At 40.4% G+C, this 57671-nt stretch carries 46 protein-coding genes and 2 pseudogenes (1 of these 48 running past the window's edge); 29 read left to right on the forward strand and 19 right to left on the reverse strand.

Annotation, left to right across the window (positions count from 1 at the left end; all coding sequences use genetic code 11):
* Together C1A47_RS13575 and C1A47_RS13580 are read right to left on the reverse strand one after the other, a co-directional pair.
* Window positions 1-510 (reverse strand): OprD family outer membrane porin (locus C1A47_RS13575; RefSeq protein ID WP_162625952.1); only part of this gene is annotated, 510 nt, incomplete at its 3' end.
* A gap of 45 nt (window positions 511-555) precedes the next feature.
* On the reverse strand, window positions 556-1914 hold the full coding sequence (locus tag C1A47_RS13580; RefSeq protein ID WP_111895564.1) for an aromatic acid/H+ symport family MFS transporter: 1359 nt from the start codon (window positions 1912-1914) through the stop codon (window positions 556-558).
* Between the two features lie 580 nt (window positions 1915-2494).
* Between C1A47_RS13580 and C1A47_RS13585 the strand changes: the two genes are divergently transcribed.
* The 8 genes from C1A47_RS13585 (at window position 2495) to C1A47_RS13620 (ending at window position 15032) form a co-directional block, all read left to right on the forward strand.
* Window positions 2495-3418, forward strand: a complete 924-nt coding sequence (locus tag C1A47_RS13585; protein WP_111895565.1) for a LysR family transcriptional regulator — start codon at window positions 2495-2497, stop codon at window positions 3416-3418.
* Window positions 3419-3676: 258 nt separating this feature from the next.
* Window positions 3677-4402 carry a transporter substrate-binding domain-containing protein gene (locus tag C1A47_RS13590; protein WP_111895566.1) on the forward strand — a complete coding sequence of 242 codons (726 nt, stop codon included), beginning with the start codon at window positions 3677-3679 and terminating at the stop codon, window positions 4400-4402.
* 55 nt (window positions 4403-4457) lie between these two features.
* The gene (acnA, locus tag C1A47_RS13595; RefSeq protein WP_111895567.1) at window positions 4458-7133 is read left to right on the forward strand and encodes an aconitate hydratase AcnA; all 2676 of its coding nucleotides are present in this window, start codon (window positions 4458-4460) and stop codon (window positions 7131-7133) included.
* Between the two features lie 115 nt (window positions 7134-7248).
* Complete coding sequence (locus tag C1A47_RS13600; protein ID WP_111895568.1) at window positions 7249-8304, forward strand: lactonase family protein; 1056 nt, start codon at window positions 7249-7251, stop codon at window positions 8302-8304.
* A gap of 49 nt (window positions 8305-8353) precedes the next feature.
* The gene (locus tag C1A47_RS13605) at window positions 8354-9697 is read left to right on the forward strand and encodes an MFS transporter (protein ID WP_171294392.1); all 1344 of its coding nucleotides are present in this window, start codon (window positions 8354-8356) and stop codon (window positions 9695-9697) included.
* Between the two features lie 174 nt (window positions 9698-9871).
* Window positions 9872-11185, forward strand: a complete 1314-nt coding sequence (locus C1A47_RS13610) for a DcaP family trimeric outer membrane transporter (protein WP_111895569.1) — start codon at window positions 9872-9874, stop codon at window positions 11183-11185.
* Window positions 11186-11530: 345 nt separating this feature from the next.
* Complete coding sequence (locus C1A47_RS13615; RefSeq protein ID WP_111895570.1) at window positions 11531-12895, forward strand: amidohydrolase family protein; 1365 nt, start codon at window positions 11531-11533, stop codon at window positions 12893-12895.
* 847 nt (window positions 12896-13742) lie between these two features.
* Window positions 13743-15032: a serine hydrolase domain-containing protein gene (locus C1A47_RS13620; protein WP_111895571.1), complete on the forward strand. Its 1290-nt coding sequence runs from the start codon at window positions 13743-13745 to the stop codon at window positions 15030-15032.
* 307 nt (window positions 15033-15339) lie between these two features.
* On the opposite strand, the gene C1A47_RS13625 is transcribed toward C1A47_RS13620, so the two are convergent.
* The 3 genes from C1A47_RS13625 to C1A47_RS13635 all read right to left on the reverse strand — a co-directional run bounded on the left by C1A47_RS13625 (window position 15340) and on the right by C1A47_RS13635 (window position 19052).
* Window positions 15340-16224 (reverse strand): LysR substrate-binding domain-containing protein, encoded by an 885-nt coding sequence (locus C1A47_RS13625; protein ID WP_111895572.1) that lies wholly within the window; start codon window positions 16222-16224, stop codon window positions 15340-15342.
* A 215-nt stretch (window positions 16225-16439) separates the two neighbouring features.
* Window positions 16440-17402, reverse strand: coding sequence for a 3-carboxyethylcatechol 2,3-dioxygenase (locus C1A47_RS13630; RefSeq protein WP_111895573.1), 963 nt, complete (start codon window positions 17400-17402; stop codon window positions 16440-16442).
* Window positions 17403-17432: 30 nt separating this feature from the next.
* Window positions 17433-19052: a bifunctional 3-(3-hydroxy-phenyl)propionate/3-hydroxycinnamic acid hydroxylase gene (locus tag C1A47_RS13635; RefSeq protein WP_111895574.1), complete on the reverse strand. Its 1620-nt coding sequence runs from the start codon at window positions 19050-19052 to the stop codon at window positions 17433-17435.
* Between the two features lie 681 nt (window positions 19053-19733).
* Between C1A47_RS13635 and mhpT the strand changes: the two genes are divergently transcribed.
* The 6 genes from mhpT to C1A47_RS13665 all read left to right on the forward strand — a co-directional run bounded on the left by mhpT (window position 19734) and on the right by C1A47_RS13665 (window position 27072).
* Window positions 19734-20957 carry a 3-(3-hydroxy-phenyl)propionate transporter MhpT gene (gene mhpT, locus C1A47_RS13640; protein WP_111895575.1) on the forward strand — a complete coding sequence of 408 codons (1224 nt, stop codon included), beginning with the start codon at window positions 19734-19736 and terminating at the stop codon, window positions 20955-20957.
* 591 nt (window positions 20958-21548) lie between these two features.
* On the forward strand, window positions 21549-22343 hold the full coding sequence (locus C1A47_RS13645; protein WP_111895576.1) for a 2-keto-4-pentenoate hydratase: 795 nt from the start codon (window positions 21549-21551) through the stop codon (window positions 22341-22343).
* Window positions 22344-22355: 12 nt separating this feature from the next.
* On the forward strand, window positions 22356-23252 hold the full coding sequence (locus C1A47_RS13650) for an acetaldehyde dehydrogenase (acetylating) (RefSeq protein WP_111895577.1): 897 nt from the start codon (window positions 22356-22358) through the stop codon (window positions 23250-23252).
* A gap of 12 nt (window positions 23253-23264) precedes the next feature.
* The gene (gene dmpG, locus C1A47_RS13655) at window positions 23265-24296 is read left to right on the forward strand and encodes a 4-hydroxy-2-oxovalerate aldolase (protein WP_111895578.1); all 1032 of its coding nucleotides are present in this window, start codon (window positions 23265-23267) and stop codon (window positions 24294-24296) included.
* Window positions 24297-24708: 412 nt separating this feature from the next.
* Entirely contained in the window at window positions 24709-26019 is a 1311-nt protein-coding gene (locus C1A47_RS13660; RefSeq protein WP_111895579.1) for an OprD family outer membrane porin, read from the forward strand.
* Window positions 26020-26214: 195 nt separating this feature from the next.
* Window positions 26215-27072 (forward strand): alpha/beta fold hydrolase, encoded by an 858-nt coding sequence (locus C1A47_RS13665; protein ID WP_111895580.1) that lies wholly within the window; start codon window positions 26215-26217, stop codon window positions 27070-27072.
* 95 nt (window positions 27073-27167) lie between these two features.
* Here the strand turns inward: C1A47_RS13665 and hcaR are convergent, their stop codons facing one another.
* Window positions 27168-28067 (reverse strand): DNA-binding transcriptional regulator HcaR, encoded by a 900-nt coding sequence (hcaR, locus tag C1A47_RS13670; protein ID WP_111895581.1) that lies wholly within the window; start codon window positions 28065-28067, stop codon window positions 27168-27170.
* A gap of 268 nt (window positions 28068-28335) precedes the next feature.
* Between hcaR and hcaE the strand changes: the two genes are divergently transcribed.
* The 7 genes from hcaE (at window position 28336) to C1A47_RS13705 (ending at window position 34684) form a co-directional block, all read left to right on the forward strand.
* Complete coding sequence (gene hcaE / locus C1A47_RS13675) at window positions 28336-29748, forward strand: 3-phenylpropionate/cinnamic acid dioxygenase subunit alpha (protein WP_111895582.1); 1413 nt, start codon at window positions 28336-28338, stop codon at window positions 29746-29748.
* Window positions 29745-30305 carry a 3-phenylpropionate/cinnamic acid dioxygenase subunit beta gene (gene hcaF, locus C1A47_RS13680; protein WP_111895583.1) on the forward strand — a complete coding sequence of 187 codons (561 nt, stop codon included), beginning with the start codon at window positions 29745-29747 and terminating at the stop codon, window positions 30303-30305. The genes hcaE and hcaF overlap by 4 nt, the downstream gene beginning before the upstream one ends.
* Window positions 30305-30634 carry a 3-phenylpropionate/cinnamic acid dioxygenase ferredoxin subunit gene (gene hcaC / locus C1A47_RS13685; RefSeq protein ID WP_111895584.1) on the forward strand — a complete coding sequence of 110 codons (330 nt, stop codon included), beginning with the start codon at window positions 30305-30307 and terminating at the stop codon, window positions 30632-30634. The genes hcaF and hcaC overlap by 1 nt, the downstream gene beginning before the upstream one ends.
* Window positions 30634-31455 (forward strand): 3-phenylpropionate-dihydrodiol/cinnamic acid-dihydrodiol dehydrogenase, encoded by an 822-nt coding sequence (gene hcaB, locus C1A47_RS13690; RefSeq protein WP_111895585.1) that lies wholly within the window; start codon window positions 30634-30636, stop codon window positions 31453-31455. The genes hcaC and hcaB overlap by 1 nt, the downstream gene beginning before the upstream one ends.
* 59 nt (window positions 31456-31514) lie before the next feature.
* Window positions 31515-32471: a 3-carboxyethylcatechol 2,3-dioxygenase gene (locus C1A47_RS13695; RefSeq protein WP_111895586.1), complete on the forward strand. Its 957-nt coding sequence runs from the start codon at window positions 31515-31517 to the stop codon at window positions 32469-32471.
* A gap of 12 nt (window positions 32472-32483) precedes the next feature.
* The gene (gene hcaD, locus C1A47_RS13700; protein ID WP_111895587.1) at window positions 32484-33707 is read left to right on the forward strand and encodes a 3-phenylpropionate/cinnamic acid dioxygenase ferredoxin--NAD(+) reductase subunit; all 1224 of its coding nucleotides are present in this window, start codon (window positions 32484-32486) and stop codon (window positions 33705-33707) included.
* Between the two features lie 77 nt (window positions 33708-33784).
* Complete coding sequence (locus C1A47_RS13705) at window positions 33785-34684, forward strand: DMT family transporter (protein ID WP_111895588.1); 900 nt, start codon at window positions 33785-33787, stop codon at window positions 34682-34684.
* Window positions 34685-35042: 358 nt separating this feature from the next.
* Here C1A47_RS13705 and C1A47_RS13710 read toward each other — a convergent pair whose 3' ends face one another.
* Entirely contained in the window at window positions 35043-36518 is a 1476-nt protein-coding gene (locus C1A47_RS13710; RefSeq protein WP_111895589.1) for a PLP-dependent aminotransferase family protein, read from the reverse strand.
* 117 nt (window positions 36519-36635) lie between these two features.
* On the opposite strand from C1A47_RS13710, the gene C1A47_RS13715 reads away from it, so the two are divergent.
* Window positions 36636-37286 carry an FMN-binding negative transcriptional regulator gene (locus C1A47_RS13715; protein WP_111895590.1) on the forward strand — a complete coding sequence of 217 codons (651 nt, stop codon included), beginning with the start codon at window positions 36636-36638 and terminating at the stop codon, window positions 37284-37286.
* Window positions 37287-37308: 22 nt separating this feature from the next.
* The gene (locus C1A47_RS13720; protein WP_111895591.1) at window positions 37309-37923 is read left to right on the forward strand and encodes a GNAT family N-acetyltransferase; all 615 of its coding nucleotides are present in this window, start codon (window positions 37309-37311) and stop codon (window positions 37921-37923) included.
* Window positions 37924-38100: 177 nt separating this feature from the next.
* Here the strand turns inward: C1A47_RS13720 and C1A47_RS13725 are convergent, their stop codons facing one another.
* From C1A47_RS13725 to C1A47_RS13745, 5 genes are all read right to left on the reverse strand, one after another.
* On the reverse strand, window positions 38101-39435 hold the full coding sequence (locus C1A47_RS13725) for a DUF3100 domain-containing protein (RefSeq protein ID WP_111895592.1): 1335 nt from the start codon (window positions 39433-39435) through the stop codon (window positions 38101-38103).
* Between the two features lie 128 nt (window positions 39436-39563).
* Entirely contained in the window at window positions 39564-40943 is a 1380-nt protein-coding gene (locus C1A47_RS13730) for an L-serine ammonia-lyase (protein WP_111895593.1), read from the reverse strand.
* A gap of 17 nt (window positions 40944-40960) precedes the next feature.
* On the reverse strand, window positions 40961-42115 hold the full coding sequence (locus C1A47_RS13735) for a M20 aminoacylase family protein (RefSeq protein WP_111895594.1): 1155 nt from the start codon (window positions 42113-42115) through the stop codon (window positions 40961-40963).
* 2 nt (window positions 42116-42117) lie between these two features.
* A complete protein-coding gene (locus C1A47_RS13740) occupies window positions 42118-43632 on the reverse strand; it encodes an aldehyde dehydrogenase family protein (RefSeq protein WP_111895595.1) in 1515 nt (504 codons plus the stop codon).
* Window positions 43622-44521, reverse strand: coding sequence for an NAD(P)-dependent oxidoreductase (locus C1A47_RS13745; protein WP_111895596.1), 900 nt, complete (start codon window positions 44519-44521; stop codon window positions 43622-43624). Before C1A47_RS13745 ends, C1A47_RS13740 begins: the two co-directional genes overlap by 11 nt.
* Before the next feature lie 179 nt (window positions 44522-44700).
* Between C1A47_RS13745 and C1A47_RS13750 the strand changes: the two genes are divergently transcribed.
* Window positions 44701-45603 (forward strand): LysR family transcriptional regulator, encoded by a 903-nt coding sequence (locus tag C1A47_RS13750; RefSeq protein ID WP_111895597.1) that lies wholly within the window; start codon window positions 44701-44703, stop codon window positions 45601-45603.
* Between the two features lie 100 nt (window positions 45604-45703).
* Here the strand turns inward: C1A47_RS13750 and C1A47_RS13755 are convergent, their stop codons facing one another.
* The 3 genes from C1A47_RS13755 to C1A47_RS13770 all read right to left on the reverse strand — a co-directional run bounded on the left by C1A47_RS13755 (window position 45704) and on the right by C1A47_RS13770 (window position 48120).
* Window positions 45704-46324, reverse strand: coding sequence for an alpha-ketoglutarate-dependent dioxygenase AlkB family protein (locus tag C1A47_RS13755; protein WP_111895622.1), 621 nt, complete (start codon window positions 46322-46324; stop codon window positions 45704-45706).
* A 232-nt stretch (window positions 46325-46556) separates the two neighbouring features.
* A complete protein-coding gene (locus C1A47_RS13765) occupies window positions 46557-47288 on the reverse strand; it encodes a 2OG-Fe(II) oxygenase (RefSeq protein WP_111895598.1) in 732 nt (243 codons plus the stop codon).
* Window positions 47275-48120, reverse strand: coding sequence for a methylated-DNA--[protein]-cysteine S-methyltransferase (locus C1A47_RS13770; RefSeq protein ID WP_111895599.1), 846 nt, complete (start codon window positions 48118-48120; stop codon window positions 47275-47277). The genes C1A47_RS13765 and C1A47_RS13770 overlap by 14 nt, the downstream gene beginning before the upstream one ends.
* 323 nt (window positions 48121-48443) lie before the next feature.
* Between C1A47_RS13770 and C1A47_RS17880 the strand changes: the two are divergent.
* The 4 genes and pseudogenes from C1A47_RS17880 to C1A47_RS13795 all read left to right on the forward strand — a co-directional run.
* Window positions 48444-48963 (forward strand): annotated as a pseudogene (locus tag C1A47_RS17880) (IS5 family transposase); the annotation flags it as partial.
* 376 nt (window positions 48964-49339) lie between these two features.
* A complete protein-coding gene (locus C1A47_RS13785) occupies window positions 49340-50566 on the forward strand; it encodes a tyrosine-type recombinase/integrase (RefSeq protein ID WP_111895602.1) in 1227 nt (408 codons plus the stop codon).
* A 572-nt stretch (window positions 50567-51138) separates the two neighbouring features.
* Window positions 51139-52236 carry an alanine racemase gene (gene alr, locus C1A47_RS13790; RefSeq protein WP_111895603.1) on the forward strand — a complete coding sequence of 366 codons (1098 nt, stop codon included), beginning with the start codon at window positions 51139-51141 and terminating at the stop codon, window positions 52234-52236.
* Window positions 52237-52247: 11 nt separating this feature from the next.
* Window positions 52248-52607 carry a RidA family protein gene (locus tag C1A47_RS13795; protein ID WP_004904874.1) on the forward strand — a complete coding sequence of 120 codons (360 nt, stop codon included), beginning with the start codon at window positions 52248-52250 and terminating at the stop codon, window positions 52605-52607.
* A gap of 190 nt (window positions 52608-52797) precedes the next feature.
* Here the strand turns inward: C1A47_RS13795 and C1A47_RS13800 are convergent, their stop codons facing one another.
* Together C1A47_RS13800 and C1A47_RS13805 are read right to left on the reverse strand one after the other, a co-directional pair.
* On the reverse strand, window positions 52798-54123 hold the full coding sequence (locus C1A47_RS13800) for an ISNCY family transposase (protein WP_111895604.1): 1326 nt from the start codon (window positions 54121-54123) through the stop codon (window positions 52798-52800).
* A 185-nt stretch (window positions 54124-54308) separates the two neighbouring features.
* Entirely contained in the window at window positions 54309-55055 is a 747-nt protein-coding gene (locus C1A47_RS13805; RefSeq protein ID WP_111895605.1) for a hypothetical protein, read from the reverse strand.
* A gap of 143 nt (window positions 55056-55198) precedes the next feature.
* Between C1A47_RS13805 and C1A47_RS17885 the strand changes: the two are divergent.
* Window positions 55199-55412 (forward strand): annotated as a pseudogene (locus C1A47_RS17885) (hypothetical protein); the annotation flags it as partial.
* Here C1A47_RS17885 and C1A47_RS13815 read toward each other — a convergent pair.
* Both C1A47_RS13815 and C1A47_RS13820 read right to left on the reverse strand, forming a co-directional pair.
* Window positions 55412-56326 carry a LysR substrate-binding domain-containing protein gene (locus tag C1A47_RS13815; protein WP_111895606.1) on the reverse strand — a complete coding sequence of 305 codons (915 nt, stop codon included), beginning with the start codon at window positions 56324-56326 and terminating at the stop codon, window positions 55412-55414. The pseudogene C1A47_RS17885 and the gene C1A47_RS13815 overlap by 1 nt on opposite strands.
* A gap of 103 nt (window positions 56327-56429) precedes the next feature.
* Window positions 56430-57671, reverse strand: the 3' portion of a protein-coding gene (locus C1A47_RS13820) for an OprD family outer membrane porin (RefSeq protein ID WP_111895607.1). It continues 39 nt past the right edge of the window; 1242 of the gene's 1281 nt are visible here — the last part of the coding sequence; its start codon lies off the right edge, out of view — the gene reads right to left on this strand; it ends in the stop codon at window positions 56430-56432.

Consider the following 57671-nt stretch of genomic DNA (forward strand, 5'->3'; position numbering starts at 1 on the left):
CCCCCAGTAGGATGCCAACAACTGACGACTGGCATCAACTGCGGTAACGGGTAAATCCAGCCAAAGCTCACCCACTTTCACGAGAGTTTTGTCATAGCCCAGTTTTAAAGTAACTCCGTGCTTTAAAAAGTCAGCTGCCTGAGACTGGGTTTGCTGGTTAAAGGGCAACACGGTATCGGCAACATGTTTGTCATTACTTAAGCGCACGGCATATTGCACTGAAGCATCCACACCAATAGTAATTGGCTTGTCTGCAATCTGTAGTGGGGTATCCCGCATTTTAGATTTATAGAACAACGATTCAGCCTGCGACCAGCTGCCTGCATCCTTGAGCGCAGGGTTTTCATAGTCCCGATTGATGTAGGCATTTTTCATGGTAAACGTCCATTCATCCTCTGAGGGTTGCATGGTTGTATCCGCAGCAAAAAGTACAGGGCTGGCAGTACTGCCAATCAATAATAAAATTGAAACTGTAAGAGATTGAAATTTAAAACTGTTGAACAATTGCATAATCCATTTCCGATAGGGGTGCACCAGTCCTCGGTGCACCGATTTTTACTGTTGAGTAAAAGAAGATTGAGTTGAGAAGGTTGAAGTCGCTTGAGCTGAGACAGAGGCTTTTAAGTTGACTAAAAAGATTGCAAGTGCTGCGATGACGCCTGGCACAGCGATCACCAGAAAATTCATTTGGTGAGACAATTCAAAGCTCAATAATGCTCCTGTCAAAACTGGCCCAATGATTGCTCCAATACGTCCAATTCCCGATGCCCAACCCATGCCTGTTGAGCGCACAGCAGTCGGATAAAATTGTGCAACAAAGGTATATAGCAAGATCTGAGAACCAATGGTTGCAGCCCCCGCAATGGCAATCAGGCTATATAAGATAAATTGTGGACTATTAAAGCCAAGCAAAACGAGTGCTGAAGCCCCGATCACAAACATCGTGCTAATAACTGGTTTTAAATGAAATTTATCGGCAAGTGCACCGCCACCGATAGCACCCACCATGCCTCCAATATTGAGTGCGAACAGAAAGAGCATGCTTGCACCGAGTGAATAGCCCGCCTTGATCATCAATTTAGGCAACCAGCTACCCAGTGCGTAAACCATCAACAAACACATGAAAAAGGCGATCCAAAACATAAACGTACTAAATGCACGACCTTCCTGAAAAAGTGCACGAACAGGTGCTTCAGTCGTTGTCGTTTCATTGAGAACAAGTTGAGTATTGGCAGTGAGTTCAGCATCTGGTGCAAGTTGAGTGACAATACTTCGGGCATGATCATGCTGATCTGATTTCACTAAAAAGGCTAAAGATTCAGGTAAAAACTTCCAGATCAACGGGAGCAATAGCAGTGGAATACCCGCAATCAAGAACATGATTTGCCAGCCCATATCTTTCACAAGCCATGTTCCGAGCAATGCAGAGGTCATGCCGCCAATGGCATAGCCACTAAACATGATGGCAACTAGCGTGCTGCGAATTTTCTTAGGTGCATATTCAGTCATTAATGCCACAACGTTTGGCATGACACCGCCAATTCCAAGTCCTGCAATAAAACGAAGTAATGCAAACTCGGTTGGGTTTGTCGCAAATGAGCCGATAAATGTAAATCCGCTAAATAAAGACACACAAATTAAAATGGTTTTTTTGCGCCCTAATTTGTCTGAAATTGTGCCGAAAATCATGGCACCAAACATCATGCCAAATAACGCGGCACTGGCTAGCAGACCTGCCTGAACTGCAGTTAATGACCATTGTTGCATTAATAATGGGAGGGCAACCCCATAAATCACCAGATCATATCCATCAAAGATAATAATTAATAAACACCACAATAAAACTTTCCAATGAAAAGCAGTAAAGCTCGCCTTGTCGACAATGTCATGAATATTGACCTTGTACTGATTCATTCTTCACCTCCAATTTGTGAAGCATCCTATTATTTTGTTATTAAAATATTTTGTTAGATCATAGAAATCAAAAACTTAATTGGTATATTCTTATGTGTTTTAAGTATGTTACAAATACCGTTTTTATAGATTTAAACCATTTAGAAAGATTATTTTTGTTTGATGAAAATCAGGTAAATTTTAAAACGGGAAAATAACGGGCTGATGATAGGATTCCAAGGCTGATTTCGATTTGAATTTTTAAATAATTAAATCGAATAAAAAACAATAATATTCACATAAAATACTAAGCCCTAATCGAAACGAATTTATAAAACTTGAATTCTAAAAATTAAAACTATATGTTTTGCTGCTTCGATGATTTGAATTATTTTTAAAATTTGCTTCATTCGTGCTTTATTAAGATATGAATAAAAATAATTGGCAGTTTGCTATTGGCTGAGTAAGGCTCAGTTTTAAATGGAAGTTTGGAATATTGTCAGTTTATAGAATGGATCTGATGAACTTGGAAAATAGACAATAAACTGCTTAAAATTCCATATTCAATTATGATGCTCACATTTAAAGAGTAGGCTTATTTATGCAGATTGAGAATATTGTACGGAAGCTTGATTTTATTACCCTACTGATTTTTAACACGATTTGTGAAGAGGGTTCATTAAGCCGAGCCGCAGAGAAAAATATGATTGCATTATCAGCAGCAAGTAAACGTCTGACTGATTTGGAACATGCCATTGGTTCTAAGCTATTTATTCGTGATTCTCAAGGCATGAAAATTACCCCTGCGGGAGAAAGTCTACACTATCATAGTCGAATGATTATTGAGTCTATTTATAAAGCATCTATTGAGCTAGATGAATATAAAGCAGGACTAAAAGGCTTTGTGCGGCTTCAAGCCAATTTGGCTGCGATTATTCAGTTTTTACCAGAAGAATTGAATGCATTTATTGAAGAAAATCCACAAATTAAATTGGAACTTGAACAGCATACCAGTGTTGATGTGATTAAAAATATTCAGAACCGTACTGCGGATTTAGGGATTTGTGTAGATGATTTTCATCAGCCAGATTTGGTTTATCATCTCTATCGTACCGATGAACTGGTTATGGTCGTTCAGAGTCAGAATTATCTAGATACTCATAATATTCAAACACTTGAGGATGCATTGCAGTATGATTTGATTGGTCTTCAAGCTCAAAGTTCGATTAATCAGAAACTCAAACAGAAAGCTGAAAGTATCGGTCAAACCTTAAAATTAAGGATGCTTGTTGCCAGTTTTGATGCCTTGTGTCGTATGGTGCAGGCGGGTATGGGCATTGGTATTATTCCTAAAAAAGTCTATGAAATCATTGGGCAGCCTTTGGGCCTCATTAGTCTATCCATTCATGAACCGTGGGCATTAAGACATTTATATTTGGTGTCTAAACCTGATGAATTTTTAAATCCTGTGAGCTTGGTTTTAAAACAGCATTTGCTGACCTGTGCAGCTCAACATCATCCGTAATTTTTTGATTTCGCAAAACGCGAAGGATTGTTATCCGATTAAGATTTGTTTGTGGTGAAAAATAACGATAAATTGCGGAAATAAGGGATGAATTGACGCAAGAATGACAACTAGACGGCTATAAATAAGTTTATCTCGATCAAATGAGTTTCTCTTTTTGGAAACAAATACGTTGATCGAAGTCATGCTAATTTTGGTCATGGTTTGATATTGCGCAAATCAGTGTATTAAAAGCTCCGCAACACAGGTTTATGCACCATGGACATCATCACCAGAGAGGACGTTCTTCAGGAAATCGCGCCTCATGGCACACTTAATTTTGCGATCAATTTTGGAAATCCAATTCTCGCTCAAAATGACAATGGAACACCTGCGGGCGTATCCGTTGCTTTAGCTAAAGCCTTGGCGACTGAACTGGATGTACCTTTTCAACTCAATACATTTGATGCTGCAGGAAAAGTGTTTGCTTCATTGCCAGAAGGACGCTGGGAAATTGCTTTTCTTGCGATCGAACCTGTTCGTGCAGATCAACTGCTGTTTACATCACCTTATGTTCATCTTGATGGAACATACCTTGTTCATCAGTCCTCAACCGCACAAAACGTGCAGGATTTAGATCAAGCAGGCACCTTAATTGCCGTGGGCAAAGGTGCAGCGTATGACCTGTTTCTTAGCCGTACCTTGCAGCAGGCAACATTGTTACGCAGTGAAACTTCAGCGTCAGCAGTCACTGATTTTATGACACTGAAACTGGATGCTGCTGCGGGAATTCGCTCTTATTTACATGACGTTGCTGTCAAGAATCCTGAATTTCGAGTAATTGACGATGCATTTACTCAAATTCGACAGGCAATTGCCACACCGAAAAAAAATGTCAAAACTGCCGCTTATCTAGAAAAATTTCTAGCCCAGAAAAAGTCTGAAGGTTTTATTCACAAGGCATTAATGGAATCTCAGCAAAGCCCGATTCTCGCTGCTCCTTAAAGCAGTAACCTCGCAAATTTCATTGGTTCGATTGCCAGAAATGGTGTAAGTGTATATGAACAGTATCCCAAATTCTTATTTAAGCCACCTGACCGTTAATTCAACAGCGTATGCATATGTTGATTTACATAAAGTTGTTAATGATGGTCAACAGCTTGCCAAAATTCCATATTCTCTCAGAATTCTTTTGGAAAATGTGGCACGTTGCTCTCCTGAAAAACTTCCTCATATTTTAGACAACCTGTTGAATCCAGCCGCAACAGCTTGCGAAGTACCTTACTACCCAAACCGTATTATGTTCCATGATACGACGTGTTTACCTGCACTTGCCGATTTTGCTGGGATGCGTAATGTGGTTGATGAACTCAAGGGTGATGCAACCTTGATTAACCCGATGATTCCAGCAGTTTTAACCATTGATCACTCTGTGATTGTGGAACACTTTGCAGAAAAAGATGCGGTACAGAAAAATCTGGATATTGATTTTCGTCGTAACCATGAACGTTATGAGTTTATTAAGTGGGCGCAAAAAAGCCTTGATAACTTTAGCGTGATTCCACCTGGAACAGGCATTATCCATCAAATGAACATGGAAGCCGTTGCTCAGGTGGTTTGGGAAACCCCTTTAGATGATCAGACCACATTACTGCATGGTGACTGTATGGTGGCAACCGACAGCCATACCCCAATGATCAATGCCATTGGTGTGTTGGGTTGGGGTGTCGGTGGTTTGGAAGGGCAAGCCACACTGGTAGGTGAACCCGTTACATTAACACTGCCTAAAACCGTCGGCATTTATGTTGAAAATGCATTGAATGAAGGTGTCACGGCAACAGATATAACGCTGTATGTTGCTGAAATTCTTCGTAAGAAAGAAATGGTAGGGAAATTTGTTGAATTTACAGGACCAGGGCTTGAGCATGTAAGTATTGCGGCGCGTGGGACGATTGCCAACATGGCACCTGAATATGGTGCAACCGTGGTATTTTTCCCATTTGATGTGAAGACACAAGCTTATTTAGAGTTGACTGGGCGTGATTCCAGTTTGATTGAAAAAGCAGTTCAGTATATGCAGGCGCAATCCTTGTTCCGCACAGCTGATGCTGCTGAGCCGCAATTTGATGAGCTTATTCACCTTGATTTAGCCAGTATAAAACCAAGTTTGGCAGGCCCATCATTGCCGCATCAGCGACAGGATTTGGCCAATATTGCACAATCTTTTCGTGACAGTAACACGCACAGAAAAGCTATTCACTTACTCGATACGACAGACAGCAACGCCGCCATTGAACATGGCCTAGTCCTGATGTCAGCAATCACCAGTTGTACCAATACTGCCAATGCAACACAAATGATTCAGGCAGGTTTATTGGCTCGAAATGCCCGAAAATTGGGATTAAATCGAAAACCTTGGGTCAAAACCTCACTCTCACCAGGTTCACGAGTGGTTGCCAATTATCTTGAAAAAGCAGCTTTACTGGATGATTTTGCAAGCCTTGGTTTTGAGCTGGCAGGCTTTGGCTGTATGACTTGTATTGGTAACTCTGGCAGCTTGGAACAACATGCGGATCAATGGGTTGAACAAGGATTGGAAGGGGTTGTGGTGCTTTCAGGCAACCGTAACTTCCCAGGACGGGTCAATCCAAAATTACCAGCAGGTTATCTGGCATCTCCAGCATTGTGTGTGGCCTATGCACTTGCAGGGACGATTATGCTGAATCTTGAACATGATCCAGTCACCCACGATGCTTCGGGACAAGCAGTATATTTAAAAGATCTGATGCCAAGTGATGAAGAAGTGGCAGCGATCGAAAAGCAAGTTGTCAGTTCAGATTTTTTTGTGCAGCGTAAAGCCCAACTTTGGGAAGGCACGTCTCACTGGAAAATGCTGAGCAGCGAACACAGTGTTTTATTTCCGTGGAAGCCAACATCTACGTATTTGCGCCGACCAAAATATCTGGAAGACATTCCATTACAACCGAAACAAACGCTTGCTTTTCAGGATGCTAAAGCCCTGTTTGTACTGGGGGATAATGTTACGACAGATCATATTTCACCTGCCTTTAGTATTCCTGCAAACAGTCTGGCAGGGCAGTGGTTGCTTGAACGCGGAGAAAGCCCTGAAGACTTAAACCAGTATTCAACTCGTCGCAGTAACCATGAGGTCATGCTTCGCGGTGCTTTTACTAACCCCGCGATTGGAAACCAGTTGGTACAGCAAGAACCTAATGTACCAAAGGGTCAAGGAGTTTGGACATGGGATGCCGAGCATCAGCAAGTTCAGCCGCTCTATCTTGCAGCGCAAAGTTATCTTGCACGTGATATTCCAACCATTGTCTTTGCGGGTATTAACTATGGCGCTGGCTCTAGTCGTGACTGGGCAGCAAAAGCACAAGCGTTATTGGGTGTAAAAGCGGTAGTTGCTCGCAGTATTGAACGTATTCACCGTAGCAACCTGATTGGTATGGGTATTTTACCTTTACTGTTCCAAGCAGGGCAAAGCGTTGAAGATCTGGAGCTATCAGGTCAGGAATCTTTTGATTTTTCAGGTTTTGATGACTTACAGGTCGGAAATAATGCCATCACCATGCACATTAAATTACCTCAGCAGCCTGATAAGAAAGTCATGCTGGATTTACGTATCGATTCATTGCAAGAACTGAGATATCTGATTAATGGCGGTATTTTGCCTTTTGTTATTCGTAAGACGATACAAAAGACGAGCAGTTAATTCACTGATTTTTTTAAAATCGTATGTAGGTCAACACAGAACATAGACAAGGGAAAATACGCACTTATTTTCCCTCAGGAGCAGTCTGTCTTCATTTTTCAGTAGGGATATCAATATGTTTGTTTATATTGGATCGAGAACAACACGAGAGCGTAATGCACGTGGCGAGGGCATCAGCATTTGCCACTTCAATGAAGCCACAGGGCAATTGAAGCTGATTAATACAGTCAAGGACTTAGTCAATCCTTCATATCTCGCGATTAGTCACAACAAACAGTATTTGTATGTGGTTCATGGTGACATGTGCAATGTGAGTGCCTTTAAAATTAATCCCGTGACGGGTGACCTCCAATGGTTAGATACCTTGCATTGTGGCGGTAAAAACCCTGTACATCTGGCTTTAGATCCAACAGATCGTTACCTGATTATCTCCAATCATTTAACTGGCAATATCGTTTCGATTCGCTTAACTGAAGACGGAAAATTTGAGCGTATTCAATTCAATATCAACTTGCCAGGAAAGTCAGGTCCACATCGTACTGAACAACCTTTTTCCAAACCACATTACAACGCATTCGACTTATCTCGCCGCTTTGTGATTGTGCCAGATAAAGGCTTAGACAAGATTTTCTGTTTTCATTATGACAATGGCAAGCTGATTCCAAGCAAATATCCTTCTGTGGAAACCCGTGAAGGCGCTGGGCCTCGGCACTATGTGCAGCATCCGAACCAGAAATATATCTATGTCATTAATGAACTCGATTCGAGTATTGCGACTTATACATTTGATCAACTCGATGGGAAATTAACGGCAATTCAAAATATTTCAACTTTATCAAATGATTATGTTGGAAATAGTCGTGCAGCATCTATTCTTCTCAATCAAACTGGCGAGTTTTTGTATGCATCAAACCGAGGAGAGAATTCAATTGCGCTATTTCAGGTTAATGCCAGTACTGGAAAATTAAAATTTGTTGAGACCTTTGCTGTCGGTGGAAAAACACCACGCTGTATTGCGTTATCGCCAAATGGGAAATTTATTTTCTCTCTAAATGAAGATAGCCATAATATTTCTATATTTCATGTTGATTGTGAAAACGGAACACTACGACCAACACATATAGATAACTATTTTGGCAGCCCTGTAAACATGGAGTTCTTGGATATTTAAACCGACATAAATTCAATGTCTTGGTCTTGAGGTGATTATGGATAATCAAATGATTACACATGTGGACGAGCAGCGCTTAATGAAAAAAGTGACGCTGCGAATTATTCCTTTCTTATTTCTTTTGTACATTATTTCGTATCTGGATCGTGCCAATATTGGCTATGCAGCACTGGAAATGAATAAAGAGCTTGCCATTGGCAGTGAAGCATTTGGCTTTATCTCAGGTATTTTCTTTATCGGCTATTTCCTGTTTGAAGTGCCTAGCAATATGATGCTGAAAAAGTATGGCTCACGGATCTGGATTGCCCGTATTTTAATTTCATGGGGCATTATTGCCACACTGACGGCATTTGCACAAAATTCAACACAACTGTATGCACTCCGTTTTTTATTGGGTGTGGCCGAAGCGGGTTTTTTCCCGGGTATTGTGATTTATCTAACACTTTGGTTCCGTTCTAAAGAACTTGCAACCACTTTTGCCTTATTCACATCGGCAATTCCTGTAAGTTACATTATTGGTGCACCGCTGAGCACGTGGATTATGGACAATGTTCACTGGCTTAACTGGAGTGGCTGGCGCTGGATGCTGTTTTTAGAAGGGATTCCAGCGGTTATTTTTGGGATTGTTTGCCTGTTTTATCTGACAGAATCGCCTGAAAAAGCCAAATGGCTCAACCCACAAGAAAAAGCATGGCTCATCAATGAGTTGAAGAATGATGCGACCAAGAAAAAGAACGTTCAGCAGCTTTCAACCTTGCAAGCAATGGTTAATCCTAAGGTCTTGTATTTGGCACTCATCTACTTTGTTTACCAGTGCGGTAGTTTGGGAATTGGCTACTGGTTACCTCAGATTATTAAGAGTTTTTCGAGTTCACTCACACATACCCAAATTGGTTTAATTGCAATGTTGCCTTATATCGTGGCGACAACGGTCATGATTATTTGGTCACGACGCTCTGATAAAAAAGGCGAGCGAAAGTTCCATACGTTCCTACCGCTTTTCTGGTCAAGTCTGGCATTGTTCTCTCTTTATGTCGTTCACAACAATGTTATTTCTCTAATCGTGATTTGTATTGCTTTGGCGGGTTTATATGCCTTCAAATCCCCATTCTGGGCAGTCCCAACGCTATTTTTAACACCAGCTTCTGCGGCAATTTCTATTGCAGTTATTAACTCCATTGGCAACTTGGGTGGCTTTGTTGGCCCATCTTTACTCGGTATTATCAATGCGAAAACCCACAATCCTGCGGGAAGTCTGGTTGTTCTCGCCTTTGTGTTATTGGTTGGCAGTCTGATGGTGCTCTGTATTCGCCTGAATAACAAAGCAAAAACGGAAGATGCTACAGAGCAACCTGTAGATCCCAGGCAAATAAAATCCAGACAGCCTAACTAAGCGTTCGCCCTTTCAGTTTTTAAATTCTTTCTAACCACTTTCCCTCTCTTACCACCTTGGGGCGGTAAGAGTGTGGAGACTTTATTTCAAATTTAGCCATCTCATAGAAAGGCAAACCTATTTTAAGACAAGCAATCAATCAGGATGATTCGATTTATCATGGAGAAAATTCGTATGTTTCAGTATTTCCAGTCTTTAAAACCTGTTCAATTGACCATGCTCAGCTTAATGACCGCATGTCCAACTCTTCTATATGCTGAAAGTCCAAACAGCAATGAACAGCAACTTCATCTAGAAATTCAGGACTTACGTTCACGCTTGGAAAAGCTTCAAGCACAAGTAGATGCTTCAGCTGTGTCATCATCTTCAATGACGGTGCAGCCATCAGGCACCGCAAAAGGCACAGAACCAAAACAAGCATCAGAAAAGTTGGTTGGCAGTAATGTCAGTGTTGGATCTGCGATCAGTGATACCCAGCTTCATCTATACGGATTTGTACGTGCTGATGCATCCTACCAGTTCAAAGGTGGAAATGGGATTTTTAACCATATCAACAAAGCAGATTTGCAAGGAACAACTACCCATCAAGATCAATTTTATACAACTGTCACCACTAGTCGTATCGGTTTAGATCTGAAAACAAAAATTGCGGATCAAGAAGTTGGTGGAAAACTAGAGTTCGATTTTCGTGGTGGTACAGATGCCAGTGCTGCGCGTGTACGACATGCTTATATTACCTATCAAAACTGGCTTATCGGACAAACGACATCGAATTTCCTCGCCAATGAGTTTATTCCTGAAATCGTAGATTTTGGTTCACCCGTTGGCGTTGGCACGATTCGTACTCCGATGTTGCGTTATAGCAATCGGTTTAGCCCAGCAACACAATATTCTGTTGCTTTAGAACAAGGACGTAGTGACAACAGATTCCCGACTTTAACAGGTAAGCTCCAATATAAATTTCCAAAAAATAAAGGTTCTATCGCACTTCGAGGACTGACTCAGGAAGTTCGTGCCAATACGACTGATCCCAAAACGGCCTTAAGTTGGGGTGTTGCTTTAGGGGCGGGTTATCATGTAACCAACCGTTTAACGCTTAAAGGGGACTATAGTCATATCAAAGGGGATGATCGCTTTATGCTGTATAGCAATACCGCATTTGATACGACAACAACATCTCATCTGAATCTGAATGAATTTGACACACTTTCTTTAGGGCTGACTTATCAATTTATGCCAACACTACGGGGTACGTTTGGCTATGGCGCGATACTTGCCAATACAAACAATGCATATGCACAAAAGGCTCGTTCAAGTCATGACACTACGCAAAACAAGCAACTACAACAAGGATGGATTAATTTAATGTATTCACCTGTAGCACCTTTAACTTTTGGTATCGAATACATTTACGGAGAACGTCAAACATTTGATGGTGTCGTTGGTAAAGATAGTCGTATCGAAACCATGGTTCGCTATAACTTTTAAGAATTGAAATAAAGGGTCTATGTACCAATAGCTTGTTACATAGACCTTGTTTGAATGCCGATGTACATTGCTAGATTCATCAAATTTAAATTAGATTTATCTTGATTTATAAAACAAAAGATCATGGCGAAACCTCTGGATTGATTGCAAATGAGAAGCGTGAAAGCAATGTATCCTTGGATTTTATGCCTTGGCTTACCATTCATCCATTTTAATAATAAAAGCAAGATCCTAATAAAGAAGAATGATGGATTTGATTGGCGCGATTTTTGCTCAAGACATCTCGGATCACTAAAGACATTTTGTCAAAAGATCAAATAAAGAATGAACATGAGAAATTCGAGAATGAAAATTATAAGCGCAGACTATGTCCTCACCATGGACGCTCAATTGACCTGTATTAAAAATGGCGCTGTGCTTGTAGATGGTGACAAGATTAAAGCAATTGGGCAGGTGAATGATCTTTGCCAAAAATGGCCCGAGGCAACCCATCAGAACTATGCGCATACGATCTTGATGCCTGGATTAGTGAATACCCATTGTCACTCTGGTTTACTAAGAGGAACAGCCGAAGGGTTAGCTGTTTGGGATTGGCTGCAACAGTTTATCGACCCAATGCATAGAGTGCTGACAGCAACAGATGCTCAGGCAGCTTCTTATTTATGTTATGCAGAAGCTTTATTGTCTGGTACTACGACCATTGTTGATATGTGGCGTTTTATGGATGGCAGTGCAGAAGCCGCAGCACAATTAGGGATTCGTGCGATTTTGGTTCCGTATGTTGCAGAACACCCAGATCACAATTATTTTGAAACGCTAAAAACCAATGAAGCCTTGATTCAAAAATGGCACCAGCAGGCACAGGGTCGGATCGATGTCTGGGTTGGACTTGAGCATTTATTTTATGCTGAACCAAAAGCTTTAACCCAGATTCGGGCGTTATGCAAAGACTACCAGACAGGTTTTCATACACATAGCAACGAGAGCCAGTTTGATGTTAAAGAAAATTTAAAACGCTATGGCATGCGTCCTATTCAGACTTTAGAAAAGCAAGGCTTGCTGGATGTTCCTCATTCCTTACTGGCGCATTGTGTCTGGTTAGATGATCAAGAAATCAAGATATTACAAGAACATGCCGTTGGTGTTGCACATAACCCAATTTCGAATATGAAATTAGCTTCTGGTGCAGCTCCGATCACTAAACTTCTGGAGCAGGGTATAGCTGTGGGATTGGGAACAGATGGGGAAAAGGAAAACAATAATCTCGATTTATTTGAGGAAATGAAAACCGCATCACTCTTGGCTAAGTTTAGCAATTTAGATGCTTCTGCATTGGATGCGTCTACAATTTGCCAAATGGCTACCATAAAAGGAGCGACAGCACTCGGAATGCAAGACAAAATTGGTTCTTTAGAAGTCGGGAAAGCCGCAGATATGATCGCGGTCAATATTGCGACACCACGAATGACACCACTTATTGATGAAGGAAGATTATTCAATTTATACGCAAACTTGGTGCATGCAGTACAAGGTTCAGATGTCATAATGACCATGGTGGCAGGACAAATTGTGGTAGATCAAGGAAAACTCGTGAATGCCGATCTTAAGCAACTCATTGATGCTGTGAATGTATCTGCACCATTATTATTTCAAAGAAGAGATGAGTGGATGCAGTTCCATGGAACAAGCATGAATGAACTCCAACGATAAAAGACTTCTTTCATAATTACCTACGTCCTCTTTATTTTTCTCCCTGAGCAAAATTGAATTATATTTCAATGCAGTGCAAGTGAAATAAAAAGGACTTATGAAATAAGTCTAATTTTAAGCGTATTAATATAAGATGAATTTTACAAATCATTCATAATCAATATAAATTTTAAAATGACAAATCATCGTTCTTGCATAAGTGCGATGATCGCTCTGAACTGCCGATTGTATTTTTAGAAAAAGAATACCTTACAGGATAGGTTAGTCCAGCTCAGATGAGAATTTTGCATGACGTATGATGTTATTGATGAGTATAGTGGATTTAAATCATCTGAATCTGACAAATAATTCATATAAATACAGATGTAAATTGTTTTTAAAATTCAAATTAAATGCTTATTTAAACAAAGTATTTTTAAATAATATATGTGAAAATCATCCTTTTGGATGATTTTTTATCATCCGCTAGAGATTATTTTTTACTCATCATCTCTAATAATTCTTTTCGTGAATCTTTGCTTTTGAGTCTAAGGTAAGGGCTTAATGTTAGTCATTCTCTGATTACATGGATAGATAATCATCATTTTAGAAAAGAATTGACGGAGATGGATTGAGAACAATGTCGTGAGTACAAATCATACTTCTAGGGAAAGATGCTAATGCTGCTGATCAAGCCAACATTTATCTCACTTGATACCGCCTTCAAATATAAAAGAGTCACGCTTAGCCCATTTGTCCAATATATCTGGAATCCGGATAACTTTTACCGATCAAATCAAGGGGGATTTGATCATAACGTCATTGTGGGATTGTTAACTCAAGTGAATTTATATTAAGGAGTTTAACCATGAAATTATCAAAAATCGCATTATGTTCAGGAGCACTGATAATGAGTAGTCTTAGTTTTGCACAATACACATGTAAACAACTTGAAATCGTAGATTGTCCAAATCAGGTCGATCAAAAATTACCTGATCCGCATGACATGTTAACGTGGAATCAGCAACAGCGTTTAATTGGCTTCCGTAATACCTATAAAAGTTATGATGGCAGTGTATTTTATGCCAATAAAAACAATGTTCTAGAATTACATAAATATAAAAAGACCATTAATAATCATAATATTAGTTTTAGCTTGGATAATAAAACCTATCATCTTAATGACTATTTACAAAGTCAGGATGTCGCAGGGCTGATTATTTTGAAAAATGGTCAGATTGCTTATGAATATTATAAAGATGACAATGATGCTACGACTTTGTGGACATCTAGATCCGTTGCAAAATCTATTGTTGCGACCTTGATTGGGGTTGCCGTTAAACAGGGTAAAATCACCTCATTAGATGATCCGATTATTAAATATTTGCCAGATCTGAAAGGTACTGCATGGGATCAGGTCAGCTTAAGACAATTAATGCAACATACCTCTGGGGTAGATTGGAGCGAAGACTATACAGATCCTCAATCCGATTTTTCTAAAATGACGTATTGTGAAGTCAAGGCAGATCCTGATGCTTGTGTTTATGAGCTGGTTAAAAACCTCAAAGCCAAATATAAACCAGGCACAGTCTGGTCTTACTCGACTGGTGGTGCATATTTGGTGGGTAAAGTCCTTGAGGCTGCCACGCATGAGAATATTGCCAGTTATTTAGAAAAGAATGTTTGGCAAAAAGCAGGCATGGAAAAAAATGGCATCTGGCAATCTTATAAACGTGGCGTAACAGACATGGGCGGGCATGGATTTAACGCCACGCTACGTGATTATGCACGTTTGGGTCTATTTATTTTAAATGAAGGAAAGCTGGCTAATGGGCAAAAGTTATTGCCAAATGGATGGACTGAAGAAGCAACCGACTGGAACAAAGCTGAGCGTTCGGTCTCAGAAGCCTATCCACAAGGAACTTATGGTTTTCAGTGGTGGAATTCGCATGCTAAACATGGTTCTCCGATAACCACCAAAAATGCGCAGTATACTTACTGGGGCCTTGGTATTTATGGACAAATTATGGCAATCAATCCGAAAGATAATATTGTGATGATCCAGTGGAGTACTTGGCCAACTGCAATGCCTTCTGAAAAACTCATGGATGAAAAAAGCTTATTCTTAAATGCAGTGACAAATTATCTGGAGAAATAAATGTCACCTGCTTAAAATTTCACTGACCTGAGTTTGATGGTTCATTGAAATGTTAAAAGAGCTCATTTTTACTAAAATGAGCTCTTTTTGATTGAGTTGAAAAGATTACGCAACGATTTTTAAAATAAAAATATCAGTCGTTTAGTTTTTAATGTGTTGTTAATGAAGTAGTTTTTATAAAAATAGATTTCTCAGCAATGATCTGTTAAATATAATAAAAATCGATTATATCATTATCCTACATCACTTCAGATGCTGGCGGCTTCAGGTTCATTTTATACAAAAGAAATAGCAACAAACTCTTATCTTAGTTAGAGACATATTTGTTCACTAACCGAATTAACTCATCTTGCAGTCTTGACGTATTTGTTTTAGAAAAAGTCATATATAAACCAATCTTGGGCAATGGTTTATCAGTTTGCTTTAAGACGACTTGTTTGGGAATAATCGATTTTACATACGCAGGAACGAATGAATAGCCAAGCCCCATCGCAATTGAGTTGATGTTAAATAAAATATTTTTGGAATAATAAAAATTTTTAATTTCAATTTTTTGTTTGAATAGAAACTCGCGAATAATTCGGTTTAATTCAAATGAAAAATTTGAATCGCTGATCACAAAATCACAGTCATTCAATTGCTTAATCGGAACAATATCATATTTTGCTAAAGGAGAATCTGTATGCATTGCCAAGTAAAGCTGTTCAGAAAATAAAAAGTGAGACTCAAAATTTTCCTCATTAATACAATGTCTTGTAAAGGCAATATCTAATTCACCGCTACGCAGTCGATCTAATTGTTCCCGACAAGTTAAGCTCATAAATTGGATATTTAAATTTGGAAATTTCTGTTTCAACTCGGGAATAATTTGCGGGAAGATTTTCATTTCTGCAACAGGCAGGAATCCGATATTGAGTCGTTCTTCTCTAGAATTTGCGACTTGTCGGGCAGTATTAATCGCAATTTTGACCTGATTTAAAACCTTTTCCGCTTCGGCAAGAAATGCCACGCCTTCAGGTGTAAGACGGATGCTTTTTGAACTACGATCTAATAATGAAACACCAACTTCCTCTTCTAACTGCTTAATTTGCATGCTAAGGGAGGGTTGTGCTGTAAATAATCGCTGCGCTGCTTTGGTAAAACTTAATTCCTCAGCAACAGCAATAAAATATCTTAAATGACGTAATTCCATATCTGTTTAACATCCGTATCACACACGATGGCTATGTTGCCTTAACACTTATAAAGCTGGCAATGTATTTGCACTCCATCATTTCAAATTTAAAACTAAAGTCTTGAGTCTCATCTATGGACTCATATCAGTGTTCAGTTTCGATCTTGCAAATTAAAACAATGGAGTGAAAATTGCATTTTCAAGCACTGGTCATTTGGGTTGCATAAAATAGATTATGCATCATTGGTCACAGGTGCGTGACTTGCTGTTAAAGCACCAAACCCTGCAATCCATTCTTGAATGGGTTCATAGTAACGAATTTCTGCCTGATAAGGCTGAATTTCATTCATTGCGGCACAGGCTGCAACCCAACAACGAATTTCATGTCCACCTTTTCCACCTAAACGACAAATTTCTTCATCAGTCATATGTTCAAAACGTTCAAAGTCACCTTGAACAAAGCTTTGTAATAAACCTTGATCCCAATCCGCATTTAAAGGTAGTGCATGACCTTCTCCAATTGACATCTTTACACCGACGGCTTTCACTTTTTCCTGACGAATAGCTCTCGATTCAGGTGTCGGGTTACGCCCTGCGATTAAAAACTCTTCCATTTCTGGAGATACACTTCCCATTTGAGGTGTTGGTGGATCATGAGATAACCCACCAGAGCCTAAAATCAGAACTTTTTTATGGGTCACTAATGTTTTTAAATATTTGCCGACGGCTCGTCCCAGTTTTACTGCATAAGACATCGGCATTAAGGGCATAGCCGCCCCATTTATGAAAATGGGGATCACGGGATAAGTCGTGAGGGAACCCGTTAAAAATAGTAGGGGCTGAGTGATGCCATGATCGGCTGTCATTCGGTAAGAATAAGCCGTTCCCACGCCCTCAGATAAAACTGTTTTGATGAGGCAAAGTGCTTCTCGCTCTGGAACCGAGATTGCACCCGGTCCCATATCCCAATCTCCTGCGGCCGTTGCATGTATACCAATACAAGCAGGGGGCATAAGATCATAGAAAAAACCATTAAAATGATCTGGCCCGAACAAAATGATTAAGTCTGGAGAATAGGCACTGACTTCATCAGCAAGTTCAGAAAGTACTTGTCTGGCACGTTGTTCAACTTCAATCGGCGGAGAGCTGAAATCCATTAGTGGTGTATGAGAAACACAGATTAATTTAGCGCTCATTGATTTTCCTTTTGCTGTCTTTAAGACGCTTTAACCTTTGTAAAACAGTTTGCTAAAGACAGCTTTAGACGTTTGATCAACGTGTTGTGCAACAGAAGTTGCCATAACAAAACGGTCTGGTCTTAAGAAAACAGCGGCAGAATCAGTGGTTTGACCTAGCCAGCCACGCATAAGAAACTCATTGTCAGCGACAATTTCATAGTTTTCATCATCGGGTTGTGGTAATACATCCAGACGTCCTTTGGGTACAACCTGAATAAATTTGACCCCAAATTTTTTCCATTGAGCAATGGTTTGTGGCGACATTTTGCTACGAGGATCAATTTCCCAGCTCAGAACTGCAAAATTATTTCCAATAACATCATCTAAAAGACGAACTTGGCCATCGCGTTTATTTTGAACTTTTGGCTGAATGAACATCTTACCAGCGGTTGATTTTTTAACAGATTTTTGATGTAAAACCACGCCATCTTCATAAACAGGCATTGGTTTAAACCGCATTTCTAGAAAATATCGCTTAGCCGCAGGGATGTAATTCATCAAATAAGCTAAAGAATCGCGAACCGTACCTTGCCATTTTTTCGGTGGTGCCAATACATGCCCCGCAGTGACCGAAAGGTCAATCATGGCTTTGGCATGTTTCTTACGTTCAATTTCATAGGTGTCGAGCAAATTGTCGTGACTTAAACCTTGAATGACCAAAGATAATTTCCATGCCAAGTTATATGCATCGCGGATACCACTGTTGTAACCTTGGCCTTGCCAGACAGGCATAATATGTGCGGCATCACCTGCCAGTAAAATTCTTCCCTGACGAAATTGTCCTGCTAATCGCGCATTATGTGTATAGACACGATGGCGTATAAGTTCAATATTTTGTGGATTTGGTAAAACTTTGGCTAAAAGTTTTTGCAGATTTTCTGGTTGGGATAACTCTTCTTCAGTTTCTCCTGGCATCACCATAAATTCAAAACGACGAATACCGTGTGGTAAAGCGGCTGAAACATAAGGGCGTACAGGATCGCAGCATAAATAGACGTTTGGTGTCGCTAAGGGATCATTTGCTATATCAATCACGATCCATTTATTTGGAGCAGTTTTTCCTTCAAAGCTAATATTCAACGTTCGACGGACTAAACTATTCCCACCATCGCATGCAACTAAGTATTTGGCATGAATTTGATGTGCAGGTTTGCCTTTGGTTTGAATATCTAAAATGACTTGATCGGCATCTTGTTTAAAGCTGAGGAGTTCTGTTGAGAACAAGATATCAACATTTTGAAAACGACCGAGACTGTCACATAACACACGGTCAACTTGTGGCTGATTAAAAGCATTGCGTCGCGACCAACCAAATTCATAAGTTTTAGGTTGCATATCCGCAAAAATTACCCCTTTAGGGGTTAGGAATCGCATACTATGTTCAGGAGTGATATGCGGCAAAATATTTTTAATCACACCTAAGGATTGCATTGCCCTCAGCGATTCGTCATCAATCCCAATTGCACGTGGAAAATTAATGAGCGTATCCAGTTGTTCAATAACAATGGTTTTAATTCCTTTTAAGCCCAAATAATTTGCAATGGCCAAACCCACTGGGCCTGCACCTAAAATAGCAACGTCATAATCCAATCCAGATTTAACCGCCATAAGTATTTCCCTAGACTTATTGAAAACTCAAGAAGTGGCTAATTTAGTTGAAGCTGGAATGCTTGGGTATAGAGCTAAAATCTCATGTTGCAAAAATTTGAAAAAAAATTTTAATTAATGTGATGTAAGATTTTGATTTTATTTAAATAAAATTATTATTTCATTTAATTTTTGTTCTAAAATCCTATCGTATTATATATATAAACTATAGGGTGGAACCGAAACTGCAATTAATTATATTTTATATGTATCACATTTATAGGAAATTTAGATTACTTCTATTTTTTTATAGATATGAGGCTACTTTTATAATGGATAAGATGGTCTTAATTTTTCTCCTTCACCATTCTTTAAAATATTTAAGTCCTGCCCAATAAAAATAGAGGGATTTATGCGACCAGCCTAAATGATCATTAAAAAATATAAAACGATATATAAAAAATATAATGATTTTAATTACCTATTAAAAATTAATTTAATCGCTAGTATTGGTGAAAATCAATATTAATTTAATGGTTTTGGAGTAGAGGAAATGATGGCTCAATATAAAGACCATCTTATTTAAGACACTACTCAAGCAATGGATTGCTTTTCTGTCCCTGATATCAAAAACAGATTTAAACAGTTTTAGCGGCTGTGTAATCCATTGCATTCACATGGAATGTTATTTAAGGATGCATTATGCAAGACGCGATTTATATTCAGCAGAATAAGAGAAAAGCCATTCTCACCTTACTTTTGTGCTTTATGGTGGCTTTGCTGGAGGGATTTGATATCCAGTCTATGGGGGTTGCTGCTCCGTTTATTAAAGCAGAATTTGGATTAATAACCAGTCAGCTTGCTTGGGTTTTTAGTGCAGCAACTTTAGGCATGTTTCCAGGTGCACTGATTGGAGGTCGCTTGGCGGATCGATACGGTCGGAAGCGAATTTTGATGATCAGTGTTGCAATCTTTGGAATCATGTCATTAACAACCGCATTTTGTATAAATTTTAGCAGTTTTGTTATCGTTCGTTTTTTAACAGGAATTGGCATGGGAGCTGCTCTACCCATGATGATTGCAATTGCTTCAGAATGTGTTGCCCCTCGTTATATCGGGACAGCGGTTAGTATTATGTATACAGGAGTTCCTGCTGGGGCGGCAGTGACTGCACTCATGGCACGCTATTTTTCTGATGCATCGCAATGGACACATATATTTTATCTGGGTGGATGGGTACCATTACTGATTTTGCCTCTCTTATTTTTCTTTCTTGCCGAAACGATTAAGAAGCCTGCGGAAAGTAAACAGCAAGGTATTTCATTTAGCACGGTTTTATTTGCAGATAATCGGCTTGGTGCAACGCTACAAATCTGGATTAGCTTTTTCTGCACATTAATCGTTTTGTACTTTATTCTTAACTGGCTACCGATTTTGATGAGAATTAATGGGCTAGATAATCAGAAAGTAAACATGATCCAATTGGTTTATCAGCTTGGGGCGGCTGTTGGAACACTGGTAATTGGACAATTGTTAGATCGGATTCAGATTAAATGGGTCGTGATTGCAATCTACACTGGGGTTCTAACTAGTCTAATCTGTCTGGCTTTCTCTAATGATTATTATTTTCTCACTGGCGCTGCTGCACTTTGTGGCTTTTTCCTCACGGGCGGTCAATCTGCACTTTATGCCTTGGCAGCACTTATTTATCCTGCCGAGATGCGAGGTACTGGAGTAGGTGTTGCTGTTGCCGTTGGGCGAATCGGGTCATTTGTCGGGCCGTTATTTGCAGGTCTTATTCTCTCCTTAAGTTCTAGCTCATCAACAGTTATTGGTGCAAGTATTCCTGTGATTGGGATTGCAACATTTGCTGCCTTATTATTGGTTTTTAGCCTGAATCGTAATAAAAACCGCCTCCTTGCTTAATTCAACCGAATTGGTATAGATGTGAGTGGCAGTCATCATCTATACCAATGTCATGTTGTTTCCATATTTTTCGATATCTACCTGAGTCAAAATAGGGTGATTGAATCCAGCGGGTTTTGTTAAATTGATGCTATTGCCCATCAGCATCATGCAAGTACCGACTTTAGCCCTAAAGTTAAGACGGTTTCAGGATGGGAGACCATCTGATTAAAGAGTGGCTGAATTAAACGTACAGATTTTGACATGCAAAGATTTTAAGTAAGTAACTAAATTGAATAAAGTTATTTCTATTTTTGGATTTATTTTTTAATTTTAGTCAAACTGGTCAACCATAGATTAAATTAGATTTTAGGCTCAGAAAATTCACATTTTTCCTACTTTAGACATAGAACCTATAGTACTAAATAAAATAAGTATTGGTATTCTAAGCCCATTTTTCTCATGCTTAAGCTGTTTTAGAAATACGTTTTAGGATGGAACATATTTCGCCTTTTAGCGCGTCATAACCTTTATTGGATAGCTTTATTAATCAATTGGTTATGTTTTACCTGAAATGTATTACGTTCAATTTTGCAGTTTAAGGAAAGATTGATGCCAAATTCTGTAGTTGAGTCAGTTGCCTTAGCATTAAGACAAGCTGAATTATCACAGACTGCGATAGCGCCTATTCGTCCCGAGCTTGGGGAACAGGCAGATGTGGATGTCGCATATGCAGTGCAGGAAATAAATACTCAACGAGTGTTATTGGAAGGACACCGCTTAGTCGGTCGGAAAATTGGGCTAACTTCAAAAGTCGTACAGAAGCAACTCGGTGTAGATCAGCCTGATTTTGGCATGCTATTCGCCGATATGGCCTATGGTGATGGGGAAATCATTCCGTTTCAAGGGAAACTGATCCAACCCAAAGTTGAAGCCGAAATTGCTTTGGTTCTCAAGCAGGATCTCAAACAAAGTAAGCATACATTTGCGGACATTATTGGGGCTACAGACTACGCGCTGGCTGCAATTGAAATTGTTGATAGCCGTATTGAAAACTGGAAAATCACTCTGATTGATACGGTTGCAGATAATGCATCTTCTGCTGCGTTTGTCTTGGGCTCACGTCCAGTCAAGCTGGATCAGCTGGATTTAGTAAATTGCAAAATGACAATGACTCGTGCGGATGAAGTGGTTTCCCAAGGCGTTGGCAAAGCCTGTCTGGGGAATCCCCTCAATGCGGCCGTGTGGTTGGCTGACGAAATGGTGCGTCGTGGGCGACCTTTACTGGCAGGTGACATTGTGCTGACTGGTGCGCTTGGGCCAATGGTTATTGTGAATGCTGGCGATGAGTTCAAGGTTGAGATTGAAGGCTTTGACCCTGTGACTGCCTGTTTTGCGGCTGAATGAGAGATGAGTAAAATGAAAAAGATTAAATGTGCACTGATTGGCCCAGGAAATATTGGGACAGATTTACTCTATAAATTACAACGTAGTAACTTTTTAGAACCTGTCTGGATGGTGGGAATTGACCCGACTTCTGAAGGATTGGCGCGTGCAGCAAAAATGGGATTAAAAACCACGGCTGAAGGTGTAGATGGCTTATTACCCCACGTGATCGCCGATGACATCAAGATCGCATTTGATGCGACTTCTGCTTATGTGCATGCTGAAAATAGCCGCAAGCTAAATGAACTAGGTGTACAAATGATCGACTTGACGCCTGCAGCGATTGGCCCTTTTTGTGTACCGCCCGTGAACTTGGAAGCATTACTTGAAGCAGGTGAGTTGCCAAACGTCAACATGGTGACCTGTGGTGGTCAAGCGACGATTCCTATGGTGGCGGCGATTTCACGAGTACAAACCGTAAATTATGGTGAAATCATTGCCACTGTATCGACCAAGTCAGTTGGTCCAGGTACGCGTAAAAATATAGACGAATTTACCCGTACTACAGCAGGTGCAATTGAAAAAGTGGGGGGCGCAAAACAAGGCAAAGCGATCATCATCATTAACCCTGCCGAGCCACCACTGATCATGCGTGACACCGTGCACTGTTTAGTTGAAGGCGAACCAGATCAGGCAGCGATTACCAAATCTGTGCATGCCATGATCAAAGAAGTTCAGAAATATGTTCCAGGCTATAAACTGGTCAATGGCCCAGTCTTTGATGGCAATCGTGTATCGATGTTCCTTGAAGTTGAGGGACTAGGTGACTTCCTACCAAAATATGCGGGCAACCTTGACATTATGACGGCTGCTGCTGCCCGTACCGCAGAAATGTTTGCAGAACGTTTATTAGAAACCGCTGAAGCTTAAAAGGATGACCACATGTCTAAGATTATTATTAATGATATGACTTTACGTGATGGTATGCATCCAATGCGCCATCAAACTACACCTGAACAAATGGTGAAAATTGCAACTGCACTGGATGATGCGGGTGTGCCATTAATTGAAGTGACACATGGTGACGGTTTAGGCGGTAACTCTGTGAATTATGGATTTGCAGCAGCGACCGATGAAGAATATCTAAAAGCAGTGATTCCAAACCTGAAAAAAGCCAAAGTGTCTGCACTTTTACTGCCAGGTATTGGAACCGTTGATCATCTGAAAATGGCGCATGATGTGGGTGTTGCAACCATTCGTGTTGCAACGCATTCAACGGAAGCCGATGTATCTGAACAGCATATTACGGCAGCGCGTAAACTGGGTATGGATACCGTAGGCTTCTTGATGATGGCGCACATGGCAACTCCAGAGAAATTGCTCGAGGAAGCACAGAAAATGGTGTCTTATGGCGCTAACTGTATTTATGTCACTGACTCCGCAGGGTATCTGTTGCCGCAAGATGTAACAGATCGGGTAGGAATCTTACGTGCCAATCTGCCAGCAGATGTGGAAATTGGTTTTCATGGACACCATAACTTGGGAATGGGTGTCGCGAACTCAATTACTGCCATAAATGCAGGCGCAGTCCGTGTGGACTTGGCATCGGCAGGTTTAGGCGCAGGAGCAGGCAATACTCCGCTTGAACTATTTGTTGCTGTCGCCAATCGTATGGGACTGGAAACAGGTGTAGATTTGTTTAAGGTTCAAGACATTGCTGAAGACATTATCATTCCAATGATGACACATCCGATTCGTGCAGACCGCGATGCAGCGACTTTAGGTTATGCTGGTGTTTATTCTTCGTTCTTGTTATTTGCTAAACGCGCAGAAGCCAAATATGGCGTTTCTGCACGCGAAATCCTGCTTGAATTAGGACGTCGAGGCACTGTGGGTGGTCAGGAAGATATGATTGAGGACTTGGCATTAACCATGTCTAAATCAGTTGCCTTGAGTGAAGCAAAAGTTAGCTAAACGAATTGGAATTTATTAAAAAAGCATCCTGATCAGGATGCTTTTTTATTTTTTGACCGATGAAAATGTGAGTTAAAAATAGTTATTAACAATTAACTTAAAGTTTTTAGCTATTATTTAAAACGATAGATTGAACAGGGCTATTTTCTTTTCAAATAAAAAAGCAATTAAATAAAAATACAGATTTAAGATAAATGAATATTTTATATAAAAAACAATAAATTATATTAATCTTCATGATGGGTGGTTGGAGGATTTGGTTTTGTTCATACTTTTAAAATATAAAAAAATAAGTTAACAAATTGACGAAGATAAATTGGGGCAAAAGTTTACTACTGTTGTCTGATATTCGTTCGGCAATCTGTTCTACATCATAGCGCGCTCATTACATTGTTCAATTAGGATTTAAACAATGCATCGTTATGCTTTATGGATGGCTTTAGTGGGGACAGGTCTTGGAATGACCAGCCCACTGACTTACGCAGATTTCTTTGAAGACAGTCAAACACAAATCAAATTGAAAAATTTCTATCTGGATCGGCAATACGATACAGCATCGAGTAAAAACTGGGGTAGCTGGTCGCAAGGCATGACGCTCGATAGCAAGTCAGGCTATGTGGATTTAGAGGGTGTTCAGGTGGGGGCTGACCTGCTGGCACAATACGCAGTGCGTCTGGATGGGCGTGACCGTAATCCAGACTGGGTATTGCCTTATGAAGGAAAAGCGGGAACAGGACATCAGGCAAGTGAATTTGGACATGTTGGCGTGACATTAAAAGCTAAAATCGCACAAACAGAACTGCGTGTGGGTGAGTTGCTTCCTGTCACGCCTGTGTTGGTTTACGACCCTTCTCGACAGCTTTTGACAACCTATAATGGTGTTTGGCTCGAATCTAAAGACATTAAAAACACAAAAATTACTTTAGGTTATATCAATAGTATCAATGCTCGCTATGAAAACCAGACAATGGATTTAGGTCTATGGCCGAAAAATCTGACTGAGGATAGCAAAGTCAAGGGAATGTATATTGCGGGCGTTGATCATCAGTTTAATAAAAATTGGTTTGGTTCTTATTTTTATGCCGATGTCGACAATATCTATCAACAAAACTATCTGGGTTTAAGCTTTAAAGAAGCGCTGAACAAGGATGCCAAATTCGATAGCCATATTCGCATATTCGATAATCGCCAGTCGGGGGATGCATTATATGGCAAAATTGATAATCAGGCTTTATCTTTAGGAACCACGTTTAGCTATAAAAATCAGACGATTGGTCTAGGGTATCAGCAAATGTTTGGAAATCAGGGATCGAATCCAAGTGCTGCAACTGGCGAGCCTTATTTTCCAACTTTGGCAGGTTGGGTGCCACAACCGTATTTAGATAACTGGGGTGTTGCCAGCTTTATTCGTAAAGACGAACAATCGTTAGGCATGACCTATAGTTATAATTTTGCAGGTTGGGGAATAAATGGCTTAAAAGCGACGGCCAAATATTTTAGCGGCTGGAATATCGATACACACTATGAAAGTAATGGTACGAAATCGGGTCGGGGTACAGAAAATGAATTTAACTTCATTCTCAATTATGTCGTTCCTGAAGGGAAATTCAAAGGTCTTGGTTTTGAATGGATGTATATTGATGTGAACTGGCATAATGTACAAGGTCAAATCAGTAATATAAAAGAAAACCGAATCGCAACTACCTATACCTATAAGTTTTAATCTTTAAGGTAACTGTAATTTATTCTTATAGTTACCTTATATTTTTCCTGAATTATATTTAATAGCTTTTGTATCATCTTTATTAACTCTAAATGAGCCTTTAAGAACATTATAGAATCTAGATCTCATATTAATTTTGATGAAAAAAATTGGTTTATTTAAAACCAATGAATACCTTACAGATAGGGAGACTTTATGAGTTCTGTACAGATTCCAAGTTACCAAACGGATGCTTTTTTTGGGCTGGAAGATAAATGGATTGCGACAGCGGCTGGTGAATTAACACATTATCATGAAGTCGGAGAAGGAACACCGATTCTATTTTTACATGGTTCGGGTACAGGTGTGTCGGCAGCAGCCAACTGGTGGTTGAATTTACCAGAGATTGCAGAACAAGGTCGCTGTATTGCGATAGATTCGATTGGTTATGGTCAGACGATCGTAGCAGAAGGTACGGCATATGGTATTCGTGCTTGGGTTGATCATGCCATTCGTGTGCTGGATGCTTTGAACATTGAAAAGACATGGTTAGTGGGCAATTCTTTAGGCGGCTGGTTAGCCTTCCAATTGGCTCTGGATTATCCTGAACGTGTACTGGGTATTGTTTCCATGGGGACGGGTGGAGCAAAACAGACTGCAGCACTAAAAGCACATTCAAACCCGACATTGACTGAGGAAGGCATTAAAAAGACCTTGTCGATGTTTGTGGTCAACAAAGATTTGATTACCGATGAGCTGGTTAAAGTACGTTATGAAGCGGCCAAAAATGACTATGCTTCTGATCGTTTAATGGATGTGGTGGGTGCACGTGACCGTGATCGTTTTGAATTCCCACTCGATTTTGAAAAAATGAAAGGCATCACCGTTCCTGTGTTGCTGATTCATGGTGTGCAGGATGTGGTGATTCCAGTTTCTCGCTCTTGGGATATTCTGAATACAGTCCCACATGCCGATGCGCATATTTTTAGTCAGTGTGGACATTGGTCGCAAGTGGAAAAGGCAGAAGAGTTTAATCTTGTGTTGAAGCAATATCTAAAACTACATGCAAAATAATTTAAAAAAGAAAAAAGGATGAGATTCATCCTTTTTTTTATACTACTTAGGTCTATAAATCAGATAACAATATCTGTGTTTTATAAATATAAACTTTAGTCATGGTTAATATTTAAGTAAAAAACCGTATTGAGTAACTCGATTAGCTTCTGAATACCTAAAGATTTTGAATTTTTTCGATAGCTAACAAATAAATCAAGATAAGGTAATTCAACTTCTAAAGGACGAATCACCGTATTATTGGCGATCAGCGGTTCAACATAAGCAGGCAAAATCGCGCAGCCGAGACCCATCCCGATAGAATTAATATTAAACAGAATATTATCTGCTTGTTGCACAATATTAAATTTAATGTGATGCCTTTGTGCAAAATCTAAAATGGCATGATGAAGTACCGAAGACTGTTCCATTGCTGGAATAATAAAATCAATTCCGTTAAGCGCTTTAACTGGAATACGGTCATACTTGGTCAGAGGATGATCACGGTGGAGCAGGAAAATCATTGGCTCACGCAGTACAAACTGGCTCTGGATTTCTTCGTTATTTAAATTATCCCGTATAAAGGCAACGTCGAGTTCTCCTTTTTTGAGTGCATCTATCTGGTTGGTATTATTCATACTCAGCAACTCAATTTTTAAATCTGGATTTTTGACTCTAAGATTCGGTAAAACATAAGGAAATACTTTCATCTCGGCAACAGGAACAAAGCCGATCGTGAGTAAATGCTTTTTGGATTTGGCGACCTGACGTGCCATCGTGACTGCTTTATCTGCTTCAGCAAGCGTAATCTTTGCCCGCTCTAAAAAGACTTTCCCTTCTTCTGTAAGTTCGACTTTACGCTTGGTTCTATGCAGTAGCTTAACGCCGACATATTCTTCCAGATCCTTAATTTGCTGACTCAACGACGGCTGTGCAGTATAGAGTTTGAGGGCTGCTCGACTAAAGTTAAGTTCTTCTGCAACCATAATAAAATAGCGAAGATGACGTAATTCCATGATGACAACAATCCTAAAAATGCTTGCTTATTCCACTGGGCAATTGCCATAAGGAATAGATCAAACAGCAAGTATTAAATCCATTTAAGCAAAACAAAGTATATTTAAAAGCTCGACTATAATTTAGTATAAAAAACCTGATCGAATAATTCATAAAATATCTAATTTGAAACTTATAAAATATTTCACTTATATCTGCTAAAAAATCATTATGCCTCCAACAGATTCCTCCATCTTTTTGATTGATGGTGGCAGCAGGAGAGCGATCATGAGTGAAAAAATTGATGTGCGTGAAATCGATGCTTTAGTCGATGCACAAAATGGACGTATTTCGCCATCTATTTATACTGACCCTAAATTATATGAACTTGAACTTGAGCGTGTTTTTGGACGCTGCTGGTTATTTCTTTGCCATGAAAGCCAGATTCCTAAATCAGGCGATTTCTTTAATACTTATATGGGTGAAGACCCAATTATTGTTACCCGTCAAAAAGATGGATCAATCAAAGCATTATTGAACCAGTGCCGTCACCGTTCCATGCGGGTCAGCTATGCTGACTGCGGAAATACACGTGCTTTTACGTGTCCCTACCACGGTTGGTCTTATGGCATTGACGGCTCACTAAAAGATATTCCTTTAGAAAATGTGGCTTTCCCACATGGTGCATGCAAAGAAAAATGGGGATTGGTCGAAGTTCCTCGTGTTGAAAGTTATAAAGGTTTGATTTTTGGTTGCTGGGCAGAGGATACCCCTGATTTACGCAGCTATATGGGTGATATTGCGTGGTACCTCGATGCGATGATTGATCGTCGTGAAGGCGGTTCAGAAGTTATTGGTGGCATCCATAAATGGGAAATTAACTGTAACTGGAAATTTGCAGCAGAACAGTTCGCTTCTGACCAATATCATGCCCCGTATTCACATGCTTCTGCGGTACAGGTCTTGGGTGGCAAGCCCGATGATGATGCTTCAAAAGCCTTGGGTGCAGCACAAACAGCACGTCCAGTTTGGGAAACCGTACAAAGCTGTGTGCAATATGGTCAACGTGGACACGGCTCGGGCTTTTTCTTAACTGAAAAACCAGATGCCAACTTCTGGGTCGATGGTCAGGTGGCTGACTATTTTCGTGAAACCTATGAAGAAACCAAAGCCCGTTTGGGTGATATTCGTGCCTTGCGCCTAGCAGGGCATAACACCATGTTCCCAACCTTATCTTGGCTCAATGGCATGACCACCATGCGGATATGGCATCCACGTGGCCCAGATAAAACTGAAGTTTGGGCATTTTGTATTACGGACAAGGCTGCACCACAGCATATTAAAGAAGCAATGGAGTTAAATGCTTGCCGAGCATTTGGGCCAGCAGGCTTTGCAGAAGCAGATGATGGTGAAAACTGGATTGAAATCCAAAAAGTACTCCGTGGTTATAAAGCGCGTAACAGCAAACTCATTATGGAAATGGGGTTAGGCAATGAAAAGCTCCGCGATGACGTGCCTGGTATTACCAACCATGTTTTCTCTGAAACAGCAGCACGTAGCATGTATCGCCACTGGGCAAACCTGCTGATGCATGAAAAATGGGAAGATGTAGAAAGAGCGACAGCAGCGTATGAGCAAGAGCTTTTGCAAAAAAATGCTTCGGCTGTTGCTACAGCAGATGAGATGGAGCTTGCGAAATGAATCAGATCGTTGATGCGTTAAAACCACAACCGATATGGCGTTCTATCGGACTAGAGCTTTACCATGACATTAGCCAGTTCTTATATGCCGAAGCGCAATTGTTAGATGACTGGAAGTTTCGCGATTGGCTCGATATTTTGAGCGAAGATATTCTTTACACACTCAAAACCACCACCAATGCCCAGACTCGTGATCGTCGTAAAAGTATAGCACCCCCTTCAACCTGGATTTATCACGACGATAAATTTGTGTTAGAGCGTCGGGTTGCAAAACTGGAAACAGGCATGTCATGGTCGGAAGAGCCTCCATCACGGACTCGTCATCTGATTACCAATATTCGGGTCGAGCCAACCGAGCAAGCCGATGAATATCTGGTGCATAGCAACTATATGCTTTATCGCTCGCAAAAAGAAAAAGACGTACTGATTTATGTGGGTAGACGGGTGGATCTGATCCGTAAAAATGACGAGAGCAGTTTGGGCTGGTTGATTGCCAAACGTGATATCACGCTCGATCAGGCAACCTTAACTTCCCACAATATTACGGTGTTTTTCTAATGGAAAAGATATTTGTTTGTCAGGTAGACGAGCTTGATGAAGGTGATGCATTGAAAGTCGACTGCGGTGTAGGTGGAATTGCTGCACTTGCAGTGTTTAATTTTAATGGCGAGTTTTTTGCCATGAATGACAAATGTAGTCATGGTAATGCCTCAATGTCTGAGGGCTATCTGGAAGAAGATGGCACAGTGGAATGCCCATTACATGCATCACGTTTCTGCTTAAAGACAGGTGTACCGCAATGTGTCCCAGCGACTGACCCGATCCAGACTTTTCCTGTTGTGATTGAAGATGGTGCTGTATTTGTTGAACTGGCTGGAGTTGCATAATGGGCTGGTTACAAGGTGAAGTGGTATTGATCACAGGTGGTGGTTCTGGGCTTGGACTGGCACTGGTTGAACGGTTTTTAAATGAAGGTGCGCAAGTTGCCGTGTTGCAACGCTCCCAATCTAAAGTTGATGAGCTGATTGCCCACTATGGTGACCGTATTGTCGCGGTTGCAGGTGATGTAGCCCAATATGCCGACAATGTTCGTGCGGTTGAAGCGACTGTGGCACGTTTTGGCAAGCTGGACTGTTTTATTGGCAATGCAGGAATCTGGGATCACTATGCCGATATCGTCAATATGTCGGGTGAGCAACTAGATCAGGCCTTTGATGAAATCATGAGTATTAACACCAAAGGTTATTTGCTGGGTGCCAAAGCGGCATTGAATGAATTGCTGAAAACGGAAGGCTCCATGATTTTTACCTTGTCGAATTCTGCATTTTATTCATCGGGTGGTGGGCCAATCTACACCGCATCAAAACATGCTGGCGTGGGCTTGGTACGTGAGCTGGCGTATGAGCTGGCACCTAAAATCCGTGTCAATGCCGTCGCTCCGTCAGGGATGAATGTCAATGTCAAAGGTGCAGCCTCGTTAGGACAGGAAAATTTAGGACTGCTCGATGCACGCGATCCTGTTCGGATTGGACAAGGTATGCCGCTGAAATTTTTGCCAGAAGCCGAAGATATGACAGGCTCTTATGTGCTACTCGCCTCTCGACAAAATAACCGGCCATTATCGGGTGTGTTTATTAATGCCGACTGTGGTTTAGGTATTCGTGGTTTACGTCAACCTAATGCAGGGTTTTTTGACGTTTTGTCCTAAAGGTTTAGTGGATAGAGCTATATAGATCGCCTCTTGGCGATCTAGTTTTGGAGTTCAACATGGCTGTTAAACTGATTTGCGCATCGCATAGTCCGCTGATGGAGTTTGCTTCACCGATTGAAAAGCGTCAGGAAGAGGTTGTTCGTGCAACCTTTAAAACTTTGGCGGCTGAATTAAAACAATATGATCCAACCCTGATTATTAGTTTTGGTCCCGATCATTTTAATGGTTTCTTTTATGACCTGATGCCAAGTTTTTGTGTTGGAATTCGGGCAACCGCTGCAGGCGACTGGGATTATGGCCCAGGTAAGCTCAATGTACCTGAACAAACTGCTCTACAACTGGTTCGTCATGTTCTGGATGAAGGCGTCGATGTCGCATTTTCATATCGTATGCAGGCCGATCATGGGGTTACTCAGCCCTTGCATTTTTTATGTGAAGGCCAGTTAGACCGTTATCCGACAATTCCAGTTTTTGTGAATGGAGCGGCTGTCCCATTACCTACGACCAAACGGGCAATTGCACTGGGTCGAGCTGTAGGTTCATTTATCCAGTCGTTAAACCTTGAAAATGAACGGGTTCTTATTTTAGGAACAGGTGGTTTATCACATGATCCACCAACACCACAAATTGGCTCTGTTCCCCCAGAAGTGGAAGAGTTTTTGATTGCAGGCCGTCATCCGTCTACAGAAGCACGTAACGCACGCCAAGCCAAAATTATAGCAGTCGGGCAACGTCTGGCAGCAGGAGATACTTCGGTTGCCGTGCCACTGAATCCAGAGTGGGATCAACATTTGCTGAATATTTTTCAGAATGCAGATTTTGCAGCCATTGAGAAAATGACTGAATCCGAGATCCGTCGTGATGGTGGTCGTGGCGGGCAAGAGATTCGCGCGTGGATTGCCGCTTTTGCAGCACTTTCCGCCTTAGGTGACTATGAAATGAAAGTTCATTGTTATGAAGCTATTTCAGAATGGATTGCGGGTTTTGGCATTGTCACAGCCAACTTGAAATAAAGGACAAAACACATGAGTGTTCAAACTATTGCAATTGTAGGTGCAGGTCAGGCAGGTGCCAGTGCAATTCTAGAGCTACGTGCCCAGCAATTTGCTGGTGAGATTATTTTAATTGGCGATGAACCTCATTTGCCGTATGAGCGTCCACCTTTATCGAAAGACGCGATTTTAAATCCCGAGCAGACCAAGCTAGAAATTCTTTCTGAGCAAAAACTTGCAGAACTCAATGTTCAAGTGATTTCCAATAATGCTGTGATCAAACTTCAGCCTGAAGCACATCAACTGGTTTTAAAAAGTGGTGACGTGATCCACTACGATAAATTGCTTCTGGCCACAGGCGGATCAGCACGTCGTTTACCCACGCTCGATGCTTTGGGACAACAGGTATATACCTTGCGTAATCTGGAAGATTCACAGAAATTGATTCCTGTGTTGCAACCTGAGAAACGCATTTTGATTGTAGGTGGCGGTGTGATCGGATTAGAACTTGCATCGAGTGCCCGTGCTAAAGGCTGTCAGGTTACTGTACTAGAACAAGGCCCAATGGTCATGGGACGCTGTTCTCCCTTACATTTGAGTGAGTTTTTACTGCAACAGCATCAGCGTGAAGGTGTTGTCATTCATCTCAATGCCAAACTGAAATGCGCTGAACGACATGATCAAGAGGTGGTTCTCACGCTGGAAAATGGTCAGCAGTTTACAGGTGATGCGGTGATTTACGGGATTGGGATTATCCCGAACACTGATTTGGCACAAGACGCTGGTCTCGATGTCGATTTTGCAATTCGGGTCAATGCATACTGTCAAACGTCTAATCCAGATATTTATGCCGCAGGCGATGTGGCAACACAACTGACTCCAGAAGGCCAGTATCGTCGTATCGAAACCTGGGAAAATGCCAACAATCAGGCCGGAATTTTTGCACGTCATGTCATGGGGAACGAATTTGCAAAACCGAATCCTGCATGGTTCTGGACGGATCAACTGGAGATGAATTTCCAGTTTGTTGGTGATATGAATGCTCCTGAATGGCATATTCGTGGCGACATGGATCTTGAGCAGGGTAAAAATACCCACTGTGTCATGTTCGGAATACGTGATGGCATTATTGTGGCGGGAATTACCATCAATCAGGCGAAAGACATGCGTCATTTAAAGAAAATGGTTGCTAAAGCACAGCCATTTGACGCGGAGAAATTACTTAATCTCGAGACTGATTTACGTAAGGTTGCTTGAATTTAGTCGTAGCAGGCTTAAACACATCCGCCTATGTTGTTGTTGGCAGCATGGGTGGATTGATACGGATATTCTTCATGTTTTTGTTTAAGGGATCTATTTCTGTTTCCCACCTGAGCATTTATGCCATTCTTGTCTTGATCTGGGCTGCAACACCTCTGGCAATTGTCTGGAGTGTGCAAGAAATTGATCCACTTTGGATCTTGATGATCCGATATATCGGCGCATCTATTTTAGCCTATGCTTTATTGCGCATTTTTCGTAATCCTTTGCCCCTAGATCACCGATCATTAATGAGTTATGTGGCAGGGAGTCTGAATTTAATTGGTGCCCAGTTTTTTATTTATCTGGCTGCCCGTTATTTAACCTCAGGCCTAATGGCTTTGTTATTTGGGCTATCCCCATTGATTTCAGGTTTAATCGGCCATTTCGTTCTCAAAAATCAACGTCTGGTGAGCATACAATGGTTTGGCATGCTCATGGCGGTCTTTGGTTTGATCGTGGTTTTTGCTGACCAGACAGGAAATCATGTTCAACCAATCGGTATCGGTTTAATTTTAATCAGCATTATTTCTTATGTGAGTTCTATCTTTTGGGTGAAGCATATTGCTGCACCTTTAACACCAATGTCACAGGCAACAGGCTCATTGCTGGTTTCGGCGCTGGCATCTTTACTACTACTTCCTTCTATCTACCAACATGTGCCTCAGCATTTTCCTGAAAGTAAAACCTTGCTAGGTCTGGCATTTACTATTCTATGCTCATCAATTATTGCCATGTTGTGCTATTTCTGGCTGATTCGTGAACTGAAACCCGTCACAATTTCTTTAAGCAATGTGATCACACCGATTATTGCCTTGAGTTTAGGTGCAATATTGAATCATGAACAATTGAATTTGAGTGTGTTGGTTGGTGTGATCATGATCATGACAGGAATTATATTTTATTTAAGGCAAGGGCCAAATAAAGCATACTGAACTCCGTTTAGCAGGTCATTTTGTATGCATGATCAAAAGAAGCCTATTCAAAATTAAGCCAATGACCTCTGTTATAGAGGCCTTGGCGATCACTTGAAGTACATTATAAATTTCTTGGTTTATCGTCAAAGTTACCAGTAGACTTTGAGATAATAATTGTCGCAATACTATATTGAATAAATTGTGGAATGACCTCTCTATTTTTAAAATTAGTTTTCTACAATTCAAGAATTATAAGACCTGATAGCGATAACAATAATTTATAGAACTGAACCAGAATCGTAGAAAATAATAGTTTGAAAATTCTAAATTGAACTTAAATTGGCTAATCTAAATCAATATTGAAAAATAAATATACCTAACGATTTTGCTCAATGATTTGGGCTAGAGTTTTGATCGCATTTTCGATCTGAATAAGATCAAAATCACCGAGACCCAGAATTAAGCCAGACTGTTTCCTTGCTTTAGAAAAAGTGGGCGATATCGCTTTGACCGAAACTCCAGCTTCACATGCGAATTGTGCAATTTTCATATCATCAGCAGGAGCTACCAACCAGAGCACCATGTGCATACCTTGATCCCCAGATTCAATGAAAGCATGTGTTTTTGGAATATAGCGATCAATCAGTTGGATGATCTGTTGACGATTTTCAGCATACACATTACGTATCCGACGAATGTGTCGTTCTAAATAGCCTTCTTGTATAAATGCCCCCAGTACATGCTGATCCGCAGAGGGAGGATGACGGTCAATCAGTGCTCGAAGTCCACAAAAGGGTGCCACCAAGACTTTTGGTAATACCGCGTAACCCAGTCTCAACGAAGGAAAAAGTACCTTACTAAAGGTTCCAAGGTAAATGACCTGATCGGGTGCCATCGCTTGTAGTGCGGGAAAAGGCTGACCCGTGTAACGGAGTTCACTGTCATAATCATCTTCAACAATCCACGCCCGTTGCTGTTTCGCCCATGCAACCAGTTCGGTGCGCCGAGCCAAACTCATTGGCATCCCTAGTGGATATTGATGTGAAGGGGTGACAAAGGCAGCTCGCGCTTGAGGTGCGAGATCAATTCCTTTTTGGACTAGAATTCCGTCTTCATCGACAGGAACACGGTTAATTTGAAGCTGATGCAACGAATTTTCCAGAATAGCCGTCGTACCACGATAGGCGGGGTCTTCAACCCAGACAGCATCATGCTTGGTAAATAGAATCTGGCTACAAAGATACAGCGCTTGCTGAATGCCACTGGTAATCACAATTTGCTCGGGTTCGCACTGAACGGAGCGGGAGCGTCGAACATAGTCGGCAATTGCAGAACGGAGTGCATAGACACCTTGAGGGTCATCATAGCCTGAGGGAGCCGCTACCCCGCGTGCGCGAAAGCGATTGCCAAATTTGCGCCAAGCGTCACTGGGTTGTGTACGTCCTGTGGGAACAGAAATAGCAAATGGTCGATGTGCTAAAGGTTTAAATTCCTTGAAAATCTCAGCATACGTTCGTGCTGCATCGGTCAGCGACACGGTATCAATCGATTGGGGTGATGCTGCTTGAGGATTTGGGCTTTTGAGCGCATGCGAAACAAATGTTCCCTGTCGTGCACGTGCTTCTAAAACACCTTCAGCAATCAGTTGATCATAGACCTCAATAATCGTTCCGCGGGCAATACCTAAAGTTTGAGCCAGTTTACGTGAAGAAGGCAGCGGATCACCAGCTTGTAAATCGCCTTGTTGTACCGCTTCTCTCAAAATCTGAATCAGTTGCGAGCCAATCTGTCCCTTAGCTTTATTCAGTTTAACAATTGAGGGAAGGTCGATGACTTTTGCAATTCTTGCCATAATTCTGGTCTACTTAAAATAAAATAAACTGGTTCTTTTAATAATCCAGTGAATAGGAGAAATTTACAACAATAAAGTCATCTTCATTTTTGAGTCACCATTAAAAGAGTGTAACCCATGTATATCCCCGCAGATTTTGAAATCCCGCAAATTGACGTCATGCATCAACTCATCAAACAGCATGCTTTGGGTATTTTGTTTACGCATGGCAGCAGTGGTTTGGATGCAAATCATCTTCCTTTTGAACTCAGCACCGATCAGTCAGAACTAGGGGTATTGCATGCACATGTGTCGCGAAGTAATCCTGTCTGGCAAGACATTCAAGATGGGGATGAGGTACTGGTGGTATTTCGGGCTGGAGATGCCTATATCTCACCACAGTGGTATCCGAGTAAACATGAGCATCATCAACAAGTTCCAACGTGGAACTACAGGGCAGTACATGCTTATGGCACCGTGAAAATCCGCGATGATGAACGCTATGTTCGAGGTGTGGTGGCACGCTTAACGCGCACACATGAAGCCACACAAGCTGAACCTTGGAAAATGTCAGATGCGCCAAAAGACTATTTGGAACCGATGCTAAAAGCCATTGTGGGGATTGAAATACAAATCACCCGATTACAAGGCAAAGCCAAACTCGGGCAAAACAAGGAATATCGGGATGTTCTAGGTGTTGCCAATGCTTTAACAGCAACGGGGCAACATGAGATTGGTGATGCCATGCATCAGGTCGCTGCATCAAAAATAAAACAGTCATGTGAATAAAGAACAAATTGAGGAATCCACTATGCAATGGATAGAGCCCGTGACATTGCTTGGGCAGCACGTCATTTTAAAACCACTCGATGAATCGCATCATCTGGAATTAAGTGAAGCGGTACAAGATGGCGAGTTATGGAAACTTTGGTTCACCTTCATTCCAACCCCAGCAAACATGTTGGCTGAAATTCAAAGGCGTTTAGCGCTGCAACAGCAAGGTCAAATGCTACCTTTCACAGTGTTTGAGCGCCAAAGTGGTAAAGTTTTAGGCATGACCAGTTTCATGAATATTGACGCTGCACACCATCGTTTGGAAATCGGCTCGACGTGGTATCGCCAATCAGCACAGCGTAGTGCAGTCAATACCGAAGCCAAGCAACTCTTGCTGAGCCACGCTTTTGAGGTTTTGAACTGTATCGCGGTTGAGTTTCGGACATCATCATTTAATTTTAAAAGCCGTGCTGCGATTGAACGCCTAGGTGCCAAACTGGATGGGATATTAAGAAGCCATCAGATTGTGAAAGACGATATTTTACGAGATACCTATGTGTATAGTATTTTGCGAAGTGAGTGGCCTGCGGTCAGACAGAATTTAGCATTCAAACTTCAAATGTTTCCAAGTTCAGTAGAATCAATAAGTTGAATTAAATGACATCAGGTTGATTTATAGTTTAGATAAGTATCGTGGAATTGGCGAGCGACATAAGCTCACTGATTTTTCAGAGTTAAATATAAGCAAGCCCGAATGAAATATTCGGGCTTTTTCTATGCAGTCTAGCAGGCGCTATAGCATTTAATGTTCTCGTCTAGGAAAGTGACCTTAATGGAAGATTTCTGCAATCATAGCTGCACCGATGAATGTACCAAAGTTTGCCAATAAAGATACCAGCACAATTTTCCAACCTAATTTACGAAATGCAGGAATATCTTTTGCGATAGAGAGACCTGCAAATGTCAGCATAGGCGTTAAAATCGCTAATACATTCATTGATTTTGTCAAATCGCTAATTATTGCTCCCCAAGGGCACCACGGTGAAGAAGCAAACATGGCGATGAGTGACACAAAGCACACGGCAGGAATTTTCTTCTTGGTGATGAAGTAAATCAGATCACCCAGCAAGGCAATGATGATCATAATTGCACAACCCACCACTACCGAGATTGAGAAATTCTGAAAGGCAATCCAGTTAGCCAGCATGGACATGATCGAAACCATCACCAAAATAACGGCTTTTTCTAACCATTGTAGTGAGCCGCTATGTTCAGTTTCTTCGACAGCATTGAGTGCCAACTCATTGGTTGAATGATCTTCAGGTTGGTTACTGCGACTCCAGCGACCTAAAATCGGTTCTAAAACGCGATAGCTTGCGACAGCCAACGGCAAGGAAATAAATAAAGTGAAATATGTGCCGAAGGTTGTGGTCAATAAATTCGATGCAGCAGCCAAAGCCATGACTGTATCGGCAGTTTGAGCGTCAAGATGTGCCGAAATTGCACCTGCTGCACCAGCCATCATACTGCCTGAACCGACACCTGAAGCCATTGCCAAAGAGCGTGGATCGAAAATATTGAGGCTGGTCACAAACCCCGCCACAATAGAAATGAAAATCGCCCCGATCAGTGTTCCAGTGATGTATTCCGCAAGAACACCTCGACCTTCTGGAGAGTTCATCCCATATTTTTCACTAATAATCGCCAGACTTGGTTCACGACCGACAGAGAAGGTTGCGCCAATCGCCTCACGTTTAATGCCAAGCAATAATGCAATTGGCATCGCAATCACGACTGTACCCACAAAATGCCCGAATTCCTGAAAAATCAGTGCCCAACCCGCTTGAAAGACCACAGGTAAAGATGAACCGACCACTAAACCGAGTTTAGCGATGAAAAAGAGCAGTGCGGGTTGTAAATAATGTGCGGCTTTAATTTGCAGCGGCTTGGTCATAGCCGTCGAGAAAATGCGTTTACTGCTGATGACCCCAAGTATCGCACCGAGAATCAGCGCCCAAATCATCGGCAGGAGTGTAATTTTCCCTTGCCCCAAAGGAATTGTAATTGGGCCAATTTTTTCTGAAATGATCAGAATAATAAAGGCCCACCCCAAAATAATAAAAAAACCATTTCTATGTGTTGCAGTTGAATCTATAGCGCCCATTGTATTTCCTTTTCAATATGCGAATGGTCACAAAACATTCATAGTTTTTACATATTTTTGCCATATCAGCAATGATATTAAAAAAGATTAGTGTTGCTTTAGACGCAACACAAAAATCTGTTTAATATTTAGCATTCAATGGCATTGACGGCTAAGCCACCCTGAGAAGTTTCTTTATATTTTTCAGACATATCCTTGCCTGTCGCTTTCATGGTTTGAATCACTTTGTCCAAAGAGACAAAATGTTCACCATCTCCACGCAGCGCCATTTGTGCCGCATTAATCGCCTTAACCGCAGCGATGGCATTGCGCTCGATACATGGAATTTGCACCAGCCCCCCAATCGGATCACAGGTCAGTCCAAGATTGTGTTCCAGTCCAATTTCGGCTGCATTTTCAACCTGTTGTGGAGTGCCGCCAAACATTTCAGCTAACCCTGCCGAGGCCATGGCACAGGCTGAGCCAACCTCGCCCTGACAACCGACTTCTGCCCCTGAAATTGAGGCATTAAGCTTGCATAAAATTCCAATGGCTGCCGCGGCAAGGAAAAACCGAACTATCAGATCGTCACTGATAGATGGGTCATGTTTCAAATAATAATACAGTACTGCAGGAATAATGCCTGATGCTCCATTGGTGGGAGCAGTGACCACTCGTCCGCCTGCGGCATTTTCTTCATTCACGGCTAGTGCATATAAATTCACCCATTCAATGGCTTGAAAGGATGAAAAAATAAGCTGCTTTCGCGTGTGGTTTTGCAGCATGTGATGCAGTTTTTTGGCTCGGCGTTTGACCTGTAAACCACCAGGAAGTATGCCCTCATTGTTTAAACCATTCTGGATACATTGCTGCATCACCGACCAAATTGACAGAATCTTTTGCCGAATCTGTTCTTCGCTATGCCACGTTTTTTCATTTTCGAGCATAATCTGGCTGATACTACATTGCTGCTGTTGGCTGTGTGCCAAAAGTTCAGCGGCATTTCGAAAGGGAAAGGGCACATCCTGTGTGGTCTGGGTGGGTGTAGGCTGAGAAATATCCGCATGCTCTAAAATAAATCCACCACCGACAGAATAATAGGTGTTGCTATAAAGAATCTGTTGTTGTGAGTCAAACCCCGTAATGCTCATGGCATTGGGATGATAAGGCAGAGATTCACTGGAAAAAATTAAATCGTTTGCAGAACAAAATCCAATTTTATGTTGCTGATTGAGATTTAAGGTCTGCTGCTGAGCAATTTCGTCTAAATACTGCACATTGTTACGGGTATCAATGGTTTCGGGGTGAAAACCCATCAGTCCCAGTAAAATGGCTTGATCGGTTGCATGACCCACACCCGTAGCTGACAGTGAACCATATAAGGTGATTTCAATACGATGAATTGAAGTCAACAACTGTTGCTGTTGCAGCATTGCAACATATTGATAGGCAGCCCGCATTGGCCCAACCGTATGCGAACTGGAGGGGCCAATGCCAATTTTAAATAGGTCAAATACACTGAGTGTCATTGAGTTGTTTTATCTCATTATGGCTTGAGTTGGGTTTCAACAAGGGTTTTCCAAAATAAAACGCCTGTTTCAATGATGTCATCATTGAAGTCATAGTAAGCATTATGCAGGGGTTTAGACGGAGTTGATCCATCTGCGCCGAGCCAGAAATATGCCCCAGGGCAGCTTTCAAGCATGCAGGCGAAATCTTCTGAAGCCATTGTGGGTTGAATATCCCAATGTACTTTGTCTGCCCCCAGAATTTCGATTGCGGTTTCACGCACATACTGGGCTTGTTGTGCATGGTTCATGGTGACTGGATAACCTGGGAAAAATTCAATTGAACCATCCACCTGAAATATTTTTGGAATATCTTGAACCATCTGTTCAATACGGGCTTTGACCATTTTGCGGACATCAGGGTGCAGACAACGCATTGTCCCGCGAAGGGTGACTTTTTCAGGAATAATATTAATGGCTTCGCCACCATTAAACTGGGTAATGCTGACAACTGCACTTTCCAGTGGAGATACTTGTCGAGACACAATCGTTTGCAAAGCAAGAACCAGTTGTGAAGCGGCGACAATCGGATCATGCCCTTTTTCGGGCATGGCTGCATGACAGCTTTTACCCATCAGGGTGATTTCAAAAGAATCGAGTGATGCCATCATTGCACCAGGATTGACGCCAATATGCCCCGCAGGTAGCCCCGGCCAGTTGTGTAGACCATAAATGGCATCCATCGGATATTTTTCAAATAAACCTTCTTCCACCATTTTGATTGCACCCCCCAGATTTTCTTCTGCGGGTTGAAATACAAAGTGTACTGTGCCTTTAAAATTTCGTGTTTCACTTAAAATTTTAGCCGCCCCCAGTAAAATTGAGGTATGTCCATCATGTCCACAGGCATGCATGACGCCTTGATGTTTAGACTTATGCTCAATATTGCCCAATTCGGTAAACGGTAAGGCATCCATGTCTGCGCGCAAACCGATGGTTGGGCCATCGCCTTGCTCAAGTGTCGCAATGACACCTGTTCCAGCCAGTCCAACATCGACTTTTAACCCAAAAGAACGTAGATATTGCGCCACTTTTTCAGAGGTCTGAAATTCCTGAAAACCTGTTTCTGGATGTGCATGAAAATCATGTCGCCAAGATTTGACTTGATCTAATAAGTTTTTGGTGATTGTCATGTTTATCCCTCACTTGGGCCATATTTAAAACTGAACGTTGGTTGATTGGCTGTTTCAACCCAAACACTTTTTACTTCACTATATTCACGAAGTGCATCTAAACCTGAGGAGCGTCCATAGCCACTTTGTTTATATCCACCAAATGGTGAACTGACATGAATGGTTTTATAACTGTTAATCCAGAATGTTCCCGCTTTAACGCTGGCTGCGACACGGTGAGCCCGTGCGACATCATTGGTCCAAACCGCACCTGCCAGTCCAAAATTGCTTTGATTGGCAATACGGACAGCATCTTCTTCATCTTTAAATGGAATTGCAACGACGACAGGGCCAAAGATTTCTTCTTGGGCACAGCGCATTTCATTATTGCCTACCAAAACCGTCGGCTGAATATAAAACCCTTCATCCGATAAGATCGGCTGAGTATTTCCTGCAATCGTTGCACCTTCTTCCTGTGCAATGTTTAACATATGACAGACATGTTCAAATTGCTTGCGATTGTTGATCGGGCCAATATCAATGCTCGGACTTTCAGGATTCCCCACTTTGATTTTCTGTGATGCCGTTGCAAGTTGCGCTACAAAAGTCTCAAAAATACTGTCTTGAACCAAAAGGCGTGAACCAGAAACACAACTTTGACCCGCGCCACCAAAGATGGCTGCCATCGCACCCTGACGTGCCTGATCTAAGTTGGCATCTTCAAAGATGATATTGGCAGATTTACCCCCGAGTTCTAAAACACAAGGAATACAACGTGCAGCAGCAGCGCTGGCAATATGTCGACCCGTTTGCGGAGAACCCACAAAGCAGACTTTGCCAATGTCGGCTTGCGCAATAATTTCCTGACCAATGGTGTGCCCATAACCAGCGATCACGTTCACCAAGCCTTTGGGTGCTCCTGCCAGTTCAATCATCTTGGCAACCAAAATCGAGCTGACTGGGGTGAGTTCAGACGGTTTTAAAATCACGGCATTTCCCGCCGCCAACGCAGGTGCAAGTTGCCAACCACAGGTGAAGATCGGTGCATTCCACGGAGTGATCTGAAACACGGTTCCGATAGGTTCATAACGGACATAGTTTAAATGACTGGTCGGAACAGGTATGACCTCACCATGTAATTTATCTGTCCATCCCGCATAGTATTCAAACATTTCGGCAACACGCAGCACTTCACCTTTTGCATCATTGATCGGCTTGTTTGATGTTAAACATTCAACCTGAGCAAGATATTCCGCTTGCTGACGAATCAGTTGTGCAACCTGAAAAAGAATGCGTCCACGCTGTGCAGCGGTCTGTTGTTGCCATTGCTGCTGTGCCTGATGAGCAACTTGATCTAATGTTGCGATAATCGATGGATCTGCATCACGAAACGAAAGCAGTAGAGAGGCATCATGTGCACGGTAAAGCTGAATTTCTTCACCTGTACCCAAGACAATTTCACCATTAATCAAGCTGCCAATTTCAGTGAAATCAGGGAGAAAATTTTGTATTAAGGATTGTATTGAGTTATTGATCATTTTCATTCTCCTGATGAGAAAAAAGGGCGGCATCGGTTTGCTTGACGATGCAGTTAAAATCCTCGCTATCGGCGATGAGTTGCTTGCTGTCTTGCCACATTTGAATAATCTGTTGCGATAGCGGCAAGTTGAGGTCGAGCTGATCCGCTAAAGACTGCGCCAAGCCGACATCCTTACGCATCAACCCCATTGTAAAACCCGAGTCATAACGTTGATTGAGAATCCATTTCGGGAAAGAAACTTCGCTCACGGCACTGCGTCCTGAACCTGCATTAATTCCTTCTAATAATTTTTCAGGCGACACCCCTGCATGGTGAGCCAAACTGACTGCTTCAGCCGTCGTAATCAAATGTGCTGCTGCCAGTAGGTTATTGGCAATTTTGACGACATTTCCTGAGCCAACATCACCGACATGCACCTGAGTTTTACTCATCGCCTGTAATATAGGCTGTACTTGCTGAAAAACAGTTTCATCTGCGCCAACCACCATGGTCATGGTGCCTGTTGCAGCGCCAATTGGCCCACCAGAAACAGGTGCATCAATGAACTGGATGCCTTTTTGTTGCAGGGCTTGAGCAACTTTACGACTGGTTTCAGGCGTTGATGTCGTCGTATCGATCACGATTAAGTCTGAGATGGCATGGGTTAATACGCCATTTTCACCTAAACAAACCGCTTCTACATGTTCAGCTTTTGGCAGGGAAAGAATCAGGACTTCAATCTGGCTCAATAATTCACTTAAATTTTGAGTTGTTTTTATGCCGTTCTCAGTCGCTTTGTGTCTGGCTGCTGGATTCAGATCGAAACCATAAACATCAAATGATTTTTTAAGCAGGGTAGATGCCATCCCCGCGCCCATATTGCCTAATCCTAATATCCCAACTTTCATATTTATTTCCTTGTTTTAAAACGCTTCTTTTTAAAACACTGAGCAGTGGAAGAATGAAACGTCATCTTCTTATTGACTAAATTTCAGCTAGGAGTATAGACAGCGCATAATGTTCTATTCAATAATCTAAAAATGCACATTTGTTGCTTTAAACGCAACACTGATAAAGGCGTTTGCCCATGAGTATTTTGCAAGAAAACCGAATTAAATTTTTCTATGAGGCGGCCAAAAGGGGAAGTGTTCGCGCAGCAGCCGATTTTTTTGATGTCGCACCTTCTGCGATTAGTCGGCAAATTAGTGCACTCGAAAGTGAGCTTGCTGTTGTGCTGATTGAGCGGCATCGGCGTGGGGTAAAACCGACAGAAGCGGGTGAGTATTTACTGGAATATTATAAAAACCGTCTGATCGAACAGGATAATTTATTAGAATCTTTTCAATTACTTAAGGGACTGCAAAAGGGCACGCTGACTTTGGCGATAGGCGAGGGTTATATCTCAAAAGTTTCTGAAGTACTTTCATTATTTTCCGAAAAATACCCTGCAATTAAAACCTATTTGAGTATCGCCTCAACCAATGAGGTTTTGCGGATGGTTTCTGAAGATGAAGCGCAGATTGGTGTTGTGTTTAATCCCAATCGCGACCCAAGAATCCGTTCCCATATGAGTTTTAACCATCCAATGAGTGTGGTTGTCCATAAAGACCATGAATTAACTCAGAAAAATGAACCGATTTTACTCAAAGATATTTGTAAATACCGTCTGGCATTACCTGATACGACTCATGGAATTCGTCATCTGGTCAGTGATATTGAAAATGAAGCAGGGGTTATTTTATCGCCTACATTGATTTGTAATAACCTGCATACCTTGAAAATCTATGCCTCTTATGGCGGAGTGACGCTGATTCCTGCATTTATGGTGAATAATTCTGAAGGACAAAACTTGGAATTGGTTGCGCTGCCTTTGAAGAATCAGAGTAGTTTTTCTGAGAAAACTCATGTGGTCACCCGTTTGGGACGTCAACTGACTGTGGGTGCGGGGCATCTCATGCAGCTATTGATTCAACGGATTCAAGAGATTTAGTCTGTTTAAGGAGTTTATTGGATATTCTTATTTTTCTTAGACAAGTAGTTCAATCGTTTGGACACTTTATCTATTTATTCAGTTCATGAAAATTGAAAAACTAAGTCTGAATATTAAAATGTTCAATTTGCCTGAATGTGAGATTTATCCGTGCAGTAGTGACACGTGTAGTTGGAGGTAAACGATGTAACCAGTGGGTTTGAGTGGTATCTTTCATGACTAACAAGCTACCATGTGCCAAAACAATTTCGACTTTTTCTTGAGAGACTTTATGTTTAAAGGAAAACTTCCGTTCAGCCCCAAAACTTAACGATGCAATAGCACCATTTTTTCTTAAATCGCTTTCCCCATCGCTATGCCACGCCATTCCTTCATTTCCATCGTGATAAAGATTCAGCAGGCAAGAATTAAAAGATTCGCCTGTATTTCGCTCTACAATTTCTTTTAATTCCAGTAATATACGATTCCAAGCTAAAGCATGCTTTGTAGTTTTGGAATAGGTATATGAAAATGGATAATCTCCGTACCAAGCCACTTTCCGTTTGGTGATGATACGTTTCCCATAGATAATCGCTTCATCATTTTTCCAGTCAATTCCATGTAATAACTCATCGAAATACACATCAGATTGCTGTAGTGAAATGATTGAACCGAAATATAAAACTGTACCATCATACGGAAGTAAGTTTCGATTCAGATTTTCATGCTCAAACAGATCCATTTTTTCAAACCATAATTTCTTTTTTATACAATGCCTACAGGGGCGGCAGCCTAATCGCAAAGCTTCAGACACATCTTTAAAAACACACACGATTTTTGCGTTTCAAGCGTTTTCCTGAACGGCAATACAACGTGCCGTAAATTTTGAATAGCTTATTTCCACCCTAAAGGTTTTTCCTTGTCCAAGTCAAAATCAAATCACTGAGTCTGTAATCAGTTCATGATGTCGCATTTTAACGGACTGCATCATGAAAAATAATCCCTAATGTATACCGTTCACCCCAATGAAGTGGGCTTACACCATGTTTCATATTGACGCGGTAATAGCCACGAGTTCCTTTTTCAGGTTTAAACTGTGTCGTAAAAATCAGTACATCTCCTTTTTGGGGTTGCAATACAGTCACTTTAGATTGAGCACGCGGAATGTGTTGAGTTAAAACAAACTCGCCACCTTGATAATCGACATTGACCTGACTTAAAAAAATGACCAGTTGAATTGGAAAATAAATTTCACCATATAAGTCTTGATGCAAGGTATTAAAGCCATCTTTACGGTACTTTAAAATTAATGGGGTTGCATAGCGTTGTCCATGTTCATGACACTGTTGCAAAAAATCCTGATGTGTTTCAGGGAAAACGGGTTCGAAATTCAGCGCTTTAAACCAAGCATTCGCAATCGGCATGAGATATGAATACATTTGCGTACGTAGTTGCTGAATCAGGTGGGGTAAAGGGTAATTAAAATATTTGTACTCACCCAGTCCAAACCGATAACGTTGCATATCGACTGTTTTACGATACAGTGTTGGATGGACATAATTATTCTTTATAACGTCACATTGATACTCGGTTAAAAATTTTTCCAGTACCACAAATCCACGATCATGCATTGTTTGAGCAATTGAATCCCAATCCAGTTCAGCAAGTTGATGTTTAAAATATTCTGCTAACTCAGCCGAGTTCATGTGTTTTTGCTCCTTCCCAGCCAATAATGGCAGTTTTTCGCGTTGTTCCCCACATGTACCCCCCAAAATGTCCAGAGGATTGAATTACCCTGTGACATGGAATGAGAAAGGCAACAGGATTACTCCCAATTGCTGTACCTACCGCACGGGCCGCTTTGTCATTGCCTATACCCTTGGCAATTTCACCATATGTTGTCAGCTCTCCCATCGGAATTTTAAGTAAGCTTTCCCAAACCTTAAGCTGAAATTCCGTGCCTTTAAGATGCAGCTTAATTTTAGATAAATCGCCATGATTTAATTGAAAAACGCTAATTGCCTGCTTTTGCAAGGCATCTTCTTGCTGCACAAATTTTGCATGTGGAAACTGAGCTTTAAGCTGTGTAAAAGCATTTTCATGGTCTTCTGTAAAAGCCATGAAGCAAATGCCTCTGACTGTAGATGCAATAATGATGGAACCAAAAACTGTTTCTGAAAAACTGTAATTAATTTGCAACGAAGCACCGCCATTTTTATATTCAGCAGGGGACATCCCTTCGATCTGTATAAATAGATCATGCAAACGACTAGTGCTTGAAAGGCCTGTATGAAATGTGGCGTCTAATACACTGTTCTCTTTATGATTTTTTAAAATAGTTTTGGCATGTTCCAGACTAATATATTGCAAAAATTTCTTAGGGCTGATTCCTGCCCACTCAGTGAAGATTCGCTGAAAATGTGCCTGACTTAAATGAATATGTTCTGCGATCTTCGATAAACTTGGCTGTTCCTTGAAGTTTTGATTGATATATTCAATTGCTTTTGCAATCCGAATATAATTCGTGTCGTCTGACATGGTCACTCACAGAAATCATTTAACTTAAGTAAAACATTACCAAATAGAATGTCTGAGAAAAATCCGAATCTTGCTATTTATGATGTCATCAATGCTTTGGATGATATTTTTCATGGCAACATCCATAAAATTGAAAAGAGATCAGAGTGTATCGTGACCAATTTTTCAGTTAGGATAAGAGGTTACGTTGAATAGAATTTAGATATATTAATTAATAACCAAGTTGTTAAATATTAAAATTTACTAGAGCGTATCTTCATTTGAAAAATTGGTTTTAAATGTTTAAAAGAGTTATTTAAATCCTTTTATTTATATATTTTTCAATGGCACGCACTCTACTCACTGATGATATTTGGCAACAGATTCAATCTACGATGCAGTTTCATGGTTGTTCTTGTTCAAAGAACAGTAGAAATATCATGGAAGCCATCTTATGGAAATTACGTACAGGTGCGACATGGCGTGATATTCCTGAAGAATTTTGTCCTTAGAAAACAGCATATAACCGTTTTAATCGTTGGGCATGTAAGGGCTTGTGGGGTAAATTTTTTTAAACTACGAGGAATATTGGATCAAGAATGGGTATTCATTGACGGAAGCTACATACGCACGCATCAACATGCAAGTGGAGCTCAGCATGGTTTCGAGCGAGCAATTGAACAGTCTAGAGGTGGAAGAACCACAAAAATCCATCTTGCAACCGACGCAAATGGATTACCGATTGATTGTAAAATCACTGGAGGTGAAGTCCACGATAGCCAAGTTGCAGCGCAGTTGATTTGTGAGATCGGTCAGGCAGATTATCTAATTGCAGATAAAGGCTATGATTCAGAAAAAATCAGAATACTGGCAAATAAACTCAGTAAAAAATTTGAGGCATACATCAACCATCTTCCAGTCAGCATTTTCTTCACTCATCAACATTCTGCTTAGATAAAGTTTGTCTCAATTTTTCCATATCAATGGATTTAAATCATTTAATCCAGCATATCTACAAGCATCAGCCATTTTGCTAACGATTCAAGCAAAGAAATTGAAAGCATAAAAATGGTTGGTCATATGGTTGTTTTAATTGAATACCAATTTTATTTTTTAATAAAAACAATTATTTAAAATTTTACGTGATGCGTTACTTACGCATCATTTATAAATGTCTTATTTTGAATAAAAGCATATTTGAGTGTATCATTCACAGCAATGTAAAAAATCAGGTCACTGCATGGCTTTAACGGAAATTCTGGTCAAAAAGGCAAAAGTTCAGAGTAAACAGTATCAATTGGCAGATGACGAAGGCTTAAGTCTGGTCATTGAACCAAGTGGAAATAAATACTGGAAATATCGTTATAGTAATGCACATGGCCGTCGTTCAGAAAAAAGGCTGGGGCATTTTCCCGAAGTCACGCTGAAACAGGCACGACAGAACCGTGATCAATTTCAATCCGAACTACTCGGACAAAGTGAGACTGAATCTGTAAGTAAAGTTTTATGTTTCCGGGATGTTGCGCAAGAATGGTTGGATTTCAAAACACGTAATTCACTGGGTGATTATCCGCGTTGTGGTGTTTTACAACTGGCGAAAAAATGTATTGAGCAGGAACTTAATCCGATTATTGGTGATCTCCCTTTTGCAGAGTTAAAACGTTTTGATCTGGTACAAGTGATCCGTACCATTGAAAGTCGCGGTGTAAAAGAACCCGTTAAAAAAGCCTGTAGTTATTTAAATCAGATTTTTGATTATGCTGTTGCAGTCGGATATATTGAATTTAATATCGCCAATCAGCTACATAAAGTATTAATTACCACTAAAGTTAAAATCAATTATCCACATTTAAAATTAAATGAGATTCCTGATTTTATAATGCGGATTAATAATAAAAAATCTCACCCAATGATTAAAAAAGCGCTATGGTTAAAGTTATATTCGGGTGTGCGTGGGGCAGAGCTGATATCGGCAAAACCTGAACATTTTGACTTGGAAAAACGCCTTTGGAAGATTCCTGCCATTCATGTTAAGCAATTAAGACGTAAGGTTTTATTGGGAATTGATGTACCAGATTATGTGATTCCATTATCTGAACAGGCCGTTGAGGTCGTACGTTCAGCAATGCAATGGTCTCATGGTGAAAAATACGTGTTTTCAAGCCCAAGAAATATCGACAAACATATACATATCAACGCAATCAATACATTTATTCGGAAGCTTGGTTATAATGAAAATGAGTTATCTTCACATGGTTTAAGATCAACCATGAGTACGATTTTAAATGACAGTGGATTATTTAAAAGTGAGTGGATTGAAGCTCAACTTTCACATACCGATAAAAATGCCACTCGAGGTTCTTATAATCATGCCGATTATCTAGAGCATCGCGCACGGATGATGCAGTGGTGGAGTGATTTTCTACATAGGGATCTTGCTAGCCATAATATTGAGGTAACGATTTAAACCTGTGTACTGAGAGATCACCGAAAATTTCTAATTTTTCTAAAAGAATTGCTACCTACTTTGTAGTAGTTGTAGCACCAATTCTATTAAAAAATTAATTTCGTTTTAGATATTCATCTAAAATCAAGCCTATAGAAGATTTGACCTATATAATGAATTTATTGGCTTTTTCTAATATAGACGAGAAAAATAAATAAATTATCTATAAATAAGCCATAAAAATAGTGAAATCACCTATTTATTTAAAAATATACTAGGTGAATTAACTGGAATTAGACAGGTTATTACGGGTAGATTCATTGGATGAATCAAAATAGATTTCGGGTTTAAGTCCCCCAAATTTACCATTTCATACAAGCAATGATTTACAAGACCTCCTGTTGAAGATCAATCAAATGAAAATATACTCGTATTTTCTATGCATTTTTTGGTCGTAGGCGTGATGTAAATAATCATCTCTATACGTCATACCTTCTTGTTTTAGTTATCAATTTAGAGAGCAGCATCTAGAAATTGGTGAAAAGGCCACATAGTCATTCATCAAGATTTCAAATATAGGTTGGGAATAAACGATGTCACGTCCAATTACGGCAATTATTCATCATGAAGCATTAGCACATAACTTGGCTATGGTTCGCAGTACCGTTGAAAATAGTCAGGTCTTTGCCGTAGTCAAAGCAAATGCATATGGTCATCGCATTGAAAATGTTTACAATGCATTTAAAACCGCTGATGGCTTCGCGCTACTCGATATTGCTGAAGCGAAAAAGTTACGTGCTTTAGGATGGGAAGGGCCGATTATATTGCTTGAAGGGATATTCTCACCTCAAGACCTTTTTGATTGCACTCAATATAACTTGAGTTTTGCGATTCATAATGAAACACAGGTGAAATGGGTTCAACAACACCAATATCCTGCTCAATTTGATGTGTTTTTAAAAATGAATAGCGGGATGAACCGTTTAGGCTTTAAACCAAGCGAATATATCAGTACTTGGAATCAACTCAATTCAAATCCTGCAATCAAAAGCATCACGCATATGATGCATTTTTCCGATGCAGATGGTGAGCGTTTAGGACAACCAGGCATTAACTATCAATTAGAAACCTTTGAAGAAACTGTCAAAGATTTACCAGGTAAACGCTCAATCAGTAATAGTGCAGCTATTCTTCGCTATAAGCTTCATTCAGATTATGTTCGTAGCGGGATTGTGCTTTACGGTAGTTCACCAGATTATCCAACACACACCATTCAAGACTGGAACCTGCAACCAACTATGACCCTGAAAAGTGAATTAATCGCAATTCAGGATTTGCAAGATCATGAAACCATTGGCTATGGTTCAACATTTACAACACAAGGGCCAATGAAAATCGGGATTGTGGCTTGTGGTTATGCAGATGGATATCAACGTGTATCACCAACAGGTACGCCAGTTTTGGTGAATGGGGTTCGAACTCAACTGATTGGGCGGGTCAGTATGGATATGCTGGCTGTCGATGTCACCCATATTAGCGATGCACAAGTGGGCAGTGAAGTTGTACTTTGGGGCAAATCTTCTTCGGGTACAATTTTACCGATTGATGATGTCGCAAGCGCATCTGGAACAGTCGGCTATGAACTGATGTGCGCTGTCACATCACGAGTTACTTTTTTAAATCAACCGTAGAGAAATCATACATGTCAAATTCTAGCATTGAGCATTTTAAAACAACGGAAGTTATGAGTGCAGTGACTGTATTCAACAGCGTTGTTTATTTATCTGGCCAAGTACCTAAAAATACTGATTTGGATATTGAAGGTCAAACCAAAGAGATCTTGGCAACGATTGATGAGTTGTTGGCTTTGGCGAACACGGATAAAACTAAATTGATCTCAGCTCAGGTTTTCATCAAAAACCTAGAAGATTTTCCAAAATTTAACGCAATTTGGGTGGATTGGTTAAAAGGCAATGCAACTCCTGCACGCGCGACCATTCAAGCAGATTTAGTTAACCCGAACTGGTTAATTGAAATTGCTGTAACAGCAGCTCAAATTTAAGCCATTGAAAGAGTTGGAATATACTGGTATTCCAACTCTTTTTTATTTATCCCAATAAATAGACTTATAAACTCATATATCATAGGCCAGATATTTTTATTGGTGAGAATACAGACACTTTAAATAGTTTCTAACAGCTGGTGTTATTCCCAAGTAGAAATGTCCTACCTAATAACTAAATAGAAATGTCCTATACAGGCATTTCCAAGTCAAGCACAGGATTTAGATTTCGCTGTTGAATAGCTGTCTTCTGTGCACGTCTACTTGGCATCTTTTGAGAACGATTCCGTTGGTTATGCTGTTCCAATTCTTCATGCTGCTGTTGAATATGTGCCAGCACAGAACCCAAACGTTTATTCTCAACAATCTCTCGTTGGTTCAACTGACTTAATTTATCAAAGATGCTGTAACTGACTTTTCTCCCTTGATATTCAATCGCTACAGTTCCGTCTGGGTATTCTAAAAACTCAATATATTTGCCGATCAGCTTTTGATTTTCTTCAGTGGTTTCCAGAATATATACGCATTTATCATACGTAATGGTCAGGCTGTTGGTGACTCTACGTGACTCACGCCAAGTAAAAATATCATCTAATTCCTCAGGGGTTTCAGTGACACTTCGGTGTAGATCCTTGGGGTTAAAGGCTGTCTTCGCAAATTTTAGATTGAACTGCTCAATAAAGCGGGGTAGCCATGCATTGGCTTGCTCAATTGAACAGATCCCTTCCAGTCGCATCTCTTTGATCAAACGATCCTGTAGAGTTCTATTGGCGCGTTCTACACGCCCTTTGGCCTGTGGTGAGTTGGCAAAGATGATGTCGATATTGAGCGTGCTGAGTACGCGCCCAAATTGCGTAATCTTGGTGTCTTTCTTACTGCTTTGATTCACTCTAAAGACAGAGTGCTTGTCACTGTAAAACGCCAATGGTTTACCGTGTTGTTCAATGTAGGCTCTAGTTGAGAGCATATAGTCAAAGGTTGATTCTGATTCACAGAAACGTAGGTGCTGTAAGTTTCCTGTGGCATCATCGATAAACACCAGTAGACAGCATTTAGGAGCACGTCCTTCGAACCAGTCATGGTGTGAGCCATCAATTTGGATCAGTTCACCATAACAATCTCGGTTATAACGAGGCTGATAGGGTCGTTTCAGGCGTTTAGAGCGAGGAATCCACAAATTGGCTGCAATCATCCAGGAACGCAATGTTTCCACAGAAATATCCAAGCCATGAATGCTGGTCAGCTTTTCATGGGCTAAGGTGGGTCCGAAACCATGAAATTGATCAGAGACAATATTGAGGCACTTCAGTCTGAGTTCTTCAGGAATCTTAGAGTTGCTGGTTTGGCCACGTGCCGCATGGGCTAAAGCAGCTGGACCTTGAGCTTTATATTTTTGTAATAAGCGTCTGATTTGACGCTCTGAAATATGAAGCAGCTGAGCAGCCTGAGACTGGCTAATGCGTTGATCACAGATTTCCTGCAAGACCGATAATCGTTTAAGTTCTTTATCCGACATAGACACCAACATATCAAACAGTCCGCTTCGATAATCACAAAAGTGCATATTCTAAAAGCGGACATTTTTACTTTGGAGAAACCGGACATTTCTATTTTGGGCTTACAGCTGGATTTCGTATAATGCGGATTATGTTAAATAAATAATGATAAAGGAATTTGATATCTACTATTTCGGTTAAATTACTACCTAGCAGGATTATTCCTAGAAATACATACATTATGAGTAAATTCAAATATATCCTTAAACTCAATAGATTTGATAAATTTTTTCCCTAAATCAGTAATTAATAGAGGTGAGTCACCCCAAAACGTAGGAGTAATTAGATTTAGGTTTTTGAGTTCTTCTATACAAATTAGTAGAAGTGGATTCTCTTTTTGTAAAGTATAAATATCATTAGCCTGCCACAAAGATTCTTGCCCTAATTTTTCGAATCTATTAAGTAGATCTAAGTGATTAAAACTCAATCTATCTAAAATCAAAATAAATAATGAAATCATTTGTGGAGAAAGATCTGGATCTACGCATCCATTTGCATATAAATTGGAAAAAAATTTAACTTTTGCTTCTTCATATTGATTTCTAGCTTTTACAAGCATCCCTTCAAATAGTTCTTCTGCAGGCTTTCTGTATCCTACAGGAGATCTAAAAAAATCATCATTTCTTATTTGAAGACCTTTATTTAAATTACTTTCTAATTTTTCTACGAAATAAATATAAGCCTTATTCGTACGTATAACTTCTTGCTGTGACATATTTCTATCTAATGTATCTGCTATGGTTTCACCAACTGTAGTCATTACTACTCCAATGGAATTTGGAATAATTCCTGTTGGATCAGGAATCCATATTTGAAATAATGGAGTTGTAGTCGCTGCGATTATTTGAGAACCTTGTTTGAATACAGCAGGCAATATTTTTTTAATGTTCATCTAATACATAGCCTAAAAAATTAAGGAAATCTAAAATTAACATAATTGATATTATGCGAAATATGAATGTTAGAACCCATTTAAAGTGTCTATATTCTCACCAATAAAAATGTCTAGTTTATGATGGTTTTCACCATCATGGGCTGGATATAAATAGAAGAGATGCTGATCACTATGTCAGACAAGGAAATACTCAAGTCCGTGCTGCTGAAATCCTCAATCTTTCAACCCGTCAAATTACTTGGATTATTCTGAAGCTCAATCAAGATGGTATTTCAGATTTAGCATATGCCAATTGTGGTCGACCTTCATCACCTCTATGACAATCTGTTAAAACTAGAATGTCTTTCAATTATTTAGAAGTTCATTGCACTCACTTTTTTAAGAATATCAATAAAGCTTTTGACTTCTAAAGAACGATTTTTATCAGCTAATGTAGTAATCCCTACAGGGCCTCTAAGTAAATTATTTTGAAAATCAAGTTTTGATAATAAACCATTATTTAAATCTAAATTCACGATTCCTTTTTGAACAAACCAAACAGCATCGTACTCAGTCACGTATACTCTTGAAAAAGTTTCGCTCGTACATTCGATTAATTTATATTCTTGATTAAAACTATTTTCAGATATTAAGAAGTTATCAGTTGTAATACGGACTAATGTATTTTTAGGTGAAACTAAAATATCATAGGGAATAATATCTTCTAAAGATATTTTCTTTTTAGAAAGAAGAGGATGACCATTTTTAACAACAAGAAATAAGTCCTCTTCATATAGTGTTTCGAAAATTACGCCCGTCATATCTTTTCCGATAAGACGCCCAAGAATTAAATCAATCTCTTGGGTATGAAGTTTTTCAACTAAATATTCATAGACACCAGATAAAATTTTCACTCGTATGGTTGGAAATTTTTCTCTTAGTGCATGGATCGCCAAAGGCAGAATCATGCCAGCTGCTGTCGGTAGAGCACCAATTGTGATGGAATATTCTTCAGTTTTGTTGTCTAAGTCTAAAGAAAGTGCCATATTATAGCTCGACAATGTCTGTGAGGCATGTTTATAAAACTCTTCCCCTGCTCTTGTCATTTGAATTGATTTTCGATTTCTTTTCAGGAGCTGGACATTCAGCTCATCTTCTAATTCTTTCATACATTTAGAAACAGCCGAAAGCGTAACATGAAGCTTGTCTGCAGCTTTACTAAAACTCTCCATGTCTACCACTGTAATAAAGAAGCGTAAGTGCCGTAACTTAATGAGTGATTGAACCATCTTCTTCCTTGCAAGATATTAAAAGCTTTACATTACATCAATTAGGAACTATCAAAAACATTTTTTCAATAGTTCCTAACTTTAAAAAAACCTATATTAATAATTAGTTAAATAAAGGAATGGTATAATTTAGAATCACCCGATTATCATTAAAACTACTCGTATTTCCCCAGTTTTTACGTAACTCAGAATGTCTTAGTTTAATACTCAATGACTTCAACCATCCCGTTTTTATGGTATAGCCAATTTCAGTTTCCCAGCCATGCTCTCGCCCATTTTGCGTTTGTGAGTTTTCAACACCATCACCATAAATATAACGGCTCATCACATTTAAGCTGGGCAAGTTCCATTGACCAAAATTCAGATCATAACGAAGTTGCCAAGAGCGCTCATTTGGATTGTCATAACTTGAAGTAAAACTATCATTCGCGAGTGTAGCTCCACTCGCGCCATTCACTCGTAGAAAACTATCTTTGCCTCTCATTTGTTGAACAGCAAAGGATACTTTCTGATATTTACCCACCAAAGATGCTGTCGAAAACAATGCTTTATTATCCAGTTTTCCTGCTTTCGCTTTACCCTGTTCTTGACCATACAAATAGGCAACATCCCATTTTAAAGTTAAATCATTAAGTGGAAAGCTCTTATCGTAGCGAATATAGCTTTGTTGATAAATATCAGCAAGTTGAGCATACCATAAGGATATCTTATCTTTTCTCTGATTAAATAAATAATCTGCCCCAGCAAAGTTAAACTGATCTGAAAAAACTGATTTATGACTATTGATATACATATCATCCATATGATCAGTATCACGTGGACTATTTTGAAAAAACTGTCCTGCATATAAATTTAAATTTTTATATTCAGAAGAACTAAGCTGCCAACCTTGTAAGGTTTGAGGTAAAGAACGCCCATCATCTGAACGTAATATTGGCAATACAGGCGACCATTCCCCAACCTTAAGTTCAGTATTCGAGACTTTCATCTTTGCGGCCACTGCTACTCGACCAAAACTATTGGCTTGAGAATTATCGTCTTTTACAGGCAATAACTGGGTACCGATTTGATTATCTTCTCCACGAATCTTAAAACTATAAAGCCCAAGAACATCAACACCAAATCCAACTTTTCCTGGGGTATACCCTGATTTAAAGTCTGTAATAAGACTTTGAGTCCATGCTTCCCCAGTATCCCTGACACGATCACCTTGATAATCACGATTCATATAAAAATTTCGCAAATTTACATTCAGGGTTGCATCATCAATAAAAGAATTTTGATCATCCGCATAAGCGGCATGATTTAAACAGGATCCACCAACCACCATCAAAGAGAGGAGAGT

It is taken from the genome of Acinetobacter sp. MB5, assembly GCF_003261585.1.
Taxonomy (GTDB): domain Bacteria; phylum Pseudomonadota; class Gammaproteobacteria; order Pseudomonadales; family Moraxellaceae; genus Acinetobacter.

Excerpts from the sequence above, each read along its gene's own strand:
- C1A47_RS13580 (WP_111895564.1), bottom strand. The coding sequence starts at position 1,914 with ATGAATCAGTACAAGGTCAATATTCATGACATTGTCGACAAGGCGAGC.
- C1A47_RS13585 (WP_111895565.1), top strand. The coding sequence starts at position 2,495 with ATGCAGATTGAGAATATTGTACGGAAGCTTGATTTTATTACCCTACTG.
- C1A47_RS13590 (WP_111895566.1), top strand. The coding sequence starts at position 3,677 with ATGGACATCATCACCAGAGAGGACGTTCTTCAGGAAATCGCGCCTCAT.
- acnA (WP_111895567.1), top strand. The coding sequence starts at position 4,458 with ATGAACAGTATCCCAAATTCTTATTTAAGCCACCTGACCGTTAATTCA.
- C1A47_RS13600 (WP_111895568.1), top strand. The coding sequence starts at position 7,249 with ATGTTTGTTTATATTGGATCGAGAACAACACGAGAGCGTAATGCACGT.
- C1A47_RS13605 (WP_171294392.1), top strand. The coding sequence starts at position 8,354 with ATGATTACACATGTGGACGAGCAGCGCTTAATGAAAAAAGTGACGCTG.
- C1A47_RS13610 (WP_111895569.1), top strand. The coding sequence starts at position 9,872 with ATGTTTCAGTATTTCCAGTCTTTAAAACCTGTTCAATTGACCATGCTC.
- C1A47_RS13615 (WP_111895570.1), top strand. The coding sequence starts at position 11,531 with ATGAAAATTATAAGCGCAGACTATGTCCTCACCATGGACGCTCAATTG.
- C1A47_RS13620 (WP_111895571.1), top strand. The coding sequence starts at position 13,743 with ATGAAATTATCAAAAATCGCATTATGTTCAGGAGCACTGATAATGAGT.
- C1A47_RS13625 (WP_111895572.1), bottom strand. The coding sequence starts at position 16,224 with ATGGAATTACGTCATTTAAGATATTTTATTGCTGTTGCTGAGGAATTA.
- C1A47_RS13630 (WP_111895573.1), bottom strand. The coding sequence starts at position 17,402 with ATGAGCGCTAAATTAATCTGTGTTTCTCATACACCACTAATGGATTTC.
- C1A47_RS13635 (WP_111895574.1), bottom strand. The coding sequence starts at position 19,052 with ATGGCGGTTAAATCTGGATTGGATTATGACGTTGCTATTTTAGGTGCA.
- mhpT (WP_111895575.1), top strand. The coding sequence starts at position 19,734 with ATGCAAGACGCGATTTATATTCAGCAGAATAAGAGAAAAGCCATTCTC.
- C1A47_RS13645 (WP_111895576.1), top strand. The coding sequence starts at position 21,549 with ATGCCAAATTCTGTAGTTGAGTCAGTTGCCTTAGCATTAAGACAAGCT.
- C1A47_RS13650 (WP_111895577.1), top strand. The coding sequence starts at position 22,356 with ATGAAAAAGATTAAATGTGCACTGATTGGCCCAGGAAATATTGGGACA.
- dmpG (WP_111895578.1), top strand. The coding sequence starts at position 23,265 with ATGTCTAAGATTATTATTAATGATATGACTTTACGTGATGGTATGCAT.
- C1A47_RS13660 (WP_111895579.1), top strand. The coding sequence starts at position 24,709 with ATGCATCGTTATGCTTTATGGATGGCTTTAGTGGGGACAGGTCTTGGA.
- C1A47_RS13665 (WP_111895580.1), top strand. The coding sequence starts at position 26,215 with ATGAGTTCTGTACAGATTCCAAGTTACCAAACGGATGCTTTTTTTGGG.
- hcaR (WP_111895581.1), bottom strand. The coding sequence starts at position 28,067 with ATGGAATTACGTCATCTTCGCTATTTTATTATGGTTGCAGAAGAACTT.
- hcaE (WP_111895582.1), top strand. The coding sequence starts at position 28,336 with ATGAGTGAAAAAATTGATGTGCGTGAAATCGATGCTTTAGTCGATGCA.
- hcaF (WP_111895583.1), top strand. The coding sequence starts at position 29,745 with ATGAATCAGATCGTTGATGCGTTAAAACCACAACCGATATGGCGTTCT.
- hcaC (WP_111895584.1), top strand. The coding sequence starts at position 30,305 with ATGGAAAAGATATTTGTTTGTCAGGTAGACGAGCTTGATGAAGGTGAT.
- hcaB (WP_111895585.1), top strand. The coding sequence starts at position 30,634 with ATGGGCTGGTTACAAGGTGAAGTGGTATTGATCACAGGTGGTGGTTCT.
- C1A47_RS13695 (WP_111895586.1), top strand. The coding sequence starts at position 31,515 with ATGGCTGTTAAACTGATTTGCGCATCGCATAGTCCGCTGATGGAGTTT.
- hcaD (WP_111895587.1), top strand. The coding sequence starts at position 32,484 with ATGAGTGTTCAAACTATTGCAATTGTAGGTGCAGGTCAGGCAGGTGCC.
- C1A47_RS13705 (WP_111895588.1), top strand. The coding sequence starts at position 33,785 with ATGTTTTTGTTTAAGGGATCTATTTCTGTTTCCCACCTGAGCATTTAT.
- C1A47_RS13710 (WP_111895589.1), bottom strand. The coding sequence starts at position 36,518 with ATGGCAAGAATTGCAAAAGTCATCGACCTTCCCTCAATTGTTAAACTG.
- C1A47_RS13715 (WP_111895590.1), top strand. The coding sequence starts at position 36,636 with ATGTATATCCCCGCAGATTTTGAAATCCCGCAAATTGACGTCATGCAT.
- C1A47_RS13720 (WP_111895591.1), top strand. The coding sequence starts at position 37,309 with ATGCAATGGATAGAGCCCGTGACATTGCTTGGGCAGCACGTCATTTTA.
- C1A47_RS13725 (WP_111895592.1), bottom strand. The coding sequence starts at position 39,435 with ATGGGCGCTATAGATTCAACTGCAACACATAGAAATGGTTTTTTTATT.
- C1A47_RS13730 (WP_111895593.1), bottom strand. The coding sequence starts at position 40,943 with ATGACACTCAGTGTATTTGACCTATTTAAAATTGGCATTGGCCCCTCC.
- C1A47_RS13735 (WP_111895594.1), bottom strand. The coding sequence starts at position 42,115 with ATGACAATCACCAAAAACTTATTAGATCAAGTCAAATCTTGGCGACAT.
- C1A47_RS13740 (WP_111895595.1), bottom strand. The coding sequence starts at position 43,632 with ATGATCAATAACTCAATACAATCCTTAATACAAAATTTTCTCCCTGAT.
- C1A47_RS13745 (WP_111895596.1), bottom strand. The coding sequence starts at position 44,521 with ATGAAAGTTGGGATATTAGGATTAGGCAATATGGGCGCGGGGATGGCA.
- C1A47_RS13750 (WP_111895597.1), top strand. The coding sequence starts at position 44,701 with ATGAGTATTTTGCAAGAAAACCGAATTAAATTTTTCTATGAGGCGGCC.
- C1A47_RS13755 (WP_111895622.1), bottom strand. The coding sequence starts at position 46,324 with ATGGATCTGTTTGAGCATGAAAATCTGAATCGAAACTTACTTCCGTAT.
- C1A47_RS13765 (WP_111895598.1), bottom strand. The coding sequence starts at position 47,288 with ATGAACTCGGCTGAGTTAGCAGAATATTTTAAACATCAACTTGCTGAA.
- C1A47_RS13770 (WP_111895599.1), bottom strand. The coding sequence starts at position 48,120 with ATGTCAGACGACACGAATTATATTCGGATTGCAAAAGCAATTGAATAT.
- C1A47_RS13785 (WP_111895602.1), top strand. The coding sequence starts at position 49,340 with ATGGCTTTAACGGAAATTCTGGTCAAAAAGGCAAAAGTTCAGAGTAAA.
- alr (WP_111895603.1), top strand. The coding sequence starts at position 51,139 with ATGTCACGTCCAATTACGGCAATTATTCATCATGAAGCATTAGCACAT.
- C1A47_RS13795 (WP_004904874.1), top strand. The coding sequence starts at position 52,248 with ATGTCAAATTCTAGCATTGAGCATTTTAAAACAACGGAAGTTATGAGT.
- C1A47_RS13800 (WP_111895604.1), bottom strand. The coding sequence starts at position 54,123 with ATGTCGGATAAAGAACTTAAACGATTATCGGTCTTGCAGGAAATCTGT.
- C1A47_RS13805 (WP_111895605.1), bottom strand. The coding sequence starts at position 55,055 with ATGAACATTAAAAAAATATTGCCTGCTGTATTCAAACAAGGTTCTCAA.
- C1A47_RS13815 (WP_111895606.1), bottom strand. The coding sequence starts at position 56,326 with ATGGTTCAATCACTCATTAAGTTACGGCACTTACGCTTCTTTATTACA.